Annotated in this window: 42 protein-coding genes (2 of these 42 cut by a window edge); 22 read left to right on the top strand and 20 right to left on the bottom strand. The window is 69.9% G+C overall.

Translation table 11 applies throughout. The annotated features are described in order from the left end of the window. Both WME89_RS28985 and WME89_RS28980 read left to right on the top strand, forming a co-directional pair. Positions 1-115 carry the end of a hypothetical protein gene (locus WME89_RS28985; protein ID WP_438002928.1) on the top strand. 1,370 nt of this gene lie to the left of the window's left edge, so only the last 115 of its 1,485 coding nucleotides appear in the window; its start codon lies beyond the left edge, outside the window; its stop codon occupies positions 113-115. Beyond that, complete coding sequence (locus WME89_RS28980) at positions 115-414, top strand: hypothetical protein (RefSeq protein ID WP_438002927.1); 300 nt, start codon at positions 115-117, stop codon at positions 412-414. Before WME89_RS28985 ends, WME89_RS28980 begins: the two co-directional genes overlap by 1 nt. A 301-nt stretch (positions 415-715) precedes the next feature. On the opposite strand, the gene WME89_RS28975 is transcribed toward WME89_RS28980, so the two are convergent. After that, positions 716-1,126 carry a hypothetical protein gene (locus tag WME89_RS28975; protein ID WP_438002926.1) on the bottom strand — a complete coding sequence of 137 codons (411 nt, stop codon included), beginning with the start codon at positions 1,124-1,126 and terminating at the stop codon, positions 716-718. A 601-nt stretch (positions 1,127-1,727) separates the two neighbouring features. Between WME89_RS28975 and WME89_RS28970 the strand changes: the two genes are divergently transcribed. Beyond that, complete coding sequence (locus tag WME89_RS28970) at positions 1,728-3,998, top strand: phosphodiester glycosidase family protein (RefSeq protein WP_438002925.1); 2,271 nt, start codon at positions 1,728-1,730, stop codon at positions 3,996-3,998. Between the two features lie 221 nt (positions 3,999-4,219). Further along, entirely contained in the window at positions 4,220-5,368 is a 1,149-nt protein-coding gene (locus WME89_RS28965; RefSeq protein WP_438002924.1) for an MFS transporter, read from the top strand. Between the two features lie 15 nt (positions 5,369-5,383). Here the strand turns inward: WME89_RS28965 and WME89_RS28960 are convergent, their stop codons facing one another. After that, a complete protein-coding gene (locus WME89_RS28960) occupies positions 5,384-6,250 on the bottom strand; it encodes a hypothetical protein (protein ID WP_438002923.1) in 867 nt (288 codons plus the stop codon). Positions 6,251-6,727: 477 nt separating this feature from the next. Here WME89_RS28960 and WME89_RS28955 point away from each other — a divergent pair, with 477 nt between their 5' ends. After that, entirely contained in the window at positions 6,728-9,916 is a 3,189-nt protein-coding gene (locus tag WME89_RS28955; RefSeq protein WP_438002922.1) for a TonB-dependent receptor domain-containing protein, read from the top strand. Between the two features lie 323 nt (positions 9,917-10,239). Here WME89_RS28955 and WME89_RS28950 read toward each other — a convergent pair whose 3' ends face one another. The 4 genes from WME89_RS28950 to WME89_RS28935 all read right to left on the bottom strand — a co-directional run bounded on the left by WME89_RS28950 (position 10,240) and on the right by WME89_RS28935 (position 15,052). Beyond that, complete coding sequence (locus tag WME89_RS28950) at positions 10,240-10,389, bottom strand: hypothetical protein (protein ID WP_438002921.1); 150 nt, start codon at positions 10,387-10,389, stop codon at positions 10,240-10,242. Positions 10,390-10,666: 277 nt separating this feature from the next. After that, complete coding sequence (gene istB, locus WME89_RS28945) at positions 10,667-11,449, bottom strand: IS21-like element helper ATPase IstB (RefSeq protein ID WP_438002920.1); 783 nt, start codon at positions 11,447-11,449, stop codon at positions 10,667-10,669. Further along, complete coding sequence (istA, locus tag WME89_RS28940; protein ID WP_438002919.1) at positions 11,446-12,684, bottom strand: IS21 family transposase; 1,239 nt, start codon at positions 12,682-12,684, stop codon at positions 11,446-11,448. Before istA ends, istB begins: the two co-directional genes overlap by 4 nt. A 502-nt stretch (positions 12,685-13,186) precedes the next feature. Beyond that, positions 13,187-15,052, bottom strand: coding sequence for a hypothetical protein (locus WME89_RS28935; RefSeq protein WP_438002918.1), 1,866 nt, complete (start codon positions 15,050-15,052; stop codon positions 13,187-13,189). A gap of 986 nt (positions 15,053-16,038) precedes the next feature. Here WME89_RS28935 and WME89_RS28930 point away from each other — a divergent pair. Next, on the top strand, positions 16,039-16,554 hold the full coding sequence (locus WME89_RS28930; RefSeq protein WP_438002917.1) for a hypothetical protein: 516 nt from the start codon (positions 16,039-16,041) through the stop codon (positions 16,552-16,554). Positions 16,555-16,734: 180 nt separating this feature from the next. On the opposite strand, the gene WME89_RS28925 is transcribed toward WME89_RS28930, so the two are convergent. After that, on the bottom strand, positions 16,735-18,297 hold the full coding sequence (locus WME89_RS28925; protein ID WP_438002916.1) for an endo-1,4-beta-xylanase: 1,563 nt from the start codon (positions 18,295-18,297) through the stop codon (positions 16,735-16,737). Between the two features lie 1,176 nt (positions 18,298-19,473). On the opposite strand from WME89_RS28925, the gene WME89_RS28920 reads away from it, so the two are divergent. Then, positions 19,474-21,927: a family 43 glycosylhydrolase gene (locus tag WME89_RS28920; RefSeq protein ID WP_438002915.1), complete on the top strand. Its 2,454-nt coding sequence runs from the start codon at positions 19,474-19,476 to the stop codon at positions 21,925-21,927. Between the two features lie 167 nt (positions 21,928-22,094). On the opposite strand, the gene WME89_RS28915 is transcribed toward WME89_RS28920, so the two are convergent. Further along, a complete protein-coding gene (locus tag WME89_RS28915; protein WP_438002914.1) occupies positions 22,095-23,048 on the bottom strand; it encodes a helix-turn-helix domain-containing protein in 954 nt (317 codons plus the stop codon). A 339-nt stretch (positions 23,049-23,387) separates the two neighbouring features. On the opposite strand from WME89_RS28915, the gene WME89_RS28910 reads away from it, so the two are divergent. Further along, complete coding sequence (locus WME89_RS28910; RefSeq protein WP_438002913.1) at positions 23,388-25,100, top strand: hypothetical protein; 1,713 nt, start codon at positions 23,388-23,390, stop codon at positions 25,098-25,100. 446 nt (positions 25,101-25,546) lie between these two features. After that, positions 25,547-26,437: a hypothetical protein gene (locus tag WME89_RS28905; RefSeq protein WP_438002912.1), complete on the top strand. Its 891-nt coding sequence runs from the start codon at positions 25,547-25,549 to the stop codon at positions 26,435-26,437. 96 nt (positions 26,438-26,533) lie between these two features. Here WME89_RS28905 and WME89_RS28900 read toward each other — a convergent pair whose 3' ends face one another. Next, positions 26,534-27,169 (bottom strand): HD domain-containing protein, encoded by a 636-nt coding sequence (locus tag WME89_RS28900; RefSeq protein WP_438002911.1) that lies wholly within the window; start codon positions 27,167-27,169, stop codon positions 26,534-26,536. A 448-nt stretch (positions 27,170-27,617) separates the two neighbouring features. On the opposite strand from WME89_RS28900, the gene WME89_RS28895 reads away from it, so the two are divergent. Further along, positions 27,618-28,583, top strand: coding sequence for an NADP-dependent oxidoreductase (locus WME89_RS28895; protein ID WP_438002910.1), 966 nt, complete (start codon positions 27,618-27,620; stop codon positions 28,581-28,583). 188 nt (positions 28,584-28,771) lie between these two features. Here WME89_RS28895 and WME89_RS28890 read toward each other — a convergent pair whose 3' ends face one another. The 4 genes from WME89_RS28890 to WME89_RS28875 all read right to left on the bottom strand — a co-directional run bounded on the left by WME89_RS28890 (position 28,772) and on the right by WME89_RS28875 (position 34,041). Beyond that, positions 28,772-30,610: a CotH kinase family protein gene (locus WME89_RS28890; protein ID WP_438002909.1), complete on the bottom strand. Its 1,839-nt coding sequence runs from the start codon at positions 30,608-30,610 to the stop codon at positions 28,772-28,774. A gap of 153 nt (positions 30,611-30,763) precedes the next feature. Continuing rightward, the gene (locus WME89_RS28885) at positions 30,764-31,627 is read right to left on the bottom strand and encodes a hypothetical protein (protein WP_438002908.1); all 864 of its coding nucleotides are present in this window, start codon (positions 31,625-31,627) and stop codon (positions 30,764-30,766) included. 137 nt (positions 31,628-31,764) lie between these two features. Continuing rightward, positions 31,765-32,367 carry a carbonic anhydrase gene (locus tag WME89_RS28880; RefSeq protein ID WP_438002907.1) on the bottom strand — a complete coding sequence of 201 codons (603 nt, stop codon included), beginning with the start codon at positions 32,365-32,367 and terminating at the stop codon, positions 31,765-31,767. A 222-nt stretch (positions 32,368-32,589) separates the two neighbouring features. Beyond that, positions 32,590-34,041, bottom strand: coding sequence for an MATE family efflux transporter (locus WME89_RS28875; RefSeq protein WP_438002906.1), 1,452 nt, complete (start codon positions 34,039-34,041; stop codon positions 32,590-32,592). Between the two features lie 167 nt (positions 34,042-34,208). Here WME89_RS28875 and WME89_RS28870 point away from each other — a divergent pair, with 167 nt between their 5' ends. After that, positions 34,209-35,108 carry a hypothetical protein gene (locus WME89_RS28870; RefSeq protein ID WP_438002905.1) on the top strand — a complete coding sequence of 300 codons (900 nt, stop codon included), beginning with the start codon at positions 34,209-34,211 and terminating at the stop codon, positions 35,106-35,108. A 931-nt stretch (positions 35,109-36,039) separates the two neighbouring features. On the opposite strand, the gene WME89_RS28865 is transcribed toward WME89_RS28870, so the two are convergent. The 3 genes from WME89_RS28865 to WME89_RS28855 are packed head-to-tail and all read right to left on the bottom strand — an operon-like array spanning position 36,040 to position 40,369. Further along, positions 36,040-37,587, bottom strand: a complete 1,548-nt coding sequence (locus WME89_RS28865; protein ID WP_438002904.1) for a hypothetical protein — start codon at positions 37,585-37,587, stop codon at positions 36,040-36,042. Between the two features lie 41 nt (positions 37,588-37,628). Further along, positions 37,629-39,227 (bottom strand): hypothetical protein, encoded by a 1,599-nt coding sequence (locus WME89_RS28860; protein WP_438002903.1) that lies wholly within the window; start codon positions 39,225-39,227, stop codon positions 37,629-37,631. A gap of 20 nt (positions 39,228-39,247) precedes the next feature. After that, a complete protein-coding gene (locus WME89_RS28855; protein WP_438002902.1) occupies positions 39,248-40,369 on the bottom strand; it encodes a hypothetical protein in 1,122 nt (373 codons plus the stop codon). A 398-nt stretch (positions 40,370-40,767) separates the two neighbouring features. On the opposite strand from WME89_RS28855, the gene WME89_RS28850 reads away from it, so the two are divergent. From WME89_RS28850 to WME89_RS28840, 3 genes are all read left to right on the top strand, one after another. Further along, positions 40,768-41,802 carry an RNA polymerase sigma factor gene (locus WME89_RS28850; protein ID WP_438002901.1) on the top strand — a complete coding sequence of 345 codons (1,035 nt, stop codon included), beginning with the start codon at positions 40,768-40,770 and terminating at the stop codon, positions 41,800-41,802. A 182-nt stretch (positions 41,803-41,984) separates the two neighbouring features. Beyond that, on the top strand, positions 41,985-42,581 hold the full coding sequence (locus tag WME89_RS28845) for an RNA polymerase sigma factor (protein ID WP_438002900.1): 597 nt from the start codon (positions 41,985-41,987) through the stop codon (positions 42,579-42,581). Between the two features lie 15 nt (positions 42,582-42,596). Continuing rightward, the gene (locus WME89_RS28840) at positions 42,597-43,013 is read left to right on the top strand and encodes a hypothetical protein (RefSeq protein WP_438002899.1); all 417 of its coding nucleotides are present in this window, start codon (positions 42,597-42,599) and stop codon (positions 43,011-43,013) included. A gap of 216 nt (positions 43,014-43,229) precedes the next feature. On the opposite strand, the gene WME89_RS28835 is transcribed toward WME89_RS28840, so the two are convergent. Then, complete coding sequence (locus WME89_RS28835; protein ID WP_438002898.1) at positions 43,230-44,483, bottom strand: MFS transporter; 1,254 nt, start codon at positions 44,481-44,483, stop codon at positions 43,230-43,232. Positions 44,484-44,724: 241 nt separating this feature from the next. On the opposite strand from WME89_RS28835, the gene WME89_RS28830 reads away from it, so the two are divergent. The 4 genes from WME89_RS28830 to WME89_RS28815 all read left to right on the top strand — a co-directional run bounded on the left by WME89_RS28830 (position 44,725) and on the right by WME89_RS28815 (position 50,068). Continuing rightward, positions 44,725-44,958, top strand: coding sequence for a hypothetical protein (locus tag WME89_RS28830; protein WP_438002897.1), 234 nt, complete (start codon positions 44,725-44,727; stop codon positions 44,956-44,958). After that, a complete protein-coding gene (locus tag WME89_RS28825; protein ID WP_438002896.1) occupies positions 44,951-45,256 on the top strand; it encodes a nucleotidyl transferase AbiEii/AbiGii toxin family protein in 306 nt (101 codons plus the stop codon). Before WME89_RS28830 ends, WME89_RS28825 begins: the two co-directional genes overlap by 8 nt. Positions 45,257-45,413: 157 nt before the next feature. Continuing rightward, a complete protein-coding gene (locus tag WME89_RS28820; protein WP_438002895.1) occupies positions 45,414-47,816 on the top strand; it encodes a hypothetical protein in 2,403 nt (800 codons plus the stop codon). A 47-nt stretch (positions 47,817-47,863) separates the two neighbouring features. Continuing rightward, on the top strand, positions 47,864-50,068 hold the full coding sequence (locus WME89_RS28815) for a hybrid sensor histidine kinase/response regulator (RefSeq protein WP_438011985.1): 2,205 nt from the start codon (positions 47,864-47,866) through the stop codon (positions 50,066-50,068). A gap of 19 nt (positions 50,069-50,087) precedes the next feature. Here WME89_RS28815 and WME89_RS28810 read toward each other — a convergent pair whose 3' ends face one another. From WME89_RS28810 to hisS, 3 genes are all read right to left on the bottom strand, one after another. Beyond that, the gene (locus WME89_RS28810) at positions 50,088-50,720 is read right to left on the bottom strand and encodes a COMM domain-containing protein (RefSeq protein ID WP_437662698.1); all 633 of its coding nucleotides are present in this window, start codon (positions 50,718-50,720) and stop codon (positions 50,088-50,090) included. A gap of 96 nt (positions 50,721-50,816) precedes the next feature. After that, positions 50,817-52,574, bottom strand: a complete 1,758-nt coding sequence (locus WME89_RS28805; protein WP_438002894.1) for a hypothetical protein — start codon at positions 52,572-52,574, stop codon at positions 50,817-50,819. Next, on the bottom strand, positions 52,571-53,860 hold the full coding sequence (hisS, locus tag WME89_RS28800; RefSeq protein ID WP_438002893.1) for a histidine--tRNA ligase: 1,290 nt from the start codon (positions 53,858-53,860) through the stop codon (positions 52,571-52,573). Before hisS ends, WME89_RS28805 begins: the two co-directional genes overlap by 4 nt. 114 nt (positions 53,861-53,974) lie before the next feature. Between hisS and ruvX the strand changes: the two genes are divergently transcribed. The 4 genes from ruvX to WME89_RS28780 all read left to right on the top strand — a co-directional run. Next, entirely contained in the window at positions 53,975-54,400 is a 426-nt protein-coding gene (gene ruvX, locus WME89_RS28795; protein ID WP_437497266.1) for a Holliday junction resolvase RuvX, read from the top strand. A 251-nt stretch (positions 54,401-54,651) separates the two neighbouring features. Further along, on the top strand, positions 54,652-56,043 hold the full coding sequence (locus WME89_RS28790; protein ID WP_438002892.1) for a flavin monoamine oxidase family protein: 1,392 nt from the start codon (positions 54,652-54,654) through the stop codon (positions 56,041-56,043). Continuing rightward, positions 56,040-57,380 carry an FAD-dependent oxidoreductase gene (locus tag WME89_RS28785; RefSeq protein ID WP_438002891.1) on the top strand — a complete coding sequence of 447 codons (1,341 nt, stop codon included), beginning with the start codon at positions 56,040-56,042 and terminating at the stop codon, positions 57,378-57,380. The genes WME89_RS28790 and WME89_RS28785 overlap by 4 nt, the downstream gene beginning before the upstream one ends. A gap of 289 nt (positions 57,381-57,669) precedes the next feature. Beyond that, a protein-coding gene (locus WME89_RS28780; protein WP_438002890.1) for a cyclic nucleotide-binding domain-containing protein crosses the window boundary here: on the top strand, positions 57,670-57,671 show a 2-nt sliver of it. 2,248 nt of this gene lie beyond the right edge of the window; only 2 of the gene's 2,250 nt are visible here; the start codon is cut by the window's right edge — 2 of its three bases fall inside, at positions 57,670-57,671; the stop codon falls past the right edge of the window.

The following is a 57,671-nucleotide window of genomic DNA, read 5'->3' as shown; positions in this document are numbered from 1 at the left end:
TCGTTTTTACCGCAAAAAGCAGAGCAACGAGCAAGAGCGGACGCGGATCGCCCACTCCCCGCAGACAAGGGGGTGCGGATACCCGCGGGTGCCGAAGCGCTCTGCAAGAACCTGATGCTGCTGATGTACAACGCGCTCGCCGTCCTGCTGATGAAGAGCCCACTTCGAGAGGTGCAGGCGATGAGCCTGTTGCGAGTGCACGAACTGTTGCTTTCACGCAGCCTATTGGCTTGCCTCGACAACCAGGCGACAACCATGTGGATCGATCCTGTGTCCTCGTCCTCCGCGCGCGTCCTGCAGCAGGAGCTCGCGCGCCTCTTCAATGCGCAATCGCTGTCTCTACGGGGGCGGCGCTTGTACTTGAAGCTGCGCGATCTGCCCTGGGAAACACCACCGTTACGGGTTTCCGGCTAGGGATCCGGTTCCCTGCTTACCCCTCGGTGAACGGCTCGCGGCATCACCGGTCCCACCGTCCGGCCACGCTGCACGCGCTGGTCAACAACTTATCCATGCATCGAAGGGGCCGCTTTCACTCCACAGCCTGCGGGGCGGAGTGCCATTTCTTGCATGGTGCTTCCTGGGCGCCGGCGTGGCGGCCGGCGAGGTCACCATAAACAGACCGATGCCGCGCAGCGTCAAGAGGAAGCCTCGGGCGGGCGCCCGTGGTACGTCCGCCGAGCGGGTGCGCCGGCGGATCTACGCTCCTGGAGAGACGCTACCGGACCTGGATCTCTCCTGTATAGGCGGTTCCGGGCGCGTTCGACTCGTAGACCGCGTAATACCACCCCGGCAGCTGGGGTCCGAAGTAGACCGTGGTGGCGCCCGGGAAGACGGTGGTCGTGTAAATGGTCCCGAGCCACGTCTTCAACTTCATCGTCCCCGAGGACGTGAACGAGCCGCTGCGCTTCTTGACATAGAGATTGTTGGCCGGCGTCCTGCAAAGCGTGAGGATGTCCCCCCATGTGCCGCCGCCGGTGCCCAGCGGCGTGCACGTATCGAGCGCCTGCGCGACCTCTCCGACTGCTTCCTCACCGCCAGCGACATCGTCGTCCTGGAATTCCTGGAACGAGCCGTCCTCGGCGATGCAACCCGCGGGCGTCAGTCCGAAGAGAACCGCGTACGCCATCGCCCTGATCATTTTCGAAGTCATGTTTCGTCTCCGTGTTCGTCGTTCGAGTCCAAACGCGAGCGACCAAGCAAGCGACGTTCACCCGTCCAACCCAGCATCGGGCGCTCGCAGGAGGGACCATAGCAGCGGCGCATCGTTCACACCGGTTCACATGGGCTCCGCCGCGCCAGCCCGCGAACGCGGGATCCGAGAGCGAAGCAGCCGTGCCGTCGGCGCAGCGTTCACCGCTCGCTCCTGCGATTCAAGAACGCTCCCGGTCGAGCGAGGCGCTGGCCTGCCGAATGCGCCTGGCAGCGCGCGGCTTCCTCGCTGCGCAAGCCCTCTCCGCGCGTGTGAACTTGTGTGAACACCGGCGGCGGCGTACCGTGATCGACACATCGGCCGCGGGGCGCTGCATCCGCGTGCGGGCGCGTGCGACGGCTCCTGACGCACGCGGTGGCACGCGCGTGCGTTCGCTGCGCAAGGAAAGGACGTGGTCATGACGAGCCGAGATATGCCCAGGTTCCAGATGGTTGGCCTCGCGTTCGCTCTCTTCGTACCCCTGGTGTCTGGCTACGCGTGCGACCCCGCGGGCAGGACGCCAGGGACGGACGCGTCCGTGACCCCCAGTTCTCACACGTCGGAGGGCGACGCCTGCAAGAACGTCGTGCGCGTCCTGGCGACGTCCGTCATCACACGTGAGAAAGGAAAGCCGGAGGAGACGGCTCTCCCGTTCGAGGTCAAGCCGGAGGCGGTGCCGCTCCAGGGCGGCACGGTCCCCGTGTGCGTGTCCGTCACGAGCGTGGAGGCCAAGCCGCGAGTCCTCGCTTCAGGACGGTTCATGCTCGACGGGGAGGAGCTGCTCGGGCCGTCGGCGTTCAACCAAAACACGGAGACCGCGGCGGCGACGCGTGAGCTCGGGGCGGGGTCGCATATGCTGACGGCGAGGATCGCCTCGGCGCCAGGGACGAAGCTGCGGGTGTACGTGTACCAGGCGTCAACGACGCAGCCGCTCGCAGATGCGCCCGTTTTAGGGCGCGATATGGTGCTCCCGGACAGGGAGACGAGGATCGTGGTCGCCGGCGCGACGTTCACGTTTCCTGCCGGCGCGGTGGACGCGCCTGTCCCTGTGATAATCTATCCGAGGGCACAGCCGTACGGGCTCGGCGATCGCTTCGAGCTGATGCCGGACGGGCTGCGCTTCGAGAAGCCGGTGCCGGTCGAGATCCCCTATGATCCGTCGAACCTCCCGCCGACGCAGACGGAGGCGGAGCTGCTCGCCAGGGACGCGCTCCGCGTGCTGCATGACGCGGAGTGGCGACCGACGACGGTCGATCCAGCCAGCCGCACTCTCCGGGCCACCATCGAACATTTCTCCGCGGTGGGCCCAGGTTCTGTCGAGCCTATCACGCGGTCGTTCGCGGGGTACGACCTGACCACCGACGATACGAACGGGGTCTATATAGCGTCGTTTCCGCTGGGTCAAAATGGATACCGCGTGTCGATCCATGCTGATCTTCCACTTCCTCAGGACCCGAATCCTGACCCCAAGCCGTTGCCGGCTGATTACGCATGGCACGCGCTCAAACCGGTGACGGAGCATGTCAAGCAACTTCACACGGAGCACATTGCAATCAACGCGACGCCCTGGGGAGCACTGACCGGGGACCCGGACGACGACTTTCGGTGTGGTGAGCACTATTGGTGCGCACATGAGGACGAGGGTCGCCCTCGCCAGTCTCGCATCGGTATTGGTACCTTCTCATGGTCCGTCAGGTCGACGGAGAATATTGAGCTGAGCCATGATAGCGCGAAGGAGAACGAGCGCCTTATGGTCATTGGTGCCAGCGAGCAGGATGGTCTCGAGGCCTCCTTGTGGCCGCGCCAATTCTATGATGTCGCGAAGCTGAAGATGGATCAGATCAAGGCGAAGCCCGGCGGCCATGCAGTGATGCTTGGCTCAACGATCTGGCCGATCAATAAGTTTGCCAAGCCATCTGATACGTGTACCTACTTGACCAATCACACTGGCGTGCAAGATGACGAGAACACCGTCGTCGCAATCTACGGAGATCCGAAGTGCGCGGGGTGCAAGCGCGAGCTCCGCCTGATCTCGTCGATGTCCGGCCGGCACCTGTACCACCAGCTGTGCTCGGATGTGCTTACAGGCGACGTATGGGACGCAATCGTCCTCGATGGCGGCAATTCCACGGCGATGGTCCGAAACGGTCAGTTGTTCGATGAACCCGCCGCCAACGAGTTCAAGCCCGCCCGGAACGTCGCGAACGCGTTCGCGATCTCCTACACTCGCACGCCCACGCACCCGAGGATCGACGCCCCTGCCTGCGCTGTCGCCGGCGTGGCGACCGACATCACCGTGGCGACGGGCACAGATCCCGATGGTTACCCCGTGAAGGTTCACTGCGGCTCCGCTGACTCGAACATCAGCGAACCTCCGTACGTTTCCCCTTGGGCCCCATCGAGCGGATCGGTCTTCCGCATACCGATGACGTGGTCGCGCGCGGGATCCATGAAGATCTATTGCACGACGTTCAACGCGAATCACGCCGGCGGCTCGACCACGGTCCATACGATACAGGTGGGTGAGGTCTACGACGTCCAGCCGAGGACAGCGACGTTGGGCGCGCTGAGCAGCTTCTCGATCAACGGCAATAATCTCTGCAGCTCGACGGTCGCATGGATCCCCGACTGCACCGGGCCAAACGGTATCACGCTCCAGACGAGCGGCGGCGCGCAGCAGCGCACGTTCGCGTGCACTCCGGGCGGAGCGCCTGGACCCCGCGCGGCGAGCGTGATCAAGACCAAAGCCGGCGGGACCGAGTACCTGATCGACGGCCAGAAGACCTTCACCGTCACGTTCGCCCCGTGATAGGTTTGTCCACGCAGCGCATCACGTCGGCGCGAGCCTCGGCCCGTCAGCACGGGCCGGGGCGCGCCGCGGTGCCGGGAGGCTCGACAGTGGACACCAAGGACGCCGCCCCTCCTGTCGAACACCCGCGCGACGCGTCGACGCCCCTCTCCGAGACACCCGGCCAACCCTCGCCCCGGCGCACGGCCTTCCTGATCGGACTCGGCGTGTATGCGACCACCATGCCCGGTCCGCTGCGGCTCGGCGGCATTCCGCTCCAGTCGATCTTCAAGGACGAGCTCGGCATGTCCACGACCGAGGTGTCCACGTTCTTCCTCATCGTGGGGATCCCGAACTGCATCAAATGGCTCTCGGGCCTCCTCTCAGATCGCGTACGGCTCTTCGGGAGCCGAAGGCGCTCTTACATCGTCAGCAGCACGCTTCTCGCCGCCGTGCTCTGGGCGGTGTCCGCCGTTGTCCCGCAGCGGGGCGTCGCGCTCGTCGTCCTCGTCCTCGCGATCAACGTCGCCATCCTCTTCGCGACGACCGCCGTCGGCGGGCTCCTCATCGACGCCGGACGGGCCTTCGGCGCCGTATCTCGGTTCAGCAACGTCCGGCAAATCGCGATGAACTGCGCGTCCGTCAGCGCGCACCTCATCGGCGGGTACCTCGCGGGAAGGACTCTATGGCAAACCAGCGCCGTCGCGGCCGCCCTCCTCGTGGCGATGGCCGCAGCCACCGCCGTCTCGTTGCGCGATGAGTCGTTCTTTCAACGCGACCAAGAGCAGCCCGGCGTGAGCGTGACGCGGCCCGATGCTGAGCAGCTCCGCTCGAGCTTCCTCTGGATCGCCATCGCCGTGTCCTTTCTCTACTATCTCGCGCCGGACCCTGGGGATGTGCTCTTTCGCTTCCAAACGGGCGCGCTCTCTATGTCCAATCGCGAGATCGGGGTGCTCTACACGCTCAAGGCGACAGGAGGGCTGCTCGGGGTTCTGGCATATACACAGATCTCGAAGCGAATCCAATATCGATATCTCCTCTTCGTCGCGATCCCCGTAAAGATCGTCGCCGCGCTTCTCTATCTTGCCTACCGCTCCAGGACATCGGCGTTCCTCCTCGACGGGCTCATCGGCTTCTTCGAGATCCTGAGCGTGGCTGCCATTCAGGAGCTCGCCGCGCGCGCCGCGTCTCCCAAGCATTCGGCCTTCAGCTTCGCGCTCATCCTGGGCGTCAGCAACTTTGCGCTGCGGCTCGCGCCGCTCATCGCCTCGAGCTTGCACGACAAGCTCGGCCTTTCGTTCCACCAGCTGCTCTTCGTCCAGGCTGCATCGCTGCTCGCGCCCCTCCTCGTCACGCCCTTCGTCCCGAGAGCCCTCACCACGGAAGCGTGAATGCGGCATACGTGTTCATCTGCCTCTCTTCAGTGCGTGCACCTTGAGCAGCCGCTTCGTCTCGTCGAGCGCCATTCGGTCTCCGGCTTCCTCGAAGAGGCGCGCCGCGGTCCGCAAATCCCGGAGCGGATCGCTGCCCCCATCAGGAAACGCAAGCTCGATCCGGGCCCGCGCAAAATGAAAGCACGCTTGATCGAGTATGTTGTCTATGCGTTCGACGATCGTCTTTGCCTCGCGGAGATAATACCTGGCCCTCTGGCCGTCTCCCGCCTCGAGCGCCCATTGCGCAGCGGCCACCTCCGTCTGCGCCGAGTTGATCCCGACGCCGAGCCGGCTGCACACGAGCCGCGCCAGCTCGACGAGCATGAAAACCACCTCGTCGATCGGCTGATTATTCTTCTGCAACGACTCTCGACGACAGTTCGCCAAGTTCATCAATGCTCCTTCGAGCGAGGGGTAATCCCCACAGACTCCGAGCAATACGACCGCTCGAAGGTGATAGGTCATCGCGCCCGATGTGTCGCCCGCGCGCCTCGCGAGCAGACCCATCACGTTCAGCACGGAGCCGAGCGCCGCGGTGTCCCCTCGAAGCTCGAGCTCGGCGGCCAATCGACTGAGCGCCCGCAGCTCGGCCTCGGGTTTGTCGAAGCGGTTCGCCGCGGACACGAGCGCGCGCAGCCTCGCGCCTACCGTGCGCCCTGGTCCATCCGCACGCCGAGCCCACGCCTCATGCAGCGCCGAGAGGAGCGCATCCTCCTTGCCGTGGTATGCTGCGCGACCGCGGATCAGCGCCGCCCACGCCTCCACCGCGGGCTCCATCGAGGCGTCCACGGGCTGCTCCAGGTGCGACAGCACCTGATCGAACTTGCCTTCGTACAGCAAGAGCGTCGCCTCGACGAGCCTGCGCAGGCCCCCGACCCACGCGTGCTCGTCGTGCGCGTGAGCCGAACGACTCTCGACCCATCGAGCGACCTCATCGCGGCTGGGGAGCAGGCGGATCGATTTCGGCGGGATCGTCAGCCTCCACGATCTGGTCTTGCCGCGGCTACCGAGCAGCGTCCCGAGCGACTGCTCGTCGAGCCACGCGAGGTGCCTCGCGATCTCCTTGCCCACGCTCGCCGGGACCTTGTGGCGCCAGGGCCCCGTCCGAGACACCGTGTCTGCGCCGACGAATGAATCGCTTGTCGCCTCGTGTGTGCGTGCCAGCGCGAGGGTCGCGTAAAAGTCGACCCACTGATTGCGTAGCTCCAAGGACTCGATGAGCACGCGCCCAGCCCCTACGTCCACGACGAGCCTCATGGCGCGCGAGGGTACTCGCTCGAGCTGCCTGCGTAAATCTCAACCTTCAGGAGGATCTGCATGCGCTGCGTACGAATGGGTTGTTCCATCTTGCTCGCGCTACTCGTCCAGCTCTCACGCGTCGCCTCGGCCGAGGAGAGCGCGACGTTGGTAGGCGTCGCGAGGGACGCCGCGACGAACGAGCCCTTGCCCGGTACGCGCGTGGAGGTCGTTTCGACCACGACGGGCGTGTCGCGGACCGTGGTCACAGGCACGTCGGGCGAATACCGCGTCTCCGGGCTCTCGCCGGATCGCTATGCGATCCGCGTGAACAGGGCCAGCTTTCGCCCCTACGCGGTGCTGGAGCTCGATCTCCACGCGACGAGCACGAATCGGGTTGATGTCAAGCTCGTGCCGCTCGAGCTGGGTGGTGAGGAGATCGTCGTCGAGGGCCGTGCGCCCTCGATCGACGTCGGCTCGAGCACGACGGGCGTCACGATCACGCCCGAGCTTCTGCATCGCGTGCCGCTCTGGCGCCAGAACGCGAAGGGGGCGGCCATGCGGTCTTTCGAAGCGCTCTCCGAGGTCGCGCCCGGCGTGAACGCCGATCTCTACGGATACTCCATGAGCGGCGCTTCGTCGCCGGAGAACCTGTACCTGGTCGACGGGATCACTGTTCGGGAGCCGGGCCAGGGCTTCGTCGGCACGCCGCTCTCCGCGGAGTTCGTCCGCGAGGTGAACGTCCTCACCAGCGGCCTGAAGCCCGAATACGGCGGTGTCACGGGGGGCGTCAGCAGCGTGGTCACCAAGACGGGAACCAACGAGCTCCACGGCTCTTTGTTTTCGAGCATCACGCCCGGTGTGCTGGAAGGCGCGAGGAGGCCGGTCCGGCGTGAGGGACAGACAATCCAGACAGATATCACGCTCTCGTCGATTCGGGATATCGGCTTCGACATCGGCGGGCCCATCCGAGAGGGCCGGCTCTGGTATTATAGTGGCGCGGCTCTCTCGCTCACGCGCTTCGACATGGATCGGTACTTGAACAGGCAGGTCTGGAACGGTGCCGGGCCCAACGCGGAGCCGGTGATCGACAGCGAGACCGGAGGGACGGCCGTGACGCCGATCCCGGGGACGAACCGGCTGTATCACGCCGATCAGCGGGGTGCGCAGGCCATCGGCAAGCTGACGTGGCAAGCCAACGAGAACATCCGCGGGGAGGTGGTCGCTTTCGGGTCCTACCTGCGCGCGGGAGGCAACGGCACGTTCGCGGTCCGCCCTCAGACCGGCGACGTCGAGCACTCGAACATCGCAGGCACCTTCGGTTCGCTCGCCAGCGATGTCACGGCGTCGTCCATCAACGCCGCAACGGTCCTCTCTGCGTCCTTCATGGACAGGAGACTCCTGCTCGACGTGAGCTTCGCAGGCGCTCGGTATCGCACCGCCACGCTCCCGTCGGACGGATCGTCCCTCGGCAACGACGGCGGGCTCGCGAGCATCCCGCACGTCTGGGATCGAAAGGGCGGACCGGAGTCTCACTCTATCACCGAGTATGGCGAGGCCACCGCTGAGACATGCCCGTTCATCGAGACCGTCGGCGCGGATGGGAGCGGGCTGCGCGTTCCGATGTGCCCCGTGTCCGAGTACCACAGGGGCGGGACGCGAGGGATCGACATCTCCACGTTCCATCACTTCCATGGGAAGGCCAGCGTCACATGGCTGGCGAAGGCCCTCGGGCAACACGTCGTCAAGGTGGGGCTCGACGCTGATGTCAGCACGTTCGACCACGAGCTCGCGTATCCCGGCGGCGTATGGTTTCGGGAGAACAGCGAGGGCACCCGGTACACGGGGACTCGCTACGGCTATCTCGTCGGGCCTGACCAGCCGAAGATCCTGCCGTCCCTCCAGACCTCATCGGCCTCGGTTGACGTCGGCGGCTTCGTGCAGGACGGCTGGAGTGTCGCCCAGGGGCTCGTGGTCAACCTCGGCGTGCGCTATGACAGTCAGGTTCTGGTTGGCGATGAGGGGCGTGTTGCCATCGCGCTTCATCATGAGTGGGCTCCGCGGGTGGGCCTGGTGTACGACCTCACGCGCGCGGGGCGCTCCAGGGTGTTCGGCAGCTTTGCCAGGTACTTCGAGAGCATCCCTCTCTCCCTCGCCGATCGATCGTTCCCGGGCGATCGAATCGTGCGTGCCAGCTATCACAAGGACCCGGAACACCCCGACGCATGCGTGCCCCTCGGTCCGGAACCCGCGAAGGCCGTATGCGACAAGGCAACCCCTGGAAACCGGCAATGGAACCCGAACCGCGCTTGGACAGTCCTCGGCGGCGAGCCTGCGCAGATCGACCCTTCGCTGCGCCCGCAGTCGCTCGATGAGATCGTCCTCGGGGCGGAGTGCGAGCTCATCCCCGGCGGACGTATCGCGCTCCACTACACGAAGCGTTACATGAACGACGTGGTAGAAGACGTGAGTCGCGACAACGGGTCCACCTCCTTCATCGGCAACCCTGGCGCAGGAATCGCCAGGGACGTCCCGGCCGCGGTGCGGAACTACGACGCGGTCACGCTGCTCGCCGCCAAGTCGTTCTCTCGCGGATGGCTCGCGCAGGCGAGCTATACGCTCTCCTGGTTGCGGGGCAACTACGCCGGCCTGTTCCAGCCGGAGACGACCCAGCTTCAGCCGAACAGGAACTCCGATTTCGATTCGCCGCTGCTATGGATCAACAGGACAGGCGACCTTCCAGGGGATCGACGCCACCAGATCAAGGTCTTCGGCGCGAAGGACTTCGCTGTCGCGTCCTGGGCGCACATCACGGTCGGTCTCGCCGTGCGCGCGCAGTCTGGCGGACCCACGAATTACCTCGCAGGTTACCCTGGCTACGGCTCCACCGAGGTCTTCATCTTGCCCCGCGGCAGCGGCGAGCGTTTGCCGTGGGTTGCGTCGGTGGACCCACGCCTCGTTTCATCTTTCGCCCTGGGCGAGGGAATGGCGCTGTCGTTCTCCGTGGATGCGTTCAACGTGTTCAACTTTCACGCCGTGACCGCCGTTGACAATCGGTATACCAGCGCAAGCATCACGCCGATCGAGAACGGCACGAGCGCCGACATGCCTGCGGGAGAGCCCCTGGAATGCAATCGGCCGGCCTGCAAGCTCGTGTACGCTGAAAGCGACACTCCGTTCGACCCGAAGGACAAGAATCCGAACTTCGGCAAACCAACGGCGTACCAGGCGCCGCTTCAGGTCAGGATCGCGGCGAATCTGACGTTCTGAGGACGTCGTCGCGCGCCGCGGCCCAGGTCGAGATCGGATCAATCCTACTGCCCGGCCTCTCCGCACCCATGGCGCGGCGAGCGATAAGGCTGTGGTGGACGCGGGCCACAAAAGCACACCGTGCGACCGCACGCCTCCGCGCTTGTCTCCCCGGCACAGGCCTGCTGCTTGCCGACAGCACTTTGCCGGAGCCCTCCAGGGCGCTTCGGCACGCAACCACTGCGCGCGGCCTATCTCAGCAGAGCCTGCGGGCACTGGCGAGCGGCAAGGCTCCGGCAGCGAGTCGACGCGAGCGGCGGGCTCGACGTTCTGCCCAAGCTTGCTCACCCCTCCGGTGCCACCAGCAGCCCGAGCAGCCGACCGAGCGCCTCGTGAACGACCCGGGCCGCCACCTCATCCCCGAGGGCGACGGCGCGGCATAGGGTGCTGGCGAGCGAGGCGACCACCGCAGCACGACGCGACGGATCGGTCACGGCGAGTTCCCCAAGCCCGGGGCTTGGCCGCTGGGCCCGGGTTGGGTCCACGCCCTCTGAACGGGTGCGATCCGTCGCCACGCTCTCCCGAAATCCCCGCGGAAGCGACGGATCGCGACGGTTCACCCCCGCGGAAGAGTACCGCCAGAAAGACCGGTCGCTGACGAGCGGCCGCCGGAAACGGTAGCGATTTCCATATCATCCGCCTGTGTCAAGCGACAGTAACTTCTGACCCCCTTACGACAGTAAAACTGACCCCCCCTCCCGCGCTCCTGGATCACCTGGCCGGCGCGGCGTTCCCGCCGAGCAGCCCCGCCTTCTTTTTCTGCTTCAGCCTGTAGCTGTCTCCCGAGATCATCAGGGTGTGGCTGTGGTGGAGCAAGCGATCGAGGATGGCGGCAGCGAGGACTTCGTCCCCGAAGACCGTTCCCCACTGCGTCACCACCTGATTTGTCGTGATCAGGGTGCTGCTCTTCTCGTACCTCCTGGCAACGAGCTGGAAGAAGAGATGGGCGCTCTGCCTCTCGAAGGGCAGGTAGCCCAGCTCATCGACCACCAGCAACTTCGGCTTCGTGTAGAGGAGGAGCTTCTCCGCGAGCTGCCCTTCGGTTTCGGCCTTCGAGAGCGTCGCCAGCAGCGCGGTCGCGCTCGTGAAGAGCACCGAGTGCCCCGCCTCGACGGCGGCCCGCCCCAGCGCGATGGCCAGGTGCGTCTTGCCCACGCCGGGAGGGCCGAAGACCAGCACGTTCTCGGCCTGGGCGATGAAGCGTCCGGTGGCGAGCTCGCGGACGAGCTTCTGGTCGATCGAGGGCTGAAACTTGAAGTCGAAGTCCTCGAGCGTCTTGATCGTCGGAAAGTGTGCGATCTGGATCCCCATCGCCACCCGCTTGCGCTGCTTGGACCCGATCTCCTCGGACAGCAGCTTGTCCAGGAAATCGAGGTAGGTCGGCTCGGTCCTGGCCGCCTCGGAGAGCAAGGCGTCGAGCCGCTCGGCGATGGAGCGCATTCTGAGCCGGCTGAGGCCCTCAACAACGCGTGCATGCACCAGCTCGCGGCTCACGAGACCACCTCCCCGATGACGGCCGCGTAGTCCGACAGGCTGCGTCCCATGGCCTCCGGGGCGCTCAGGGGCGCCTCCGGCTGCGTGGGCGCGGCAGGCCTGCGCCACAGCCCGTCGAAGTGGCTGGGGTCGGTGACGCGAGCATGAGGCTCGAAGGAGCGCTCGTACCGCGCTACCAGCTCCGTTCCCCGGTAGATGCGGACCTCGCGCTCACCGACGACGACGTCCACGGTGTCGCGCACAAGCCGGTGCGGGACGCTGTAGCGGACCGTGTCCACGTCGACGAGGGCGTCGTTGGCCACGCGTCGGCGAAGCCGCTGCTCTCGCACCGGCACGGGCCGTGACGGCAACGGCCGGAGCGCGTGCCGCTCATCGCGCTCGAAGCGCACAAGCGGCGCCTCGTGGGTCGTGCCGTGGATGCGCTGGTCGGCCTCGGCCATCCACCGGACCAGATGGCCTTCCAGCGCTGCAAAGGACTCGAACTCACGCCCTGCCAGCTCGTTGCGCTTGACGTACTTCACGCCTGACTCCGTCTTGCCCTTGGTGCGCGCACGGTAGGGCCCGCAGGCGCGCGGGATGACGTCCCAATCGCGGCAGAAGGCGAAGTAAGCCGGGTGGAACGTCACGGTGCCTGTCTCGCGCTCGCGGCCGAGCACCAGCGAGCGCGCGTTGTCCCCGAGCAGGGTGCGAGTGACGCCGCCGAAGTGGCGGAACGCTTCTGCGATCCCTTCGCGCCAGTCGTCCTGTCGCTCGCTCAGAAATGCCTTGACGAAGAGCCTCCGTGAGTGGCTCAATACGGCGACCAACAGGTGCACCCGGACGAATGTGCCGGCGATGCGGACCTGCTTCTGACCAAAATCGATCTGCATCTGGTAGCCAGGGGCAGTTTCGAACCGTACGCTGGCCACATCGGCAGCCCTCTCCTCGCGGCGAAGATCCGCAACGATGCGCTGCACGGTCCTCGGGCTCACAGAGATGCCGCGGTTGGCAAGCTCGCCTGCGATGACCACGGCGTTGCCCTCCGCCAAGCCGGTGAAGAGTTGCTTCGCTTCCGCGCGGCCGTCCTCGTCCAAGCAGCGCCGAGCAGGGCGTATCTGCGCCTCGGCAGCGGCTCCACCGCGCAAATAGCGGCGGACTGTGTTGCGCGCAACGCCGAGCTCCGCGGCGATTCGTTTGGAGCCCCACCCGCGACCCGCTAACTCGCGAATCTGCCGGATAATGTCCGGCTCGATCATCTTCAGCACCTCTGAACGGAGAGGTGCCACGTCCAAGTCCCTGTTTTCCATACCGTTTCCTCCGCTCTGGCGCGAGGGAGGGGGGTCAGTTTTACTGTCGCCAGGGGGTCATTATTACTGTCGCTCTACAGCCTGTTTCGCCGCCGAGGGCGGGGCCGGTCTGGCCCAACGGGGCGCCCTCCGCCGCCGCGTCGCCCGCGGTGAAGGGCCCGCGGCATCACCGGTCCCACCGTACGGCCACGCTGCGCGCCCTGGTGACATCGAGCACCTTGAGCGATCCGCCTCTCTCCTTGGAAAGTGGCGCTGTATCAATAACCTATCCATGCATGCTCTTGCCCGCTGTGGAGTGAAGGCGACCCCTTCAACAAAAGCCACAGAGGGCACATAGCTTCTCTTTCTCTCCTCTGTGCCCTCCGTGCCTCTGTGGTTCGTTTTCTGATGACCCAGGGACGGACCTGGCGACGCGGCACCAGCCCGATCCGGCTCGATCGGGCGATCGGCTTCAGGGACCGAGCTTCACGACGAACACATCGAGGCCGCCGGCGGACGTCATGGGGCCGTTGCCGAAGTCGACGTCGCCGTACAGCTCCCCGGCGGCGTAGACGTCGCCTGCTGCGTCGAAGGCGACGCCGCCGTACGCCACCGCCGTGTTGCCGAAGCGGCTGCTCCACACGTGGCCTCCGGCGCCGTCGTACTTGGCGACGAAGATGTCGTTGGCTCCGGCGCTCGGGACCGGACCGCCCCCGAGGTCGGCGCCGCCCTCGAACGACCCGAGCACGGCGGTGTTGCCCGAGGCGTCCAGGGCGACGGAGATCACCGCGTCGTTGCCGCCGCCGCCGATGCTCCTGCTCCACACGTGGTTCCCGCTCGCGTCGAGCATCGCCGCGAAGCCGTCGTTCGGCCCGCTCGCGACCAGCGGACCGCCGCCGAAGTCGACGGTACCGAGGAACCACCCGCCCACCACGACGTTCCCGGACGCGTCCGAGGCGATGGTGATTCCGTATTGATCGTCCGCGTCGCCGAAGACCTTGCTCCACAGGTGGTCGCCCAGAGGATCGAGCTTCACCACGACGATGTCGTTCTGCCCGGCGCTGGTCAAGACGCCGCCGCCGAAGTCTGCCTGTCCCGTCAAGAGCCCCACGAAGCTCACGTTGCCCGACGCGTCGACGGCGACGCCCTCCCCGTCCTGGAAGCTCGCGTCGCCGAAGCGCTTGCTCCAGAGGTGGTTGCCCGCTGGATCCAGCTTGGCCACGAGGGCGTCGTAATCGCCCGCGGACGGCAGCGGGCCCCCGCCGATATCGATGGATCCGCCCGAGCTCACCGCGGCGAGGATCACGTTGCCCGCGCCGTCCACCGCGATCGTGCGCGAGGCGCTGCGTCCTCCGACCGCCCCGAAGCGCTTGCTCCAGAGGTGGTTGCCCGCTGGATCGAGCTTGGCCAGGAAGATGCTGCTCGTCCCCACGCTGGTGAGGGGGCCGCCGCCGAGATCCACGGTGCCGGAGAACTCGCCGGCGAGGATCACGTTGCCCGCGCCGTCGATGGCGACGCCGTTGCCGTAGGAGCCCTGTGGGCTGGGGAAGCCCCTGCTCCAGAGGTGGTTGCCGGCGGCGTCGAGCATCGCGACGAAGGCGTCGTTGGAGAGCGCCTGCGGGAGCGCGCCGCCGCCGAAGTCGATCCCCTGGATATAGGAGCCCGTGATGGCCACGTTGCCCGCGCTGTCGACGGCGACGGCGTGGGGGGCCTGGTCCTGGCTGTCGCCGAAGAGCTTCGCCCAGAGCGGAGGCCGGGGCGGCGGCCCGCAGTCGAGCGTGACCTGCGAGCCCCAGAGGCGGAGCTCACCGAGGTCCACACGGGCATAGCGCGTCTCCTCGCCGCACGGATCGGGGTCGATCGTCTGGGGCGCGGGCCGGGGAGCGCTGCCCGCACGAGCCGAGAGCGAGCCGACCCGGCGGAGTTCATCCAGCTCGGCCCGGCTCAGCGCGTCGAAGCTCGCCGGATCGCCGGCCAGGACGAGCCGGCCGTCGGCCGCCGCGAAGGGATCGAGGTGGCGCGCCCGCAGCGCGTCCAGGGCGTCGCGCAGCGAGGCCTCGAGCGGACCGGAGCGGAGCACGACGCGATCGACGTCGAGCGGCGGATCGAGCTGAACGTGGTAGACGACCGCCTCGGCGTCGAGCGCGAGGACGAGGCGCTCGCCCGGCGGGAGCTGGTCGATGTTCGCCTGCGCGACGAGCACGTGCCGGACGCGCGTGTCCTCCGCGGCGGCCGTATCCGCCGGGGCGCAGCCCGACAGGCCCTGGAGGACAGCGCAGCCGATCGCGAGGAGAGGAATCAGCGCAGGGCGGAAGAGCTTACGAGTCAGGTCGCGCATGGCGCACCACGTCCTTTCATGGATCTCGAGAGCGCACACGGCGCCGAGGCGCGCTTTTCCCGAGGAGAGCACCTTACCAGAGGCGGCGGGGGCCCGGGAACCCATGAAGAGTGCGGGATCGCGAAGCTCGGATGTCGGACAACCAGCGACCCGGCGGTCCTGGCGCGCTACACAGGCGCGGCGCGACGGCTCCCGTGCGGCCATGTCCGCCGAGCCGACCCTCACTCCTCGATGACGAGCGGCCGTAGCTCGCCCCGTGGTTGTCGCCGTTGCCGTTGCGCCCCAGGTTCACCACGACCGTGCGCACGTCGTCCGCCTTGGCGCGGAATGTCAGCAGGTAGCGTCCCGCCTGCGGCAAGTTGACCGTGGTGCGAGCCTGGATGTGCCACATGTCGGAGCCGGGCTGCTGCACGTTGATGGGCATCTGGCGGCCGGTAAAGTCCGCCCACCCCGAGGCACCGTTCCAGTTGAGGACCAGCCGCTGCTGCTCTGGTTTCCCGCGAGCGCGGTGTTGGTCAAGTTATCGAGAGAACACTAATTCACGAAGTTGAGAGGACCTCGGCAAGCGTCGATCTGGCTGGCCTTATCGCCATCGCGCACCTCTCCTCATCGGCCGGCCCGAGGAGCCAGACCTCTCGGCGATCCGCATCAAATAACCGATCAAATCGTACGTTTATCGCCGGCGTGCGTCGTCAAGGCCATGCTTGATGACAGCGCGGGGCGGCGCGTCGGCTTCCAGCTCCGAGATGTACGAGGACCCCTCGAGAGCGTCCGGGAGACCGGAATCAACCTCGGCGCACAGGACCCGAAGAGCTGAACGACCAGCCTGACCCTGTACCGGGCCGCAGGCTCCGGTTCCCTCGCCGTGGAGGCGGCGCTGACGCTGCTGCGCATCCCTCATGCGTTGCTCGAGCGCCAGGCGCTCGATCCGCAGAGGCGATCTGCTCGCGCCTGGCACACGGGCCAGCGGCCCTGATCGGAGTGTCATGGTTGCCTCGTTCGCGCATGACACCCCCTCTGCTCTCCGCGCTGGCATGGGCGTTGCTAACTCAGCCGGCATGAGAACACTGGGCGTGATGGCGATGGGGTGTTGGTTGCTCGCTGGCTGCGGCGGTCCCGATTTCGACGAAAACCGCTCGAAATGGCGCGCCGACCGGCCGGAGGAATACGTCATCTCGATCTGCGGCACCGGCTTCGAGGGTGGCTGTACCCTCGCCGCGGTCTCCGGAGATACCGTCGTTGCCACCGCTCGCAGCGGGACCAAGGCACCGAGCGTCGGCGACTGGACGTTCGCTGAAGCGCCCGAGCAAGCGGACCCCGTGGAAGCCCTGTTCGGCCGGGCAGCGCTCGAGGGCGAGGGCTGCGAGCTCACCCGCATCGACTTCGACGACCGCTACGGCTACGTGGCGGACTACTACTGGGACTGCGGTGAAGAAGGGGGCGGCGAGCGCGTCGCGTGCTTCGAGCCCGACACGAGCGACGCGACGCGATGCACGCAGTGAGCGCACGGCCAGCGCCGGTCAACGGGCGGAGCCACCAGGACCGACGCCGCGCTCATCTCCGGCCCTCTGGGGCCCGTCGAGCTGGTCCTTGGCGGCGTCGTCCTGTCAGGAGTCCTCAGGCGACAGGGCCTCGCCGTCGCATGCTCCCTGCCCGGCGCAGCGGCCGCTCCCTCCGGACCGTCAGCGTCCGAGGAAGCCCATGAGCCAGCTCATGGCCGGCCGCATGGCGCCGCTCGACTGCTGGAGGCCGGTGTTGTCCCTCCAGGTGGCGCCGACGATGTAACCCCAGAGCGTGATGCCTTTGACGGAGGGGTGGTTCCAGAACATCGTGAACTGCTCCTCCATCACCCGCTTCTGCTGGTTGTCGTCCGCGATGCCGATGTCGTACTCGGTGATGTAGACGGGCTTGCCCAGCGAGGCGAGCTTGTCGACGTACCCCTTCACGGTGTTGGTGTTGATCTTGTAGGCGTCATGGGCCTGCGCGCCGAGCGCGTCGACAGGGGCGCCCGCGTTGATCACCGCCCGCGCGATCTTCATGAAGTTCTGGTGATCGCCCTCGTACTCGATGTTGTTGTAGTCGTTGAGGATGAGGACCGCGTTCGGGCAGTACTCGCGCGCCCACTTGAAGGAGTTGACGATCCAGTCGTAGCCGCTGGCGCCGTCTCCGCCGATGGCGTTCTTGTAGGAAGGCGTGGTGTGGGGCGGCGGCTCGTTGACGACGTCGATGTACTTCGTGTCGGGGTAGCGCGCGCAGAACGACCGCATCCAGTCCTTGACGGCGGCCTGCTGGTCCGCCGCGGAGAGGCCCGAGAGCCAGCTGGGCTGCTGGGCACCCCACACGAAGACGTGCTGCTTGAAGATGACGTTGTTCGACTTCGCGTAGTTGTAGATCCGGTCGAGCGCTGCCCAGTTCTTCGAGCCGCGGGAGCTCTCGACGGAGCCCCACTTGCCCTCGTTCTCCGGCGTGATCTGGTTCCAGTAGCGCGAGAAGCCGTCGCGCACGGCGCCGTTGGTCGTGATGTTGCCCACGAACTTCGTGCCGCCGCTGCCGCCGCCGCCACCGGAGCCGCCGGAGCCGCCGGAGCCGCCGGAGCCGCCAGAGCCGCCAGAGCCGCCGGAGCCGCCGGTGCCCGAGCTGCTGCTGGAGCTGCTGCTGGAGCTGCTGCTCGAGCCGCTCCCCACGACCCTGAGCGAGAACTTCTGGTTTGCGCCGTTCGCCCAGCCCCACTGCTGGAGGCCGGTGCCGTCCGTCGTCGCCCGGCCCATGACGTCGAGCGCCTTGCCGCTGGCGCGGCCCATGATGCGCTGGACGCCGCTGGCGACATCGATGAACTCGAATTGCTGGCTCCAGGCAGAGCCGTTGCAGGCGGACTGGACGATGGCCGCGCCGTCCGCGGTCGAGCTCCCGTTCACCGCGAGACACTGGCCGCTGTTCACGTTCTTGAGCCGGTAGAACGCGCCGCCCGCCGACTCCGCGCGAAACTGCTGCCGCGTCGTGCCGTTACAGGTGGCGATCTGCGCCGCCGCCGAGCTCGCCGTGCTCCCGCCCCGGATCTCCACGCACTTGTTGCTCTGGGTGCCGACGATCGTATAGACCGCGCTCGTATCGACCGTGATGGCGCCCTCGAGCGAGCCTTCCTCCTCGATCTCGGCGTCGTACGCCTCCTCGGGGCCGATGACGCACGACACGGCGAGGACGCCCGCCGCAGCCGCAAACAAGGCCTGCTTGGTTCCCAGTCTCATTTTGTTCTCCTGTCCCGGTAAGTAAGTAGAGCTCGGACCTGCCTGCTGCTCGGCGCTGCCCTCGCGAAGGTCGGGGTCGCTCGACGCGCCCCGAGGGCTCTCGCAGGGACGCCGCGCCGGCCACTGCCGCTGCGTATGAATCTTTATCGAGATACGCGCGGAGCGGATAAGTTCATTCTGTGCGCGTCAGGCAGCGCGCTCAGGGTGTTTATTGCGCCGAGATAGCCTGTTCGTCAAGCCGATTGTGCATCTCGAACGGTCCGCGGCCTGATTGAGGTGCGATGTTATCAGATGCGGAGTGATGCTGGTGGTTTGACGCCGACATGCTGCCGAGTCCTCGAGTGCGCCTCGCTCGAGTGCTTCGCGCGCCAGCAGGGCTGAAAGAGTCCCCTCCTGACGTGAAGCGATTCGCTCTGATCGAAGCGGAGCGGACAGGCGAGAAATGCAGGGCGGCCCTGTCGTGGAGGCCTGTGCTCCCTCTGCCTCGCCGCCGTCCGGACCCCGTGCGCGCAGCTCCGGGCAGCGCGCAGCGGTGGCTCCCCGGGCTCGTCAGCGACCGTCAGCGATCGGGGTCATCCAGGATTCAAGGGGGGCGCAAGAAAGCGAAAGTTTTTTGCTTCATCGTACGGACCGACGAAGGATGGTGATGGCCGGCATACCTGCTCGGCATGGGACGACAACCCTCGATCGCTACGAGGCGCGATCGGGCCGGGGCAGAGCGAGAGCGGCCTCCCCTCGCGTCAGCGAGGAGCGGCGCCGGTGGTATCGACCGCGATCCGCGAGCGCGCCGTCCCACGCGTCCGCGACGACCGAGCGACCGGCGCCGGGACCGAGATCTATCCCGATGGCGGTCCTGATCCGCATGACGACCCACCCATGGCAAAGCCTGAAGAGGAATCCATTGTGAGCGCTCACATCGCCGATGTCAATTCCAAAGCGCTCCGCCCCTCTCCGCCCGGTCGCGGCCCGGCGATCACGCTCGTCCCACGCTGGAATTCAGGGGTTCACTTGAAACCTCACTCGAGATAAAGAGAGCCGCGCCGGTCGGCGAGCGTGCTCGCCTTCCGAGCCGGGCGGATTCTTGCAGCACGCCGAGCCTCCGGGGATCGAGGCGTTCGCTGCAGATCGCCGGGAGCACAACGAGAGCGCTGGCGTGAGGCCGGCGAGGAGCAGACGATGAGACGAGACAGCGCGCCTGTCATGGCGGTTCTCCTGATCGGGTCCCTGATGGCGGCCTGCGGAGATGGCGAAGAGGCCGAGTATGCGCTCACAATCGAGACCAGCGGCGAGGGCACGACCGACCCCGGGCCCGGGACTCACACGCAGAAGGCGGGTAGCTGGATCACCGTGACCGCGACGCCGGCCGCGGGCTACAACTTCCTGGGATGGAGCGGGGCCAGCGCCGGGCTGGACAACCCGGTGACCATCACCCTGGACGCGAGCAAGACGCTCAAGGCCACGTTCGGCACGGCCTTCAGCCCGACGACCTACCAGAACCCGGTCCTGCCCGGTGATCACCCGGACATGAACATCTACCGGGAAGGCGACACCTTCTATGTGGTCGGGTCCAACTTCCACATGATGCCCGCCTTCGAGATCCTGCGCTCGACGGATCTCGTGCGCTGGGAGCGCCTGCCCCGGGTGGTCCACTCCACCGCGGCCGCGCTGGAGGGGCAGCTCGGCCCCGGCCAGGGCACCTGGGGCGGCTTCATCGTCAAGGCGGACGATGTCTACCGGGTCTACTACTCCATCGGCGCCACGCAGCATTTTTCCTCGGCGCCCAGCCTCGAGGGTCCGTGGTCCGAGCCCACCAAGGTCGACGTCTTCCCCTACACGCCGCCCGGCAGCGACGTCTCGTACACGCGAGGGACCGGCTCCGACAACTCGGTGTTCGTCGAGCCGGACAGCGGCAAGGCCTACATGATCATCAAGAACGGCCTGTGCAAGTGGGACGCAGAGCATCCCAACGACTTCGGCATCAACCTGGTCACGGAGATCGACCCGGAGACCGGGATGCTGATCCCGGAGTCGACGATCGATCTCAGCTTCATCAACTGGGACCAGGAGACCGGCGGCTGCGGGGACTTCAGCGATCCCGACTGGAGCAAGTGGGCCGAGGGGCCGACCATGGCCAGGCGCGGCGACTGGTACTATTACTTCGTGTCGACCCACACGGCCTGCGGCGGCCAGATGCACGCGTGGGCCTCGAAGAAGCTGGTCGGCAGCACCCAGGAGGACTGGCACTGGCTCGGCTACGTGCTGACCGGCGAGGAGCCGTATGCTGGCGTGCAGCACGGCACGGCGCCGTTCGAGCTCGAGGACGGCACCTGGTGGGTCTTCGCCCATTCGTACGATTGCACGAACATCGGCACCCAGGACTCGAAGAACGGTGAATGGCAGGGGTTGGCCCGCGAGGGGCTGCTCCTGGGCGTCAGCTGGGAGGACGAGGAGGTGGACGGCGAGACCATCCCGGTGCCGCGGTACACGAGCTCGGTGCGCGACCTGCCGGCGCCCGAGCTGCCGCAGAGCGGCGTGCCCTTCCTGCTGCCGGTGAACGACGAGTTCTCGTCGGACCAGATCGGCCCTGCCTGGACCACCTACGGCCCGTCGGAGGACAGGTATTCGGTGAAGGACCGCCCGGGGTGGCTGCAGATCGATGCGGACGCCGGCGAGACGACGTGGGTGGTGCAGAAGGACGCGCTGCACTCGAGCAGCATGATCGTGAAGATGGAGTTCACGCCCGGGCGCGACGGCGACGCCGCGGGCGTCCGGGTGGGCAACGGCTACTGGCAGGATGAGCAAGTGATCTCTGCCCCGACGTGGATGACCAGCAGCGAGAACTTCATGCTCCCCGCCATCATGGAGGTCTCGGTGGCGCGGGTCATGGAGGACGACGCCGACAAGATCCGGTTCTCCTTCCGCTCGCGCTCGGTGGAGCCGCCGGCGGAGGGGGGCAGCGCGTACACGGAGCTCGCCAAGCCGGTGGTGGTGAGCGAGTCGGTGCCCGCCCCCTCCGGCGAGAGCGTGTGGCTGAAGCTGGTCCGCACCGACCACAAGGCCACGGGCTGGTTCAGCAAGGATGGCGTCGAGTGGACCCAGGTGGGCTCCGAGGTCGACATCTCCGCGCTCGACAGCTTCTATGCCATGGCCCACACCTGGATCGGCAACCAGGCTGGCATGTTCGCGACGGGCAAGCGCGCCGACTTCGACCTGTTCGCGTACCGCGACGGGTTCACCCCGATCCCGGCCGCCGAGGCGAACCAGCAGTCGGGCGCCGACGTCGTGTCGAACGATCAGGGAACCCCGGCGCTGGGCGGGCTGGAGAACGGCGACTGGGCCATGTATGGCAGCGTCTACCTGGGCAACAACCGCGTGCACGCGGACGCCATCGAGCTGAAGGCCTCTAGCGCCGGTCAAGGCGGCGTCGTGGAGGTCTGGCTCGATCCGCTGGCCGGCGGCTCGGCCATCGGGACCTGCACCATCCCCGGCACGGGCGGCTGGGACAAGTGGGAGACGACCCGATGCAGCGTGGCGCCCACCACGGGGACCCACGAGGTCTACCTGAAGGTGACGGGCGACGCGGGCGAGCTGATCCGCCTCGCCTCCGTGCGGTTCGTGCCCGCCAAGTGACCTGACGGGATCACGCGGCAAGCGCGTGACGCCGGGTGCCCGGCGTCACGCGCGGAATCTGGATCAACCAAGGTGTGCGCCGGGGGCTGCTCGAGCCCCGATCGCGAGGACCGGGCGCTCCCGCGCGCATCGCTCGTCGGCCGGGCCGGGGCGTCGCGCGCGCCGGATCAGCCGGACGCTCGCCCGACACGCCGCCAGTCGCGCGGCGTCATCCCGAAGGCCGCCTTGAAGGCGCGCCCGAAATGCGACACGTCGTGGAAGCCCCAGGCGAAGGCGATATCGGTGATGCCGCGCGCTCGCAGCGCCGGATCGACGAGGGCGTCGCGGCATCGCGAGAGCCGCCGCGACAGGACCCACCGCATGAACGTCTTGCCGCTCTCGGCGAACAGCCCGTGAAGGTAGCGCGTCGAGATGCCGCAGCGGGCGGCCACTGTCGCCGGGCTCAGCGACGGATCGGCGAGGTTGCGCTCCACGTACCGCTTCACTGCGTGGCGCCGGGCTTCACGCACGGACGCGCCATCGGAGCTCGCGCCGGCCTCCGGCGCGTTGCACGCGAGCGCGAGCAGCTCGATGAGGATGTCGGAGGCCGACCCCGTGACAGGCTCGGGCAGGACGTTCTGCGCGAAGGCGCGCATGTAGCTCGACACAAGCGCTCCGACCCCTTGTCGGCAACTGACGACATTGCCGACCGCCCGGTCGATATAGATCAGTCTCGGTCGCAAGAGGTCGTAGGGGACGGAGACGACGATCCGCTCGTAGTCGGTCTCGAACGACAGCTCGCCCGGACGAGTGCCGTCGAGCAGCTCGATGTCGCCCGGCTCGGCCCGGCGGACCTCGCGCCCCTGGCGCAGCGTGCATATCCCGGCGAGCTGCATCGCGACGAAGAAGCACTCGCGCGACGCGCGCGCGATCTCGGGCTCCCCGCGGAAGACCCCCTGCGCCGACGAATGAAGCCGGGTGACCGACAGCGACCCGGCCCCGCGCCCCTCGAGCATGCCGAAGAACGGACCACGCCCGCGCCGCTCGGTGCGCAGCCCCAGGAACGCCCGGCCCGCCATCTCCTGCCAGTACTCCGCGCGCTCCTTCTCCGGAACAGCATCTGTAGTGAAAGAAGCGAACATGCGCCTCAACGCTACCACGCCGACAGCCCCACGGCTGCACTCTCGGTCGAATCGTGGTGCGCCGTCGTCCGAGCCGGCCTCCCAGCCCCGTCCTAGGGTTACAGACGTGGTGACGGACGCAGCAGGCGAGCCCGGATCCCCCCGGGCGCGCCCCGCCGGCGTCCGCTCCGACCCGCTGGGTCGACCCCATGCTCCTCGGCTGGCAGCCGGAGAGCCGTGATGAGCCACCGTCCCGATCAGGAGGACTCGATGGTATCTTCTTGTTTGAATTCTCCCCCTTCGGTTCCGACCTCCCCACGCCGGGATTCCCGAGCGCCGACGAGCGCGTATCGTCCCCCGGTGCTCGCTCTCCTCGTCGTCATCGCCGGCTCGGCGCCGGCCGTGGCGTGCTCGAGCGGACCCCACGCTGACTTCGGCCCTGCCGACACGGCGCACGCGCTCGATGTCAGCGCGGAGGGGATGAGCTCTTCGGATGTGGATACGCCCGCCACGACGCCCTATGAAGAGGTGATCGTGCTCGAGGACGCCTCGATTTCGGGGTCCCGCAAGAGCGCCGCGCCGCAACCATGGCTCGCGTGTCCCCCGGGGCGGCACCCGGCCGAGTACTACTTCAGCTCCAGCGTGCCCAACTACGGGCTCGGATGGGACAACGCGGTGACGTGCCGCGACACGACGGGGCTGAGCTTCAACTCGTGCGAGCCCTGCCCGCCTCCGTACACAGCGGTCAGCGTGACCCCGCAGGCCGGTCCTCTGATGCCCTGTCACCCGCTCGCTCCAGGCACCCTCTGGAGCGGAGTCATGCCCTCGCAGTACCAGTGCCATATCGGCGCCAGCTTCGGCGCTTCGCCCTGGGAGGCGCGGCTGGGGCCGCGGGAGACGTTCTACACGACGTTGACCTGGCACGGCGGCGGGGCCACGAACGTCCGCGTGGTCGCGCGGCCGCCCGATCGACCGGAGATCGAGCTCTCTACAGATCACGACGGCTCGCTCAGATATGGCCCCATCGCCGGGGGTGAGTCCCATGGAATCCAGCTCTGGGGTGACGGGATGCTCCTCTACAACTACGGTGTCGTCGGCCGGGGCCCCACCGCGACGATCACGGCGACACCTGACCGCGTGGTCGCGCCCGCCAATACGACCAACCTGGTCTGGACGACGTCGGACGTCAGCTCTGCCCGTCTGGTGCGCCGGATCGACGGCGGCGCGCCGCAGATCATCGACACGCGCGTCGCCGGTCAGCGTGTCGAGACCATCTCGCCTGGCCATCGGTATCTCTATACCGTCGTGTATGGCACCACCGCCACGAGCCCGACCCTCAGCGAGGTCACGGTGATCGGCGAGAACCCGCCGCTCGCGCCGACGCCCCAGGGAGGGCTCTGGGACGATCTCAGCCGTCCGAACAACGGTCTCGATGTTCGCTTCCTGAGCAATGTCGATGGCGTCGTCATGACGTGGTACACCTTCGATCCGGGCGGCGCCCCGATCTGGTATCAGGCCATCCTGTCTCGCGGCCCGAGCGCCTGGACCGGCGAGCTGCAGCGCACGCGCTGGACCGGCACCGGAATCACCGCGACCGTGGTCGGCACTGCGAGCCTGGAGCTCACGTCCTCGGATCGCGGTGACCTGGTCTGGCAGCTCGACGGCAGCTCGGGGCGCGACAGCGTGGCGTGGCTTTGGGGGGCCGGCGGCTCACCAGACCTTGGCGGGCTCTGGTACGATGCCACCGAGTCCGGTTGGGGGCTCGGCCTGCTCTCGGAAGGGAGCACCCACGTCGGCTACCTCCAGGTCTACGCCGGGAGCGCGCCGACCTGGGTCTTCGGCGTCAGCAACGGCAGCGGCTCTCACCTGGATTTTCCGCTCAGCGGCGTGACCGGCGTCAATGCGTGTCCCGGGTGCTCCGGCCCGGTGTCGATCTCGACCTGGGGCGCTGGGACCATGACGATCGACGCCCCGCTGGCCTGGCAGGGGACCGCGACGGCAACCATCAACGCAACCCTCGCCGGCGGCGTCTGGCAAAGGACCAGCCGGACCATCACGCGGATCACGCCCTGAGAGCTCGCCGCGCCGGGGGGCACCGTGGCAGGGAGAAGGCGTCATGGAAACGTGGCATCCGCAAGGTCAATCGTGCTGGGTCGCGCCCGCCCGCCGCCATCCGTGGTATGAGCTTCCCATGCCTGCGCGACCCTACCGTGAGCCCGCGCCGGTCGAGCCCGACCCCGCGCCGCAGCAGCCGTCGGAGGCGGCCCGGCTCGGGAGTCTGCGTTCCGTCCACGCGCCGCCGCCGAGCGGCGGGGTGGTGCCCTGTTTGGTAACAGTCTTTGCCAGATCAAGCACGGAGGGCCCCCGGGTTTCAGGCGACTCTTCCGTGACGGGCTGGATCAACGCGCTGTTTCCGTACCTCGAGCACAGGGGGATCCCGCGAAAAGACGACTGGTGAAGCGCTCCCCCGCAGGCCAGAGCCGCGCTTCCAGCTTCTCGCGGAGCACCAGGAGGGACCCATGCTGACGAAACAAGAGATCCTCGCCGCGCTCGCTCAGCCGTGGGGAAGCTTCGAGGCTGGCAAGAGGCTCGCGCAGGACCCGGAAGGCAGCGCGGTGCTCCTCGAGATCGCTCGCGACGCCGGCAGCGCCGAGCGCGTCGCCGCGGCCGATGCCTCCCTCGCGGAGGGGCCTCGCAGTCCCTGGGTCATGCGTCGCGACGAGGAGACCGGGGGGTCGATCGCGCGGGCGATCGAGGTGCTCGCTGGCGAAGGCCTGGCGCCGCCGCCGGTGCTCTTTCGGGCCCTTGGAGATCCGCACCACTACGTCCGCTACGAGGCTGTTTGCGCGTTGCAGTGGCGGCTCCCTGTCCAGGAGGCGCAGGTGTTCCTGCGCGCGGAGGCAAGGTACGGTAGCTACAAGGCGACGAAGGCCGGACTGGAAGCGCTCACGACGGCCGAGGACCTCCGAGCGCTCATCGGTCCGATGGATCCGGACGACCTCCAGTTTGCCGTCCAGTTCTTGAGCTTCAAACATTGGAGCGCCCCCCTGCAGCAGGAGGCCTGCCGCCTCCTGCGGGAGCTCCTGCACCACCCGGACGGGCGCGTGCGCGCCTCGGCAGCGCTCACGCACCCGGACGGAGACGATCCGGCCGTGCGCGCCGCTCTCCTGGACGCCCTTCGTGTGCCCGAGCCCTGGATCCGATGGGCGGCCATCGTGCGGGTCGCGCACGACCCCGCGGCGCACCCGCTCATCCGGGCAGCCTTGCGAGATCCAGATCCTCGGCTCCGCATGGCGGCGTCAGAGTCCTTCGCGGACGTCGACGAGCCGACGACCCGCGAGATCCTCGGGGAGGACGGCGGCGATCTATCGGATCCCAGCTGTAGCCGTGGATGGAGCGACCGGACCTAGGTCGGAGTCGCCCGCGGAGGCTCGGCGCTGTCCGCCGATACCCCGTCACGCAGATCTACCCCGGATTCGAGCTAGTTCTCGACGCGCTGGGTCCGGTCACTCCTTGAACGGCGCCGCCAGGATGACGTCGTAGGCGTTGGGGGCACGGAAGCCCGGGATCAGCCGCTCGGCGATGTCGGCCGTGAAGTTGTAGAAGGCGGTCTCCGGCTTGCTGGCGAGCATGTCGGCGATCGCCTGCGGAAATGCGCGCTTGAAATCGAGGCGCGGGTACGCCTGGAGCACCTCATCCACCTCGTCCGCAGAGAGCTCCTTCAAGTCCATGCCAGTGACGTCCATGCTCGTTCCGACGTGGAGCAGCGCCACCTCGGGCCGCTTGTATTGCGGGACCCCCCTCACGGTGTGCAGCGCGATGGCGTCCCACACGACGCCGATCGCCTCCTCGGGCACGCCGCGCTGCTTCAGGAACTCGCGCGCCGCGTTGGCGCCTTCGACCTCGTACCGCTCCGGGCCCCGGAACCTCTCGGCCAGGCCGAGGTCATGGAGCGCCGCCCCGAGGTAGAACAGCTCGAGATCGAGCTCGAGCCCGCGCCGCTTCGCGAGCAGCGCGCCGAAGATGTACGTGCGCATGACGTGGTTGAAGAGGAAGGGCGCCGACATCTCCCGCGCGAGCTCGGTCGCTTCCGCGGCCAGGTGGCTGTCAGGGATGCGGATGCCAGCGATCTCGTTCTTCACGGTCCTCTCTCCTTCGTGTGGCGCCGAGCCCGGAGGGGATCTTCAGCCTGGGGACGGGCACAGGGCCTGGGCCGGCGGGCTGATGTTCTTCAGGCCGGCGAGGTTCTCCCCGTCGCCGGGTCAGGATCGGCCAGTTGGCTCCGCGGCATTCGGTCGCCCTTCTTGCCGAACAACCTGCGGGCGACCAGGCGTGAACGCCATCAGAAGGATCCGCCTGCTTCGGTCGACTGCACACCCGATGTGCTGTTCACCAGGTCCGCCTGTGCCTTGCCGGGAGGAACAGGAATACAGAGGTGAGGGAAGTAGAACGATTCGAGGGCATCGAGGGCGAATCGCCAAGCTCACCTGGGATGGCAGACGCTGCCTTACCTGCCTCCCTCCTCGTTCATGGCTGCCCTCGCCATGTCTTCCGCCGGCGCCCTCCCTCGACGCTTCCAGGGTCCACACCATGTTCGCGACGATGCTTCCCGGCTCCACCGACGCCGCCCGAGTCCACCGGTTCGGCGGCCCCGAGGTCATCACGATCGACAAGGTGCCGGTCCCGCTGCCCGGCCCGGGCGAGGTGCTGGTCCGGGTCGCGGCGGCCGGGGTCGGGCCGTGGGACGGCTGGATCCGTGCCGGCAAGAGCGTGCTGCCCCAGCCGCTGCCGCTGACGCTCGGCTCGGACCTCGCTGGTGCCGTGGTCGCGGTCGGCCCCGAGGTGACTGACCTCGCGCCGGGCGCAGGGGTCTTCGGCGTCACCAACAAGCGCTTCACCGGCGCACACGCCGCCTATGCCGTGGCGCAGGCGGGCATGGTGACGCGCGAGCCTCTCCGGCTCGACGACGTGCAGGCCGCCTCCGTGCCGGTCGTCGCCGTCACGGCGTGGCAGGCGCTGTTCGAGCAGGCCCAGCTCGAAGCCGGACAGACCGTGCTGGTGCACGGCGCGGCCGGCGGCGTCGGCGCGTACGCGGTGCAGCTCGCGCGCCGGGCCCGCGCCCGTGTCATCGCGACGGCCTCGGCCAAGGATCGCGACTTTGTCCGAGGTCTCGGTGCGGACATCGTCGTGGACTACCGGAGCGAGCGCTTCGAGGACGCCGCGAAGGACATCGATGTGGTGATCGACCTCGTCGGCGGCGACGCGCAGGCGCGGTCCTTCGCCGTGCTCAGGCCGCGTGGCACCCTGGTCTCGGCGGTGTCGAACCCTGACCAGGAGGAGGCCGCCCGTCGCGGCGTGCGGGCCAGCTTCTTTCTCGTCGACGTCACGACGGCCCGCCTCGACCGCATCGCCGCCCTGCTCGACGCGGGCGAGCTCTCGACCGACATCGGCGCCGTGCTGCCGCTCGCCGGGGTCCGCGGCGCGCATGAGATGCTCGACGGCACCCGCCCCCGCCCGCGTGGCAAGATCGTCCTGACAATGGCGCCTGCTCGCTGAGATCCGGAAACAGCGGGCCTCCGGGCGCGACCGGCGAGGTCAGCGTCCCGAAGAAGCTAACCTGCGGGAGCTCGTCCAGAGGAGCGTCGCGCTCCTGCCCGGCAGTGTCACGCAGAGGGGTCAGGCGGAGGAGGGGGGCCGTCGAGCAGGGGAGTCATTCGCTGGCGCGAGCGCGCCCGACGGACCAATCAGAAGAAACCGCCTCCGAGGATGGTCGCCTCGAACGAGCCAGTCACCGGCGCTCCGGGCTCCGTCGAGGCCTTGTCGAAGTGGATCTTGCCGTCGGCGAACATGCCCGTGATCACGGGCTCGGACTCCGTGACATCGATCGCGAACGCGATGACCGATTGCCAGTCGTACGGGCCCTCGCCGCCGTCGACGAAGACCTCGGGGTCGACATAGAACACGAGGGCGCGCACCGTCCCGTCGGGGAAGCTCCCGAGGATCGAAAGCTGGGCGCGCCCGTTCATGGCGAACTCGAGCCCAGGCTGGCCGGCGTCCTGGCCGGCCGCGGCGCCCATGGCCTCGGCCGATTGCGGGTTGTCCGCGGGGATCGCGACGTCGAACGTCCCCGTCCCCGCGGCGAAGGGGTCCATCTCGGCGAGCGACCCCCACGTCGTCGAGAACGTGCCCGCCATCGTCCCCACCGTCGTCATGCACGCCGTGGCGGGGGTGGGGGACATCCACGCGGGAGGCGTGGGCGCGATCTCGGCGGTGATCGTGGCGCGGCGCCCGCTCACGAAGCCCCGTATCGCGTCGGTCGCCGCCCTCACGGCCTCCGCGTTCTCGCGGACATACGGCGAAAGGAGCTTCTCCATCCGTTCGATCTCGAGGAGCAGCGCGTCCTCCTTCCAGGCCGTCTCGAGGAGGTCCCTCATTGCCTCGGCATAGGCAGCGCGGAGCTCCGGCGTCTGGTAGAGCCGGCTCGCGACGGCCCCCCTCGCCGAGACCGACTGCGGCCGCCCTGGCGCGCCGAGCGGGTCGACCGCGTCGAACGACATATCCGGGCCCCACGGCAAGAAAAACATCTTTCCGGACTCCGGGTCGAAATACACGAAGTGGTTGTTCGTGTTGCCCGCGTAGCCGTCCCACGCGGCGACCAGCGCCTCGGTGGCCCAGTACCTCCGGAAGGTCTCTATATCGAGGACGGCGCCGAGCGTCGCGTCGAGCTCGGCGTCGCTGGCCAGGAGCGCGGCCGCGACGGCGTCGAGCTCACTTCGGTCGGGGTCGTCGTCGTTGGTCTTCTTTTCGTACGTGGCGGTCCAGCCGTCGCGGAAGTCGCTGATCTGGCCCTCGTAGAGGTCACCGCTCGCATCCGTGAAATGGCGCTCGAGGAGGCGCTTCCCGACCGGCTCCACATGCGCGTAGATGCCGAGGTCCTCCCCGTTGACGGTCACGTGGGCGAAGTTACAGCGCGAGGCGGGCAGGCCTGCGTCGCGGAAGACCTTGAATGCGAGGCACGTCTTTATCAGCGAGGGATCCTGGCGGGCGTTGTTGAGGGTCAGCCCTTCGAGGCCGGCGTGCTCGCGCCCGTCCACGTATTCGTCGAAGCTCACCTTGAGCGACGGCTTCGACATGCTGGCGGATCCGAGGAAGCCCTTCTTGCGAACGGCGGACATCTCGAGCGTGGTGCCGTCGACGGTGACGCTCGCGGGGAACTGGCTGTAGGGGCTCTCCTTGGGGCCGTCCATGCAGCCCTCGCCGAACAGATCCGAGACGTCGCGGGACTGGCGGCGGAGCGTGTCCCAGTCCTCGGGCGCCATGGTGATTCCCACCTCGATCACGTGGTCGGGATCGAACATGGCGTCGCTCGGGTCGGGATCGGGTACAGCGGGGCCGCCGCCGTCTCCGGAGGGGCCGCCGCCGTCTCCGGGGGGGCCGCCGCTGGAGGAGGAGGTGCTGGAGGTCCCGCTCGGCGTCTCCGGCGGGTCGGAGCCGCACGCGGACGCGCCGAGGGTCAGCGCGAACGCCATCGCCGAGAGCATGCTGCCTGCGCGAACGAGCGTGGTTGTGTGTTGTCGTACCATGGGACCAGTGTCTAGCACGGGCCTCCCCCCCTCGTACCGAAGCTCTCGCCAAAAGCGGCATCACCTGAACGCCTGCGAGAGATCCTCGTCGCCGAGCGCGGCGAGCAGGTGAGCGCCGACGGGCTCAATTCCTGGCGGCGGGGCCCTGCAGGGTCATCCTGCGTGCTCCTCGCGGTCCGCTTCGTCGAGCGCCTCCAGCGCTTCAGCGAGCGCGGCGTCGTCGCGGGCGTCCGCGACCTCCTTCAAGCGGGCGCGCAACAGCGGATTCGCTGTCGCTTCGGCTGCGATACGCAGCTTGCTGGTGGCCGTCGCATCGCCCGACGCCGCGAGGACGATCGCGGCGGCGGCGCGAGCCCACGGCCTTGACCGCACGTCGTCGAGGAGACGCGACATCTGGCCAGCATCCGGGCCGGTCGTGCGGTACCCGCCTGCGGCACCCAGACCGAGGCCGCGCAGCGCACGGAGCCAGTCGAGGCCGGTCCGCTCGCCGCACGCGACCGCGTCGCTCCCTACCTCCACGTCGCTCTCCACTTCCGGGTCGAGCTCTCCGGCCGCCCATGCGGCGCGCGCCTCATCGATCGCGTCCCTCAATCCATCCGGGAAATGATTCGCGAGCTGGAGCCGATCACCGTCGACCAGCTCGAGGGACATACTCAGCTCGAGAGTGGGCATATCGTCGCCGTAACCAGGCTCGCGCCACGATTCGTAACGAACGGAGCCGATCTCCGAGTAGGGCACGAACTGTCCACGAACGAGGATGCCATCGGATCCGACGACGATTCCCACCCTGGAGGCGGTGAACAACCTGGCCGCCAGCGGCGCTCCACCGCACCCGAAGCCAAAGAGCGCGAGCCCGAGGAGCAACCCATGCAGGATGTTGCCTGGCAGGGCCATCGAAGCAACCGAGGCCATCCCGAGCCATACGATCGCGCGCACCCCGATGATGCGGCGCGCGAGCAGATCGGCAGGGAACCCACCGAACTCGCGTCGATGTCGACGTTGCCCGTCCGCGCTCATGGATTGGCCGTCGTCGAGCGTAGAAGGCGATCGGCCCGCCGCGTCAAGAACCCTGAAGGCGCCTGCGGGGAGATTTGCGACGGATGCTCGCGGAGGTGCCCGGCGTCCCTGCGGACGGCCCGAGCCACGCCGCGGCCTTACCGGAGCTGAACCTGGCGCACGAACTGCGATTCCTCGGAGGCGTAGGCCCAGAGCGACGTGTCGCGCTCGTCGTAGAGCCAGGCGTGCACGCGCGGCCCGCCGCCCCCCGACAGGAGCGGGTAGGTGAGCAGGTGATCGAGCTGCGTGAGCACGTTCTCCTGCGCCATGACCTCGCGGAGCGCGTCGCCGCCGAGGCGGCCGTAGTTGCGGCGCACGAGCTCGATCGTCGCCCGCGCCGCGGGCACCTGCGACAGGAGATGGAAGGCCTGCTGGGCGCGCGCCTCGTCGAGGAGCACCTCCAGCGCCGTGCACCGGACGTGGCCGCAGATCACGACGTCGTGCGTCTCCCGCATCGAGAGCGAGAGCTGGAGCGCCGCGTTCTCGCCGGTCGTCGCCTCGCTCCAGGGCGCCACGAGGTGCGCCGGCGACCGCATCTGCGCGCAGGCGATGCCTCGCGCCGAGAGCCCCATCCGCTCGAGGGGCAGCGCGGCGTCGAAGCACGAGATCAGCAGCGTGCGCTGCGGATCCAGCGCGGCGCCGGCGCGCCGCCGCCGGGTCGAGGCCGGGCCTTGCGCTGAGGTGCTGTGCGAACGCTGCATCGGTCGTCCTCCCCGGACCGGGAGCGGTCCTCGGGGAGGAGTCGGAACGAGCGCGCTTCCGGTTCCCGGTCGCCCGCGCATCTTCGGGCGACGCCCCGGTCCCCGCGGCGGCGTCCGGGGGGGCGGCGAGGCAAGCCGCCGGCTGGCGAGGCAGCCGCCGGCTGGCGAGGCAAGCGGCCGGCCGCCGGCGTTCGCCGCGGTCCGTCGCCGGCGCGCGGCGGCTCAGGCCTCGCCGACCTCGTTCGCGAAGGTCCTGGCGGGGTCGGCCTCTCTTGTCGGGTCGGCCGGAGCTGCCCCGGGGCCGGCCGGAGCGGCCTTGTGGACGAGGGCCCGCTTCCAGCGCCCCGAGAAGTAGTACGCCATGCTGACGACCAGCGACACGAGGAAGCTCACCGCGATCGCGTACCAGACGCCCTGCACGCTGTTCATCTCGCGGGCGAGCCAGTAAGCGAGCGGGGCCCGGATCACCCAGAGGCTCAGCAGGGAGATCGCGGTCGTGACGATCGTCGCGCCGGCGCCGTTGATGATGCCGTTGCTCACGAAGGAGAGGCCGAAGAAGACATAACACGCGCCCACGACGTGCAGGTACGAGACGCCGAGCCCGATGACGACCGGATCGCTGATGAACACCCGGAGGAGCGCCTCGGGGAACAGGAGGGTCGCCGCCGAGATCATGAGCGTCATCCCGCCGCTGAGCACGCAGCCCCACATGAAGATCTCGCGCACGCGGCCGTGGTGCCCGGCGCCCAGGTTCTGCCCGGCGAGCGTGGATATCGCCATGCCCAGGGTGAGCGCGGGGATGACGGCGATCTGGTCGATGCGCGAGGCCGCGCCGAACGCCGCGGTCGCGACCTCCCCGAACCCGTTCACGAGCCCGGTCACCACCACCATGCCCAGCGAGACGACCGATTGCTGAACGGCCGCTGGCACGCCGATACGGCAGGTCTTGCGGATCGTCGGGCCGAGCTGGCTGAAGCGCGGCCACCTCGGCGCGATCGGAGATTTGCGGACGTGGAGGTACACGTGGAGCGCGACGAGCAGGAGGACCTGAGAGACGAGCGTGGCCCAGGCCGTCCCGTTCAGGCCGAGCTTCGGCAGCCCCAGCCGACCGAAGATGAGCAGCGGATCGAGCGCCGTCGTGAGCAGCACGGAGCCGAGCTGAAAATAGAGCGGCGTCTTCGAGTCTCCCGTCCCCTGCAGCATGCTCCGGAGCGCGAACAGGCCGAAGCTGAACGGCAGCGAGAGCAGGAAGATCCGGAGGTAGCCCACCGAGGGCTCGAGGACGTCGGCCGGCGTGTCCATCGCCCGGAGGATCTGCGGCGTGAAGATCTCGCCGAGCGCGGTCAGCACGATGCCGATGCCGTAGATCAGCACGGTGGAGCCGTCGACGACGCGCCGCAGCTCGTCGAACCGTCTGGCGCCGAAGCTCTGCGAGACGAGGATGTTCGTCGCCAGGGTCATCCCCATCCCGACGCCGAAGATCGTGAAGATCACAGGGAAGCTCACCGTGACGGCCGCCAGGGCCCCGGTGCCCAGGAACTGACCCACCCAGATGGCGTTGATGAAGCTGTAGGCCGTGTGCAGGAAGCTCCCGAGCAGCATCGGGAGCGAGAACGTGACGAGGTGTCTGGGGATGCTGCCGGTCGTCAGATCGGTTCCGAACTTCGGTTTCATCAGGCTCCTTGCTCACGAGCAGGCCGAGCGAAGCGTCGTGGGGGGTCGGGTCGGGCGGGGTAACGTAGCGAACGCGCGGCGACAATCCACTCCCCTGGCGCGCGGCTTGCAGTCGGCCGCGGCCGTCGAGCGCGGTTCTATCAACACGCGCCGGCGAGGAGAACGACATGGCGAAAGCAAAGTCGGCGAGCGCCCCGAAGAATCCGGGAGCGCAGGCGGCGACCTCCGAGGTGTCCGAGGCGTCCTTGCCGCTGGTGCTCACCGCGGCCGAGCAGGATCTCCTGGGTCGCGCCCTCAGGTTCCTGGTCAACGTCCAGGCCGCGCCGTTCGGCGCGCGCGCGCGTCGCGAGGGCTACACGCCCGACGAGCACCGCGAGGGGTGGCGGCTGCTCAAGCTCGCCTCGGGCGAGCAGCGCCCGCTGGAGCACCTGTTCGTCGAGGCGTCGGCCGGCGGGAACGTCGAGGGCGCCGAGCGGATGCGGGTGCTCCAGGAGGTCGATACCTTCGAGAACACGTGGTTCCCGCGCACCCGCGCGATCATCCGTCGCGTCGTGCCGCGCGAGCGCCGCGACGCCTTCGAGGCCGCCTTCTTCAAGAACCTGGAGCAGCAGCCGCTCGGGCCGGCGGTGGTCATGTCGGTCGCGACGTTCCTTCGCCGCGTCGAGGGGCTCGCGAGGAACAGCGACGGCGACGCGAAGAAGGTCCACAAGACGCTCGCGACGCGCGGGCTGAGCGAGGCGCGGGTGCAGCAGGTGCGCGAGCTGCTCGGCAAGCTGGAGGCGGGCGCCGGCGCGCCGGCGCAGCCGCCGCGGGTGTCGGCGGCCGAGCTGGCGAGGGCCCGGAAGGAGCAGCGGGAGGCCATCGAGGGCCTGCGCGACTGGTTCAACGACTGGGCGACGACGCTCCGGCAGGTCTTCCCGGTCAAGGCGCAGATCCAGCTCGGCCTCACGACCGTGAAGCGCACCGCGGCCGCCCCCGGCGAGGTGGTCGAGGAGGACGCGTCGCTCGACGAGGCCGACGAGGACGCCGAGGGAGAGGTCGCCGACGCGGAGCCGCTGCTCGGCTGAGGCGATCGGGGGGGCCGCGCAGCCGGGGACGCGCGGGGGGGGGGGACGCGCGGGGGGGACGCGCGGGGGACGCGGGGGCAGCGGGAAAGCGGTCCGGGGAGCGGGGCAGGGGGTCCGGGGACCGGGCGAGGGGGGTCTCGAGAGCCGCGGAGGGGGTCCGGGGACCGGGCGAGGGGGGTCTCGAGAGCCGCGGAGGGGGTCCGGGGAGCGGGCGAGGGGGGTCTCGAGAGCCGCGGAGGGGGTCCGGAGATCGGCCGAGGGGGTCTCGAGATGTGCGCGGACCGCGCCGCGCCCTCTCGAGACCGGCTCCGGCGGTCTCCGGACCCCATCTCGCCGATCTCCAGACCGGTTCCGGCGCTCTCCAGCCCTCACGCTGGCGTTCTCGAGACCGGTTCCGGCGCTCTCCAGCCCCGCATCGAAGGTGATCGCTGCCGCGGGCTCGAGCGATCGCCTCTCGCTCGGGTGCTCCAGCGCCCCTCCGCTCCTCCCGAGACCGCCGGCGAGCCTGCCGGGTGCCCGCCGATGTAGCCCAGGACACCACGCCGCCAGCGTGGATCCGTGCCCAGGCGCACAGGCGGAGGGGGAGCGACGAGATCCGTCGGGGCGCTTGCGTGCCGAGGGGTTCCGCAACCGCTTGCTTCTTTGCGCAACGGTTTGCGTTACCAAACAACTCGTCACGCCACTGGGGCTCGGGCGAGACGTCCCGCACGGCGCTGGAGCGGGTCCGTGGTGCGGGAAAGATTCACATCAATGGCACCATCACACCCGGGGTCGCCACCAACAACGACGCGCTCGACAACAGGATGACACCCGCTCTCGTCGTGAGCGTGATGTGGCTCTGCGCAGACACCCCCGATGGACGCGCCACGAGCCCTGTTCGCGACAGCCTTCAAGGACATCAGCCTTCCTGCGGCGTCTGCCCTTCAGCGGCTCATGGCGAAAATCGAACCATCTCGCTGGCGAAGCCGTTCTCTCCCTCCAACGTGCTGTCGGCCCCAGACGTGTAACCCCCCTCGCCCGGTGCGCCGATCTGGAACGTCACGTTTTCCAGCGTGAGCAGCTCTTCGTTGACGTACGCGATGCCTACCGACGGTCCGCCCGCGCCGGCGCCACCGTTACCGCCGTGTCCTCCGCGGCCGCCAAGACCCCCGTCACAGGCGCGGAGCGCGCTGCCCTGCCCCCGTGCTTCCGCTGCCTCCCCAGGCCGGCCGCCATGGCCACCTTCCTGTCCTCTCTGTCCGTAGCCGCCGTCGCCGCCGTTGTGCGTCTGGATATGCACGTCCCGCAACGTCACCCTGGCGTCGAACGCGATGATTCCGATGCTCCCGCCACCATACCCGCCGCCCCTACCGCCCTTGGCGCCGAAGCCGCCGCCACCTCCGGAGCCTCCGGACCTGCCGCCGTTCGGCGGCACGCTGCACGCGAGCGTGCCGCCGCGCGCGCCGCCGCCGCCGCCCCCACCGGCCCCCGGCGTGCCGTCCCCTCCGTCGGTGCCCGCCTCGCCCACCCAGCCCGTCGCCGTGAACGTTCCAGCGCGCCGTCCTCCTCGACCGTGCGCGCCATCCACCCCTCTGGCCCCGAACTGGCCGGCCTCGCAAGGCCCCTGGCTCGTTGCCCCCGCGCCGCCGAGGCCAGCGCCGGACGGGTTCGGGCTCGGGAGCGGCGCACCGCTGCTTCCATCGTCGCCGCGGTCCGCGCGCCCGTCGCCGCCCTTGCCGCCGACCGACATCGAGCCATCGTCGTAGATCGTGCTGACGGCGGCGCCTCCAGGCACGATGTCGGCCGAGCACGCATCGCCTCCCGGGCTCCCGTCCGTGCCGTCGCGCGCCCGGTCCGGCTGGTCCGGCATGTTCCTGTCGGCATCGAAGCCGCGATGTGCCGCGCCAATCGTCTCGATGTGGCCCCGGACCAGCTCGAGCGCCGCGTTTGGGTGGACGACGATGCCGACCGTGGAGGCGCCGTCACGCGTCGCGTTGACGATCCAGAGCAACAGGTCGGTGATCGTCGAGACGCCATCGTCGAGGCCCTGGCGCTCGCCATCGTCCGGCACGACGCTGATGGAGACAGGCCCGCCCTTGTCGGGGGTGAGGAGGAAGGCGGGGGTCCCCTCGTCGTAGTTCCAGCCGTTCCTGCAATCGAACCCGCCCACCAGATCGATCCCGGACGGCAGCACCACGTCCTCTCCGAAAGACCAGCCTCCGCAGGCGAAGACGCGACGCCGTCCTGTGCGCGCCAGCTCGATCGCGTGTCCCAACGTGAGCGCCGGATCCGCCATGGTTCCGGATCCGCCGATGAACTCACCACTCCGCGGCGCTCTGGCGAACACGCCACACCCCTCCAGCGCGCGGTGCTCGGTGATCGCCTCCAGGCACGCCGGCTCCGACGGCGCCGCCTCGCCGGGCACGCTCGGCTCGCTCGCACAGCCCGCGGCGGCGAGCGTCCCTAGCAACGCGAACGCCATCCTCTTCACATGCTTCATCGGCCCTCTTCGCGGGGTGACCTTCCACCCCGCTGCGCCGCTCAGCGAGGCGGCGTGGAGTTGATACCGTTTATGGACCAGAACTGCTCGGTGAGCCCGGCCTGTCCAGCGGCTCGCGCGTCGCCAGGGTCGCCTCCGGGTCCACCGGCGCCCGCACCTCTCAGCGTGAACTCGACGTCGGCCAGGATGGTCACGTCGCTGTCGTCACGGGCGATGCCGACCGAGGAGCCACCGAGCCCGCCGCCGCCGTGGCCCCCGTCGCCTCCCTTTCCTCCATGTCCGCCATCGCACGCATACCTGATCTCTCCGCCGGCGGTCATCCCGGCCTCTCCGCCGTAGCCTCCCGGATAGCCACGACCGCCCTGCTGGCCCCGTCCCCCCGCACCCCCGTTGCCACCGCGCCCTGCGTGAAGCGTGGTGTGGTCGAACTCGACCTTCGCCCCGACGACGACGGTGGCGATGCTGGAGCCGCCGGTCCCGCCGCCCTTGCCAGCCCGCCCACCGCAGCCGCCCCCGCCGCCCGAGCCGCCGGACGCGCCGCCCTGGGGCTCCCCCCTCCCGCAGACGCCGCGCCCGCGCGTGCCGCCACCCCCACCGCCGCCCTGGGCCGTACCTCCCGGCGTGCCGTCCAGGCCGGGCGCGGCGTGCAGGCCGCTGGAGCTGAGGTGCACACTGCTCTGGAGTGCACCGTTCCCCGACGTGCCGCCCGCACCATCGCGTCCCGGCACGCCGGGCTCACAGGCGCCGGTGGCGCGCTCGCCGCGCCCACCTCGGCCCTCGGAGCTCGCCTCCAGCGGCGGTGGCGCAGGCACACCGGTCTCGCCGGCGCCACCGGCGTCCCGCTCGCCGACGCCTCCGCTCCCGCCGGCCGACGTGATGCCATCGGCGCACTCGGTCACCGCGATCGCGCCGCCCTGCACGAGCTCGTCCGAGCAGATTGCAGCGCCGTGGTTCGCCGGCGCTCCGTTCTGCGCCCGCTCCAGCGGCGCGTCCTCGCCCGGCTCCCCGTCCGCGCCGTTGCCCGCGATGAGCTCGCTCCACGTCACGACGGCATCTCCGCCGTCCGTCACGCGCATCGCGATCGACGGGGCGCCGGCCTCGATCGCGTCCGCCGCGACGAGCCGCACGGCGGAGATGTTCGACGTGCCGATCCCCTGGGTGGCCTCGACCTTGAGCGGCACGCGGCCCGGCTCCGGCGCGATCTCGGTGACGCTGTAGCTGCCGGGCCAGCCCCACTCGTCCGTGGTGCAGTCCCGGCCGCCCCAGAGGTCGATCCCCGACGGCAGCGTCACCGCCTCGTCGAAGGCCTCCGCGCACGCGAACACGCGCCGCTTGCCCTCGTTCCGTGCCTTCTCGACGGCGCGGCGCAAGGTCCTGACGGGCTCCTTCCTCGTGCCCTCGTCGGCGTCGTCTCCGCGGTGCGCCACGAACACCCCGCACGCGTCCTGCGGCAAGACCACCGCGTCCGCCTCGTCGCACGAAGCGGACGGGGGGGCAGGAGGCGGCGCGCACATCAGGTCGCCCTCGCAGTGGTACGCGTAGCACCCCGTGAGGCCCGCGGCGCTCGCGACGCCGAGCGCGAGGCCGGCGAGACAGCGCAGCGCGCCTCGACCTGAACGAGCCTTCCAGGGCTTCTCCATCCCGCTCTCCATCCCGCGCCTCACCATACGCCCTGCAGGAGGACCCCGGCCTGCCTCTCCGCCGCCAGCGGCACGACGCGCACGCCTTCGCGGCTCGGCTGACCGGCGGTTCTGGACAGGTCGTTCCAGAATGACACCGCGGTCGCCACCGCGAACACCCCGCTCGCCGCCACGCTCACCAGCCCGAGCGTGGAGAACAGATCGCGCTCCTTGCGCAGCGCGCGCAGCTCGGCGCAGGCCGGCACGTCGCCCGATTCCTGGCAGGTCCACGTCTGCCACCCCTGAGCGCGGAGGCCGGCGCCGCGCTCGCGGTAGTCGTCATGGCGCACGGCGGCCCGCACGAGGAACACCGTGCCGAGCGCGCCCGTGGCCGCAGCGAGCGCCACGCCGCCGATGCGCAGCTCCGTCGCAGGCAGGCGCGACCGCGCCACGGGATCCCCCGGGCGCGCGACGGCAGCCCCCGGCTGCACCCCAGGAGCCCCCGGCCGCGCCGGCGTCGCCACCCCTGGCCCGCGCGCGGCGCTATCCGGCTCGCGCAGCAGCTTGAGCGCGAGCGTGTGCTCCTTGCCGGCCCCCGCGTCGAACGAGCTCTCCGCCTCGGCGTGCCCGATCAGCCGGGCCCGCACCGTGTGGTGCCCCGGCTCCAGGAACACCTCGTACGTGGGCGCGCGGCGCTCCAGCGCCTCTCCGTCCACGAGGACCTCGGCGTCCGGCGGATTGACAGCCAGGTAGAGCGTCGCCACCCGCTTCTCGGCCTTCTGCAACCCCTCTTCCACCCGCCGCTGCAGCGACGAGCTCAACGCGCCACGCTGCGCGAGGCTCTGCGCCAGGTGGCCTGCCGCCTCCCGGTCCTTCCGCAGCGCGAGCTCGCACAGCCCGAGCTCACCGACGATCTCGGCCCGCTCCGCGTCGCTCGCCCCCGCCGCCTCCGCCGCCTTCATCGCGGCCTCGTAGGCCGCCTCTGCCTCGGACCATTTCCCGACGCCGCGCGCCCGCCGGGCGCGGCGCATCGACTCCGCCACCGCGGAGGCGTCACGTGGCTGCGACGCTGACAACGGCTCGCCCGCGCTCGCCGCGCCCTCGAGCCCGAAGACCGCCCCGACAAGAAAGCAGGGCAGGAGCCACGAGATGACGTAGCGCACCCGCCAGCATTACTCGTCGGGCCAGTCGCGCGTCAACCAGCAGTCCTCGCCCGTACAGCCGGACGCCCTCATGTTGGCAGCGATCAGAAATCATCGTCGGGTCGGCCGAGGTTGTGAGAACTTGAAGCGTCGATGACGGAAAGCACCTGTCCGGCGCTGCCAGGTCGATCGCTTCCGAGGTCGAGGTCCCACACCCGTGGGACCCAAAGGCGGAGCGAGCGCGACCGGTGCCGCACCCCCGCGGAGCGTAGCTCCGGGGCCGCGCAGGCCTGGCGGCCATCGCGCTGGGTCTTCGCCGGAACGAGCCAGCTCATCGCGTTTGCTCGCGTACCCTGTCGCACCTTCTTTGGCAGGCCCGGTCGATTTCGAAACCGTCGGACCGGGCCCGGATCGTCTGCGTGATCGTGGATCGAGCCATCCCGATCAGCCTGCCACCTGACCGCGTGAAGCGTCTCGTGGCCTATGCCGGGGTGCCCACCCGGGACCTCGATGATGTCGTCCAGGAAGCGATGCTACGGCTGTGGGAGAAGCGCGAGCTGGCGCTGTCGGCGAGGAACGTGATCGCGTGGGCAGAGAGCGTCGTCCTGAACACGGCCCGCGATCATCAGCGGAGGGCGCGGAGGCGAGACGCGGCGCTCACCAGCCTCGAGGAGGCCGGCCTCGTCGACAGGCACCTGAGCCCCGAGGCGCGCGTCATCGCACGGCAAAAGGTGGAGCTGGCCTGGATGCTCATCGGGCAGATCGACGAGAGGTTCCGCGCGACGTTCATCGCGTGCGAGGTCCTCGAGCGATCGGTCGAGGAGGTCGCCTGCGAGCACCAGATCCCGCTCGAGACAGCGAGGACTCGCCTCCGCCTGGCTCGGGAGGAGTTCGAAGAGGCGGTAGCCCGGTGGGAAGCGGGGCAGCGATGGCGTGGCTGGGACGCGCTGCGGGCCGTGCTGTTCCCGCCGTGGCTCTTCGAGCGGCGCTCCTGCCGTTCCGACGCCGGCGTGGGGCCCTGGGCCAGAGGCATCCTCGCTGCGTCGGCAACGGCGCTCGGCGTGCTGGCCACGGGCCACGTCGGGCATGCAGAGCCCATCGGCCGTGCGATGGCCGGGCTGTCGGCCGCACCAGCGGCGGATGCGCCGGACAGCGCTCGCGTCGCAAGGGCAGATGAAGATGGGGCGGCGCACGCGGTGGACGCGCGCGCGGCCGTCGACGGCACGGCAGCGAGCGCGGGGCCGGCTCCCAGGGCGCCGGCCCGGCATGCGAGACACCACGCGACGGGCAGCGGTCGTGAACGGGAGCTCGTGGGCCGCGCAAGGACAGCCATCGCCTCGGGAGATGTGGCGTCCCTCGTCGAGGCGCGGCGCCTGCTGGAGGAGCATGGGCGCAGCTTCCCACACGGCCGCATGGCCGCGGAGCGCGACGCGCTGCTCGGGCAGATCCGGTGAGCAGAGCGCCTTGAGCCGTCGCTGAGCTCGAAGCGGTGGCGTGACGAGGGACGCGCCGGACCGCGGTCATCGTGGTCGTGGCGACAGGACATCGTGCCGCCTCGAACCGGCGCATCGCGCGCTGCCGGCTCGCCCGCGGACGGGGCGGCGCCGCGCGCGAAGAGACACCTTGGAGGCAAGCAATGGATCTGCCGGCGTCGCCGCCGAGAGGCCATGGCCGAGACCATGCCTGGAATACCATCTTTCAAGAAGCGACGATCCGGCTCGTCCACGGATGGCTCAGGAAGCTGCGCGTTCCCGAGCGCGATCGGTCCGATCTGGCCCAGTCCGTGTTCCTGGCGGCTGTCGAGAGCTTCCCCAGCTACGACCCGTCGCGGGGCTCGCCCGGCCGGTGGCTGAACGGTATCACCATGCATGTGGCGGGACATCACGCCGACAAGGCCTCTCATCGCCGTGAGGTGCTCACGGATCCCGGAGAGCTGCGGGCGGCCGACGACAGCCCGAGCGCAACGGAGCTTCTTCTCGCAGAGGAGAGACGAAGCTTGCTGAGCAACCTCGTCCTGGAGCTGCCGATCGAGCTGCGCTCGCTGCTGATCCAGCACGACCTTCACGGCGTCCCTATGAGCGAGGTCGCCGCGCTGTGGTCTCTCCCGGTCTCGACGGCGTACAAGCGCCGCAGCCTCGCCATCGCCCGCGCGCAAGCGGTCCTCGTCAAGCACCTCGCGGCGGAGAGGAACGGCCCGCCGGCGCCAGTTGCACGCGAATGTGGCACGGAGTAGCCTGAAGAAATGGCCGTGCAAGCAGTGACCGTGAACCTGCCGGAACCGTTGTACGAGCGGCTGGCTCGACGTGCGAGCAAGATGCACCGGACCGTCGAGGCTGAGCTCGTCGAGGCGGCGGCGATGTTGGTTCCGGAAGAACCCGATGAGCTGCCGGCCGACATGGCGGAAGCCATCGCCGCGCTGCACCTCCTGGATGACGAGGCGCTTTGGCGAGCAGCCAGGTCCTGCCTCGCCCCCCAGAAGGCCGCCGACCTGGAAGACCTCCACATCAAGCGCCAGGGAGAAGGACTCTCCTCATCAGAGGCCGAAGCACTTGAGACGCTCATGAGGGAGTACACGCGGACCATGCTGGTTCGCTCCCGCGCCACAGCGCTGCTCAAGCAGCGCGGGCATGACGTCTCGGGGCTGCGTCAGCAGCATGAGCGGTAGTCGCATCCCCAAGCTGTTACGGGAGCAGATCCGCGCCGTCAGAGATGGGTGGATCATTTCTCGTGGAGCTCGGAGGGGGCTCATATCATCGGCAAGACCCCGACTGGCAGAGCCACGGTCTCGGCACTTCGCTTGAACCGCGCCGAGCTCGTGGAGGCCCGGCGTGGCTGGGTGATCGCCGGCTGGCATCCACCCGAGGACTGAGCCAGCGCGACCTCAGGCCGCCCGCAGCCTCCAGAGGGCGGGGCGCAGCAGCAGGAGCGGCGCGGCGAGGCCGCCGAGCACGCCGACCCACACCGCCGCCTCCACGCCGATGCGGCCGGCGAGCCAGCCCGCCGCCAGCGCGCCCGCCGGCAGCAGCGCGCCCGTGAGCACGTGGAGTGTGGCGTTGACCCGGCCAAGCACGTTCAAGGGCAGCATGGATTGACGGGCGCTCACCGCGTGGATGATGAACGCCATCATGAACCCGTCGCCGACGAGCTGGTGGACGACGAGGGCCGGGACGGCGAGCTGCCCGAGCTGCGCGGCCAGCGGGATGAGCACGGTGCCGGCCTGCGCCGCGGCGAGGCTCAGGATCATGGCCGGCCCCGCGCCGAGGCGGCGGCCGAGCCAGCCGGCGATCAAGCTGCCGCCGAGCGCGCCCACGCCGCCCATGCTGATGATCAGCCCGACGGCGGCGGGCGAGAGCCGCAGGTGCTCCAGGAGGTAAAGCATGTACAGCGTGAGGAAGACCCCGCCGCTGAAGAAGGCCTGGACGCCGAGCGCCAGGAACGTCGCCCCGACCACGGGATGGCCGAGGCCGTGGCGCAGCCCCACCCGCAGATCCTCGAGCAGCGAGGGGCCCGCCGCGCCCGGGTCGGCGTCGGGGGGCGCCGGCGCCTCCGCCGAACGGATGCGCCCGAGGAGCGCCGCCGACCAGAGATAGGAAAGCGCGTCCGCCACCATCGTCACCGGCGCGGTGAGCAGCTGGATCAGGATGCCCGCCGCCCCGGGGCCGGCGATCTCCGCCGCGGCCTCGGTCCCCTCCAGCCTGGCGTTCGCCGCGACCAGGTGGTCCTGCCCGACGAGCGCCGGCAGGTAGGCGTTGTCGGCGATCTGGAACAGCGACGTGGCCATGCCGACCAGCGCGGCCACCGCACAGAGCTGGACCATGCCGAGCCCGCCCGCCCAGGCCGCGATCGGGACCGAGAGGATCAGCGCCGCGCGCACGAGATCCGCGCCGATGAGGAGCGGCCGCTTGCGCGAGCGATCGACGAGCCCGCCCGCGAAGAGCCCCACGAGGACGCCCGGCGCGGTGGACAGGGCCGAGAGGACCGAGAGGGCCGCCGCGTCGGCCCCGAGGCTCAGGATGGCGATCACGGGCAGCGCCGTCCGGCTGACGCGGCTGCCCAGGGCGCTCACCGCCTGCGCCGCCCACAGGCGCAGGAAATCGGGGTTGCGAGAGAGGCCTTCGCGGGGAGGGGAAGACATGGGAGGGCGAGCAGAGCAGAAAGGAAGGGGGGAGGGGAGCGGAGTCTACCGCCCGGGTCGCATGTCTCGATCGGCGGAGCACAACGACGACGCGGCGCGCGATCGCGAGCGGCGCAGGAGCGCGCTGCGCGCGCGTCACGGGCGCATCGAGGACGACTGATGCGCGACGACGGCAGTCGCAGACCCTGGGGGCCGACCCAGGAGCGCCCGGCTGGGCGTGAAGGCGTGCTACACGACAACCATGGATCGCGACGATCGTACAGGTGAAGCCTTTCTCCGTGTCGTGGGTCGACGCACCGCTCCGCCGCTCGGCCAGCCCCCGCCGCCCGCATCGCGCGACGCTCTGACGGCCATGGCGCGCTATCGAACACGGGCGCCCAAGGGAATCTTCGTGTACCGGAACCACGCCGAGATGGAGGCCGACAGGCTGCGCTGGACCGTCGACGCCATGATCGAGCGCGCGCGCCATGGCTGAGTACACGCGCCCGGCCACGTGGGAGGACGTCAAGCTGCTTGCCCGCTACCTCGATGAGGCAGGAGTACGCTGGGCGTTGATCGGTGGCTATGCGATCGCCGCGCACGGGTTCGTCAGGTTCTCGGAGGACGTCGACATCCTCGTGGATCCGTCCACCGAGAACGCGAAGCGCTGGATCGCGGCGCTCGCCCGACTGCCTGACGGCGCGACGCGCGAGCTCGTCAGCTCGAGCCTTACGTGGAGGAGCGCCTCATCGACGGTGTGCGCCTGCGGGTGCTCGGGCTCGAAGGGTTGCTGAAGACGAAGGAAGGCATGCGCGACAAGGACCGGGCCGACGCCGCGGTGCTGCGTGCAGCCCTGGACGCTCTCCGCCAGGCGAAATGAAGAGCCGCCGCATCCCGCTCGCCTCGGGAGGCGGGCGCGGCTACTAGGCAGCCCCGGAGCCCCACGCGCCCATGCCCACGCTGCTGCGTTCACCGGCCACCAGGATCGGCGCAGCGCTCGTCGCGATCGCGATGGCGCTCGTCGGCTTCCTCCCCCTCTTCGACGGACCCGGCTACGAGAGCGCGCTCGCCGCGGGCCTCCTCGTGCCAGGCGCCGCGGCGATCGCGACAGCGCTCGACGTCGCCGCCCACAGGCCCCCGCCCGTCGAGGCGTTCCGCCGCGGCATCGCGAACGGCGCCCTCCTCGCCCTCGTCGCGTTCGCCACCACGCTCGCGCACGGCTTCCGCGCCGGCTTCTGCGACGCGCTCGGCGGCTCCGCCCACTTCGCCCTCGGACCCGGGCTCGGCGCCGCGCTCGGCGGCGCCTGGGGCGCCGTCGCGGGCGAGCTCGCCGCCAGCATCCGCCGCGACGAGAGCGCGCCCCCGCCCCCGGCGTGGCGCCGCCGGCTCGCCGCCGTCCTCGCCGCGCTCGCCGCCCCGCTCGCCTCCGCCGGCGTGAGCGCCGTCCGCTTCTACACGAGCCCGATCGTCTTCGCCTACGACCCCTTCGCCGGCTTCTTCAGCGGCACCCTCTACGACACGATCGTCGACGCGTCCGGGCTGCTCACCTACCGCGCCGGGACCCTCGCCACCCTGTTCGCCGCGTCCGTCCTCGCGCAGCACCTCGTCCACGACGCGAGCGGCCGGGTGTCGTTCCAGCCGCAAGGCCGCCCCGGGCTGCTCCTGCTCGGCGCCGCGAGCGCCGCGCTGAGCGCCGGCACGCTCGTGGAGGGCGCGCGCCTCGGCCACTTCCAGACCTCCGAGAGCATCGCGGCCGAGCTCGGCGCGCTCTCGCGAGGCCAGCGCTGCGAGGTCGTCTACCCGCGTGGGATGCGCGAGGCCGACGTCCTGCGCTTCGTGCGCGAGTGCGACGCCCACATCGAGGCCGGCGAGCGCTGGCTCGGGGCGCCCGCGGAGGCCGCGGGCCAGCCGCTCCGCGTCCGCGCCTACCTGTTCGAGAGCGCGGCGCAGAAGGGTGCGCTCATGGGCGCCTCGCGCACGTACGTCGCGAAGCCGTGGCGCCGCGAGGTGTACCTGCAGGCCGCCGGCTACCCGCACCCGACGCTCGGGCACGAGATCATGCACGTGCTCGCCGGCGCCTCCGCCCGCGGCCCGTTCAAGATCGCCGGGCGGCTCGGCGGGTGGCTGCCCGACCCGGGGCTCATCGAGGGGATCGCCGTCGCCGGCTCGCCAAGGGAAGGCGAGGACCTGAGCCCGCGCGGGTGGGCCAAGGCCATGAAAGATCTCGGGATCCTGCCGCCGCTCTCGCGCCTCTTCGCGCTCGGCTTCCTCGCCGAGAACTCGTCGACCGCCTACACGGTGAGCGGCGCCTTCGTCGGCCACGTGCGCGAGACCTACGGCCCCGCCGCGGTGCGCGCGTGGTACGGCGGGAAGCCGCTGCCGGAGATCACCGGGGCGTCGTGGGGGGACATGGAGCGCGCGTGGCACGCCGACCTCGACGCGCTGTCGCTGCCCGACGCCGCCAGGGCGCAGGCCAAGGCCCGCTTCGACAGGCCCGCCGTCTTCGAGCGGCGCTGCCCGCACGTGGTCGACGCGTGCACCCAGATGGCAGAGCAGCTGCGCGCGCGCGGCGACCACGAGGGCGCCATCGCCGAGTACCGGCGCGTGCTCGCGCTCGACCAGAGCCCCGCGGCCCGGGTCGCGATCGCCGAGACGCGGCTCGCGAGCGACGCGCCCGGCAGCCGGAGCGAGGGCGTCCGCGAGCTCGAGGGCATCGCCGGGGACGCGGCGATCCCCCGGCACCTGCGCGACCGCGCCGCGGAGCGGCTCGGCGACGTCGCGCTCGCCGCGGGCGACAGGGAGCGCGCGGCGACCTGGTACGGCGAGGTCGCCGCGCGGCTCGTCGACGAGGACCGGCTCCGGACGCTGGACGTCAAGATCGCCGCCGCGCACGACGACCGCGCGCGCGCGGCCGTGGTCGAGCTCTTGATCGGGACCCGCGGCGGCGCCCCGGACCGGATCCGCGCGGCCGAGCTCCTCGGCGCCTGGGCCGCGCAGACGCCCGGCGACGGCCTGCCGAGCTACCTGCTCGGCCGCCAGTACCTGAACGACGGCCGCTTCGGCGAGGCCGCCGATCGCCTGGACCGGGCGCTCGCGGCCCACCTGCCCGTCCAGCGCGTCTGGATCGAGGCCGAGCGGCTGAGGCTGGTGACGGCCTGCGGGCTCGACGACGTCGAGACAGCGCGCCGCATGTTCGCCCAGTACGCGGCCCACGACGGGGCGGCGGGCGCCGGGCCCGCCGTGAGCGAGGAGCGCCGCGACGCGGCCCTGCGCCTGCTCGAGCGCTGCGACCGGGCGGCGTCCCGGGCGGCGTCCCCGGCAGGCGCCCCGGAGCCGCCGGGCGGACAAAAATGAAGAATGCCTCTCGTTCCTGCGCGCTGCCGTGGTGAGATGTCGTGGAAATGCACGATGCGCCCGCGAGCGAGAGGTCCAGTCGCCTCGTCGCGCTGAACGCCGTCCTCACCGTCGTGGCCCGCCACTCGAACCTCCTGCTGCCGAGGCCGCTCGAGGAGCTCGCGGGCGCCGTGGGCCGGTTCGCCCCGTTCCAGCTCTTCGCGGTGATGTTCCCGGAGCCCGAGGGGGGGCTCCGCGCGTACGCCGTCTTCCGCGCCGACACGCTCGCCGCCGCGCCTTTCGGCGCGCGGCTGCCGGCGCCCGCGGCGCTCTTCCGGCGGGTGTTCGGCGAGGGGAAGGCGTTCTCGTGCGACGACACCCGCGCGGGCGACGCGCTCGACAAGATGGGGGCCGCCGAGGGGTGCCTGTCGTACGTCGCGCTCCCGGTGCGGAGCGCGCCGCCCGGCGCCGAGCCCGGCCATTCCTCCGCGCGCTCCTCCGGGCCGGGCAGCGCCGTCGTCGCGGCGCTCGTGCTCGGCTACGGCGACGCCGCCGCCGCGGCCGCCGCGCCGGCCGCGCTGCTCGAGGAGCTCGCCGAGGCGCTCGGCGCCGGCCTCGACCGCTCGCTGCGCGTCGTCGCCGGCGAGCGCGAGGCCGCCGAGCGGCTCCTGCGCATCCGCGAGCTCGAGGAGCAGCACCGGAACCTCCTCGACAACGCGCCGCTCATCATCTTCCGCCTCGATCCCGAGACGGGCGAGCTCTCGTTCCTGAACCGCCACGCCGAGCGGCTCCTCGGCGTGCCGGTGGCCGAGGCGCTGAAGACGCCGGGCTTCCTCGGGGAGGCCCACGCCGACCCGGAGGGCGTGATGTGCTTCGAGGACGCCGTCGCGCGGGCCAAGCTCGGCGCGCCCTCGGCGTCCTACGAGGCGCGCCTGCGCCGGCGGGGCGGCGACGCGATCACGGCGCGCGGCACGGTGTACCCGCTCGTGTCCGACCGCGGCCGCGTGGTGGCGATCGAGGGCGTGCTCGCGGACGTGAGCACCGAGCACGCGGCCCGCACCCGGCTCATCCAGGTCGACCGGCTGTCGACGCTCGGCACGCTCTCGGCCGGCGTCGCCCACGAGATCAACAACCCCGCGGCGTTCATCCTGCTCGGCCTCGACATGCTCGACCGCCTGCTGCGCGGGCCGAACGTGCGCATGGAGGGCGCCGCCGCCTCGAGCGCGTCGGAGCTGCTCCAGGAGCTGCGCGACTCCATCAAGCGCATCGTCGACATCGTCCGCGACCTGAAGCTGTTCGCGAGCCCGCCGCAGCCCGAGGGCTCGCGGCGCGCGCTGACGGACGCGAACCGCACCGTCGAGTCGGCGCTGAGCCTCACGCGCGGCCAGATCATCGAGCGGGCGCAGATCGTGAAGAACCTGTCCGAGGTGCCGCCGGTCCTCATGGAGGACGGGCGGCTCGGGCAGGTCATCGTGAACCTGCTCGTCAACGCGGCCCAGGCGATCCCGAAGCCGAGCTCGAAGCTCGAGGCGCGCGATCACACGGTGACCGTCGAGACGCGGAGCGACGGGGAGACGGTCGAGATCGTGGTGAGCGACACCGGCGCCGGCATCGCGGAGGAGAACCTGCCGCGCATCTGGGCGCCGTTCTTCACGACGAAGGGGCCCGAGGTCGGCACCGGGCTCGGCCTGTCGATCAGCCGCGAGATCATCGAGCGCGCGGGCGGCCAGATCACGGCCGAGAGCCCGGTCCCGGGGAGCGAGCCGCCGGGCGGCGCGCGCTTCATCATCTCGCTCCCCGCGGCGGGGCGCACGGAGGAGGAGACGCCGAGCGTGTCGCCGGTGCCGCGGCTCGTCTCGAAGCGGGCACGGGTGCTCGTGGTGGAGGACGAGCCGTCGCTCGCGCGCGCGCTGTCCGAGCAGCTCGGCCGCGTGCACCAGGTGGCGCTCGCGCCGAGCGCGGACGCGGCGATGGGGATGCTCGCCGGCGGCCAGCGCTTCGACGTCGTGCTCTGCGATCTGCGGATGCCCGGCATGTCGGGCGACGTGTTCTACACGCGCGTGCGCGAGAGCGACCCGGCGCTCGCGCAGGGGTTCATCTTCATGACCGGCGTGGGCTTCGGCGCGGACGTCGAGCGGTTCCTCGCCTCGTCCGGCCGCCCGCTCCTGGACAAGCCGTTCTCCGCCGAGGACGCGCTGTCCGCGATCGCCGAGGTCGTCTCGACGAACCGCGCCGGGGCGGCGCGCGGAGACGGCGGCGGCGGCGCCAAGTAGCGCGCGCGCGAGGGCTCGCTCAGCCGAGGATCTGCGCGCAGACCCGCTGGAGCTCCCGCAAGAGGTCGGGGGTGGCCTGGAGCGTGATGCGGGAGCGGGCCTCGCCCTCCTGGTAGCTCAGCGTCAGCAGGACGACGGGCGCCGCGATCTTCGCGCCGCGGCTCGCGGCCGTGATCGCGTCGACGCGCCAGTCGACGCCGGTGAGCAGCTTGCCGTGGTCGAGCAGCGCGCCGCGGACGATCTCGCGCCGCACGAGCGCGCGGGCCTGGTCGTAGCCGGCGAGCAGGATCGCCTGGATCTCCTCGGCCTCCTCGACGGGCACGAGCACCGCGAGGTCGGTCGCGAGCGCGGCGCGGTCGAGGTCGAGCTTGCTCGCCTCGCGGACAAGGAAGCGGCACGCCTTGAGCACCCGGGCGAGCGGCTCGGAGGCGACCTCGTGGCGGCGGCAGAACTCGTCGAGGTGCCGCTCCACGGCGGCGGGGACCGGCTCGCCGAGGCTGGGCCCGAGCGCCTCCCAGAGGCGCCGCCGCGCGCCCTCGGGCAGCTCCAGGAGCCGGCGCAGGTCGGCGGCGAGCTCCGGGGGCGGCGGCTGCCCGCCCAGGCTGCGGAGCCCGGCGCGCGGGGAGGGCGCCTCGTGCGCGGGCGTGCTCATCGCGACCTCGTCAACACCCGCGCCACACTCGCCGAGCTCCGCGGCGATGTCCATCGTCACGCGCTTGCCGCCGCGGCGCCGAGCGCCGCGCCGCGCTCATTCGCTCAGCTGGATCGGGACGTAGAGGGCGCGCATCTTCGACATCGTGCCCTGGCGCGTGTACCCGGCGAGCCCGTACAGGAGGTTCCACCAGTGCCCCTCCGGCGTCTCGCCGTACGAGAACACGGGGAAGAAGTGGAACTCCCACTCCTTGCCTCGCCGCCCGCGCTGCTCCTTGTAGAAGGTGTTGAGCGCGAGCTGCGTGACCGAGCTCTGGTCGGCGAACCGGAAGAAGAGCGGCAGCACCACCGTGGTGCGCGACGTCGGCGACGCGAAGTCCCAGAGGAACGGCGCGACGACGAGGTGCGTCGCGTTGCGCTCGCGCCCCGCGTAGAAGAACGGATAGATGTCCGTCTCCCAGCCGGTGAGATCCCGCGTGTGGCGGATGAGCGGCGTGAGCCACGTCGTGTCGCTCAGCCCGTGGCGCTTGAAGCGGCCGTAGAGCGGGAACAGGGCGAGGTCGTCGCTGCGCGGCGAGGTGTTCCGGTAATAGAACGGCAGCAGCATCGTCCGCTCGAGGTCGATGTCCGGATCGCGGTACTGCCAGAAGAGCGGCGTGATCATGTCGAGCTCCGTCCGCCCTCGGTAGCGAGCGTAGCCCCAGGTCGCGAAGGTGCTCTCCCCCTCCTCGCCGCGCGCCTTCACGAAGAGCGGCGTGATGAGCAGGTTCGAGTTGCCCTCGACCCCGTAGTGGAAGAACGGGAACAGCGTCGTCCGATCGTGGTTCTTGCCCCAGCTGTGCCAGTAGAACGGCATGACGTTGAACACGTCACCCTGGCGCGAGTGCTGCCAGAGCAGCGGCCCCCACACGTTCGTCGAGCGGTCGCCGACGTCGCTGTAGTGGTAGTAGTGCAGGAGCGGCGGGATCACCTCGTACTCGCTGCTCTCGTCGCGGCCGTAGAAGTAGAGCGGGGCCAGGCCGAGATCGATCTTGTCGGCCGTGCGCGCGTCGCACGTGGGGCCGCCCTTCCAGCTGCAGAAGAGGGGGCCGACGAGGTTGAAGCCGCTCCGCGCCGTGTGGTGCGTGAAGGTCAGCAGGGGAGGGACGTGGAAGTAGCCGCTCCCGTCGTCGCTCTTGCCCTCGAAGAAGAGCGGCGCGAGCCAGTTGTCGTGCCGGCCCGGCTCCGCCTTGCGCCCGGGGCTCGCGGGGCGCCCCTCGGACTCGCGGTGCATGAACGGGCCGACGATCGTCGTGTAGGTGTTCTCGTCCCGGAGCTTCCAGAAGAACGGGAAGAGCACGTCGGCGTCGACGTCCTTGCTCCGCCGGTTGTAGTAGAGCGGCGTCACCATCGTGGCGCGATCGCCCGGCATCTTGCGCTCCGCCCAGAGGGGGAAGAGCGTCCGGAACTGGTACTTGCCGCTCCGCTCGCCGTAGTAGAGGCCGTACCAGTCGCGCTGGATCTCCTCGGCGCGCCCGCGCTCCCACTCGCCGGGGTCGTTCGTGCCGATCTGCTTCTTGACCGACGGCGGCACCGCCAGCGGGTCCTGCGGCAGCGTCGGCTCCTGGGTCTGGATCGGGCTCTCCTCGGACGTCGGCGCGGCGTGCGTCTCCGGCGTGCCGGGCGGCGGCTGCTGCGGCGAGCTCGAGGGGGGCGGCCCCATGCCGGGCTGGCCGAAGCCGACCTGCGCCGCCGCGACGGACGGCGCGCCGAGCGCCGCGAGCGCGGCCGCGAGCGCCGCGCCCCGCGCCTCGCGCGCCGGCGCGCCGCGCGCCCTCCGCCAGCAGCCCTGCTCTCCCTTCGCCTTGTAGGTCAACGCGCTCCCCGCTGGCCGCCGCCGGGTGATGACTCGAGCGTCCGGTCCGCGAGCACGCGCGCCGCGCCCTCGAGCGGGATCTCCTCTTGCACGTGCGCCGCGAGGTCCTTGATCTGGAGCACGCCGCGCTCGATCTCCGAGTCGCCCAGGATCACGCAGAGCCGCGCGCCGACGGCGTCCGCGCGCCGGAGCATCGACTTGAGCCGCCCGCCGCGCCCGTCGAGCTCGACCGAGACGCCGAGCGCGCGCAGCTGCTTCGCCAGGACGAGCGCCCGATCCGCGCCCACCTGGCCGAGCGGGGCGAGGAAGCAGCCGGGCTTCCGGCGCGCCGCGTCGCCGGGCATCATCGTGAGCAGCCGCTCCATCCCCATCGCGAAGCCGATCGCCGGCACGCTCGGCCCGCCGAGCCCCGCGACCATGTTGTCGTAGCGGCCGCCGCCCGCGAGCGTGCTCTGCGCGCCGAGATCGCCCGAGGTCGCCTTCACCTCGAAGAGCGTGCGCGTGTAGTAGTCGAGGCCGCGCACGAGCGACCGGTCGATGACGTAGTTCACGCCGAGCACGTCGAGGCAGCGGAGCACGCCGTCCCAGTGCGCCCGGTCCGCGTCGTCGAGCAGGTCGAGGATCATCGGCGCGTCGCGCGACACGTCGTGGTCGCGCGGGTCCTTCGAGTCGAGGATGCGCAGCGGGTTCTTCTCGAGGCGGCGCTGCGAGTCCTCGCTGAGCTTTTCCTTGCGCGGGGTGTAGTGGGCGAGCAGCGCGTCGCGGTAGCGCTCGCGCGTGCCCGCGCTGCCGAGCGAGTTCACGTGGACGACGAAGTCGGTGATGCCGATGCGCTCCAGGAAGCCCGCGACGAGGTCGATCGTCTCGGCGTCGCAGAGCGGCCCCGGATCGCCGAAGAGCTCACAGCCGGCCTGGTAGAACTGGCGGTAGCGCCCCTTCGCCGGCCGCTCGCCGCGGAACATCGCCCCGAGGTAGTACCAGCGGGTCACCGGCTCCTTCGCGTGGACCGCGTGCTCGACGTACGCGCGCGCGGCGCCCGCGGTGCCCTCGGGCCGCACCGTGAGCGCGTCGCCGTGCCGCTCGAAGGAGTACATCTCCTTCTCGACGACGTCCGTCGTCTCCCCCATCTGGTGGCGGAAGAGCTCCGTCGGCTCGAGCAGCGGCGTCCTCACCTCGGCATAGCCGTGGAGCTCCGCGTGGAGGCGGAAGGCCCCCTCGAGCTTGTGCCAGCGCTCCACCTCTTCGGGGAGGATGTCGTTCATCCCCCTGACCGCGCGCAGTTCCATCGCGCGGCGCTTATGGTCGGTGCTGGCGAGCGGGTCAAGCGGCTCGCATGCCTCCCCGGTGCGCTCGGGTCTCGCCGGCTCACCGTCCGGGGGCTATGTGCTGGTTCCAGAGGCATGAAGAAGACACGCGCAGCGGCGATCGATCTTGGGAAGGCCCGCGTCGGCGTGGCCGTGACCGACGAGCTCGGGCTCTACGCCCACCCGCGGCCGCTGCTCGACGGGCGGAACCGGAGGGCGCTGCTCGAAGCGCTCGCGGCGCTCGCCCGGGACGAAGGCATCACGCGGTTCCTGGTCGGGCTGCCGCTCGAGATGAACGGGGACGAGGGGCCGGCCGCGCGACGGGCGATCGCCTTCGCCCAGGCGCTGGCCGACGCGGCCGGGGTGGAGGTGGAGCTGGTCGACGAGCGGCTGACCACGGTCGAGGCGGCACGGCGGCTGCGCGACGGGGGCGTCTCGGGGCGCAAGAGCAAGGAGCGCGTCGACGGGGCGGCGGCGGCGCTGCTGCTCCAGGCGTGGCTGGACGGGCGGCGCGGCGGCTGAGCGGTCGCGCCGGGCGCGCCGGACGCCGTCGCCGAGCGCTCGCCGCGTGGGCCTGCGCGGACGGCGTCCGATGTGACCTGGGCGCGCCGGACGCCGTCGCCGAGCGCTCGCCGCGTGGGCCTGCGCGGACGGCGTCCGATGTGACCTGGATGACGCGCCTCCAGGTTTCGGCTACCTGGGCGGCATCCGGCCGTTCCCTTCGATGGAGCGGTCCACGCAGTGCAGCCTCGGACGATTGCAGAGGGGAACTCATGAACGCGACACGGACACCTACAGGCGCTCGCGCGCGGGTCGGCCTGGAGGACCTGCGCATCGCCGTCGTCGGCGCGGGCCCAGCGGGGCTGACGGCGGCCCACACGCTCAAGAAGCTCGGATACCGCCATGTCGCTGTGTTCGAGCGGAGCGAGGCCGTGGGCGGGAAGGCGTGCACCCTGGAGCACGGCGGGCACACCTACGAGATGGGGGCGATCTGGCTCTCGAGCGATTACGAGGTCGTCAATCAGCTCGCCGCGGAGGTCGGCATCGCCACGAAGGCGTACCGGGTCAAGAAGTACCAGGTCGAGGCGGACGGGAGCAGGATGACGTTCGCCGCGGTGGCCAAGAAGAAATATGGCGCCGCGGCGGTCGCGCGCGCGCTGCTCAACTACGCGAAGGTCCGTGCCCGGTACGCGAGGGCCTTCGCGCCTGGGTTCGCCGGCGCGCCGCCCGCGGTGCGCGCCAACTTCAGCGAGTTCGCGGAGGCGCACGGGTTCGCCCCGCTGGCCGACATGCTGCGGGCGTTCACGGTCGCGTGCGGGTACGGCTACTATGAAGAGGTCCCGGCGCAGTACCTCCTCAAGCTGTTCAACTGGATCGTGCGGATCGCCCTCAGGGACGCGGCGAACGAGGCCCTGGGGCTCCGCCTCCCCGGGCTCGTGGTCCCCGAGGGCGGGGCGCAGCGGATCTGGACCGAGCTCGCGAGGACGCTCGACGTCCGCCTGCGCTCGGCGGTGACCCGCGTCGCCCGGACGGCCCGGGGGATCGCGCTGACCGTGAACGGAGAGGTACAGACGTTCGATCGCGTCATCGTGTCCGCCGCCCTGGACCAGGCCTCGACCTTCATGGAGTTCCCCGCCGACGTGGCGGGCATGATCAAGGGGCTCAGGACCTATCGATGCCACATCTCCCTCGTCGAGGTCGAGGGCGTCGAGCGGCAGAATACAAGCTTCTTCTACGAGAACATGTTCCGGAAGAACATGGGGCGCATGCTCGTGCTCGGGACCCGCTACGCCGACACCAACCTGTTCACCACCAACCAGATCTCCGATGGCTCGATACCGGAGGACGAGCTGGAGCGGCTGCTCGAGGCCGACGTGGCCCGGTACGGCGGGAAGGTCGTCCGCGTCGTGGCGAAGCGCTCGTGGGTCTATTTCCCTCACTTTCCGCGGGAGCTCCTGGATGCGGGGGTCTACGAGCGGCTCGAGGCCTTGCAGGGCAAGGACGGGATCTTCCTCGTCGGAGGCACGATGAGCTTCGAGTCTCTCGAGGACTCCGCGCGCTACGCGAGGGATCTCGTCATCGAACATTTCTCCGACCGGGCGGCTCCCTCGATTGCGCCGCGCGCGGGGCGACGGCCTCAGACCGTGGCAGAGGTGACGTCATGAGCGCGACGCGCGCCTCGAGGGGCGCTCGCGCGCGGGCCGGCCTGGAGCACCTGCGCATCGCCGTCGTCGGCGCGGGCGCCGCGGGGCTGACGGCGGCCCACACGCTCAAGAAGCTGGGGTATCGCAACGTCACGGTGTTCGAGCAGGGCGACTCCGCGGGCGGGAAGGCGCTGGCCTTCGAGCATGGAGGGCGCTCCTACGCCCTCGGCGCTGTCTGGGTCCTCCGCGACTACGAGGTTGTCAATCAGCTCGCTGCGGAGCTGGGGATCGCCCTGGAGCCCTCCAGGATGAAGAAGACCCAGGTCGACGCGGACGGGAGGAGGCTTCCGTTACGCGACGTGGCGAAGGAGAAGTACGGCGCCCGCGTGCTCGCGCGCTCCCTGCTCAACTACGCGAAGGTCCGCGTCCGCTACGCTGCGGTGTTCCGGCCCGGGTATTCCGGCACGGACCCCGCGCTGCACGTCAACTTCAGCGAGTTCGCGGAGGCGCACGGGTTCGCCCCGCTGGCCGACCTGCTGCGGTCGTTCACGGCCGCGTGCGGGTACGGCTATTACGAGGAGATCCCGGCGCAGTACATCCTCAAGCTGTTCAACTGGTTCGTGACGGGCGTCATCAGGGACGCTGCCCGCGAGGCCCTGAGCCCCCGCATCTCGCCCGGGTTCCTGTTCCCCACGGAGGGAATGCAGCGGCTATGGACCGAGCTCGCGAAGACGCTCGACGTGCGCCTGCGGTCGGAGGTGACCCGCCTCGCCCGGACCGCCCAAGGGGTCGAGCTGACGGTGAACGGAGAGGGCCAGACGTTCGACCGCGTCATCGTCACCGCCCTCCTGGACCAGGCCTCGAGGTTCATGGAGTTCCCGGCCGACGTGGCGGGGATGATCAAGGAGCTCAGGACCTATCGATTCGTTGTCTCCTTGCTCGAAGCCGAAGGGCTCGAGAGGCAGAGCCTCGTCCTCCTCTACGAGAACACGTGGCGGAAGAACATGGGGCGCGCGCTCGCGATCGCGTCCGGCTACACCGACAGCAACGTGTTCCTCGCCTTCCAGATCTCGGACGGGTCGCTGCGGCAGGAAGAGCTGGACCGGATGCTCGAGGAGGACGTCGCCGGGCATGGCGGCAAGATCCTCCGGGTGATCACGAAGAAGACGTGGGCCTACTTCCCTCATTTCGGGAAGGCGCTCCTGGACAAGGGGGTCTACCAGCGGCTGGAGGCCTTGCAGGGCAAAGACGGGATCTACCTCGCCGGAAGCACGATGAACTTCGAGACCCTCGAGGACGCCGCGCGCTACGCGAGGGATCTCGTCATCGAGCATTTCTCCGATCAGCGAGCGCGCTGAGCAGCGCATGCCGCCGAAGGTCATTCAACATCACGGCGCGCCGCTTCGGACGGAAGGATGGACGTCGGGCCCTGGAGGGTGAGGCGCTACAGCGGCCTGACCTGAACAACGCTCTTCCCCAGGCCGGTATATCCCAGTTAACGTGCCAGCGCTTTTGTACACAGGGTAGGTCGTGGGCTCTGGCGTTCGGCGAGGCCACGTCAAGGATAATCAATCATCTGTGCCGGCGGGGGGCTCGTTCGCGCTTCTCGTGAGCTCTCGGCCGGAGCAGCCTCTGAAAGACAGGACCAT

This window comes from Sorangium sp. So ce321 (genome assembly GCF_051530195.1).
GTDB lineage: Bacteria > Myxococcota_A > Polyangia > Polyangiales > Polyangiaceae > Sorangium.
Note: the sequence above shows the minus strand (reverse complement) of the source record. Positions and strands in the feature narration are given on the sequence as shown.

Excerpts from the sequence above, each read along its gene's own strand:
- WME89_RS28880 (WP_438002907.1), bottom strand. The coding sequence starts at position 32,367 with ATGCAGCGTTCGCACAGCACCTCAGCGCAAGGCCCGGCCTCGACCCGG.
- WME89_RS28955 (WP_438002922.1), top strand. The coding sequence starts at position 6,728 with ATGCGCTGCGTACGAATGGGTTGTTCCATCTTGCTCGCGCTACTCGTC.
- WME89_RS28820 (WP_438002895.1), top strand. The coding sequence starts at position 45,414 with ATGCCCACGCTGCTGCGTTCACCGGCCACCAGGATCGGCGCAGCGCTC.
- WME89_RS28905 (WP_438002912.1), top strand. The coding sequence starts at position 25,547 with ATGCTGACGAAACAAGAGATCCTCGCCGCGCTCGCTCAGCCGTGGGGA.
- WME89_RS28865 (WP_438002904.1), bottom strand. The coding sequence starts at position 37,587 with ATGAAGCATGTGAAGAGGATGGCGTTCGCGTTGCTAGGGACGCTCGCC.
- WME89_RS28915 (WP_438002914.1), bottom strand. The coding sequence starts at position 23,048 with ATGTTCGCTTCTTTCACTACAGATGCTGTTCCGGAGAAGGAGCGCGCG.
- WME89_RS28870 (WP_438002905.1), top strand. The coding sequence starts at position 34,209 with ATGGCGAAAGCAAAGTCGGCGAGCGCCCCGAAGAATCCGGGAGCGCAG.
- istA (WP_438002919.1), bottom strand. The coding sequence starts at position 12,684 with ATGATCGAGCCGGACATTATCCGGCAGATTCGCGAGTTAGCGGGTCGC.
- WME89_RS28935 (WP_438002918.1), bottom strand. The coding sequence starts at position 15,052 with ATGCGCGACCTGACTCGTAAGCTCTTCCGCCCTGCGCTGATTCCTCTC.
- ruvX (WP_437497266.1), top strand. The coding sequence starts at position 53,975 with ATGAAGAAGACACGCGCAGCGGCGATCGATCTTGGGAAGGCCCGCGTC.
- WME89_RS28830 (WP_438002897.1), top strand. The coding sequence starts at position 44,725 with ATGGATCGCGACGATCGTACAGGTGAAGCCTTTCTCCGTGTCGTGGGT.
- WME89_RS28920 (WP_438002915.1), top strand. The coding sequence starts at position 19,474 with ATGAGACGAGACAGCGCGCCTGTCATGGCGGTTCTCCTGATCGGGTCC.
- WME89_RS28965 (WP_438002924.1), top strand. The coding sequence starts at position 4,220 with ATGCCCGGTCCGCTGCGGCTCGGCGGCATTCCGCTCCAGTCGATCTTC.
- WME89_RS28845 (WP_438002900.1), top strand. The coding sequence starts at position 41,985 with ATGGATCTGCCGGCGTCGCCGCCGAGAGGCCATGGCCGAGACCATGCC.
- WME89_RS28810 (WP_437662698.1), bottom strand. The coding sequence starts at position 50,720 with ATGAGCACGCCCGCGCACGAGGCGCCCTCCCCGCGCGCCGGGCTCCGC.
- hisS (WP_438002893.1), bottom strand. The coding sequence starts at position 53,860 with ATGGAACTGCGCGCGGTCAGGGGGATGAACGACATCCTCCCCGAAGAG.
- WME89_RS28890 (WP_438002909.1), bottom strand. The coding sequence starts at position 30,610 with ATGGTACGACAACACACAACCACGCTCGTTCGCGCAGGCAGCATGCTC.
- WME89_RS28860 (WP_438002903.1), bottom strand. The coding sequence starts at position 39,227 with ATGGAGAAGCCCTGGAAGGCTCGTTCAGGTCGAGGCGCGCTGCGCTGT.
- WME89_RS28895 (WP_438002910.1), top strand. The coding sequence starts at position 27,618 with ATGTTCGCGACGATGCTTCCCGGCTCCACCGACGCCGCCCGAGTCCAC.
- WME89_RS28825 (WP_438002896.1), top strand. The coding sequence starts at position 44,951 with ATGGCTGAGTACACGCGCCCGGCCACGTGGGAGGACGTCAAGCTGCTT.
- WME89_RS28975 (WP_438002926.1), bottom strand. The coding sequence starts at position 1,126 with ATGGCGTACGCGGTTCTCTTCGGACTGACGCCCGCGGGTTGCATCGCC.
- WME89_RS28790 (WP_438002892.1), top strand. The coding sequence starts at position 54,652 with ATGAACGCGACACGGACACCTACAGGCGCTCGCGCGCGGGTCGGCCTG.
- WME89_RS28785 (WP_438002891.1), top strand. The coding sequence starts at position 56,040 with ATGAGCGCGACGCGCGCCTCGAGGGGCGCTCGCGCGCGGGCCGGCCTG.
- WME89_RS28885 (WP_438002908.1), bottom strand. The coding sequence starts at position 31,627 with ATGAGCGCGGACGGGCAACGTCGACATCGACGCGAGTTCGGTGGGTTC.
- WME89_RS28815 (WP_438011985.1), top strand. The coding sequence starts at position 47,864 with ATGCACGATGCGCCCGCGAGCGAGAGGTCCAGTCGCCTCGTCGCGCTG.
- WME89_RS28980 (WP_438002927.1), top strand. The coding sequence starts at position 115 with ATGCTGCTGATGTACAACGCGCTCGCCGTCCTGCTGATGAAGAGCCCA.
- WME89_RS28930 (WP_438002917.1), top strand. The coding sequence starts at position 16,039 with ATGGTTGCCTCGTTCGCGCATGACACCCCCTCTGCTCTCCGCGCTGGC.
- WME89_RS28835 (WP_438002898.1), bottom strand. The coding sequence starts at position 44,483 with ATGTCTTCCCCTCCCCGCGAAGGCCTCTCTCGCAACCCCGATTTCCTG.
- WME89_RS28875 (WP_438002906.1), bottom strand. The coding sequence starts at position 34,041 with ATGAAACCGAAGTTCGGAACCGATCTGACGACCGGCAGCATCCCCAGA.
- WME89_RS28925 (WP_438002916.1), bottom strand. The coding sequence starts at position 18,297 with ATGAGACTGGGAACCAAGCAGGCCTTGTTTGCGGCTGCGGCGGGCGTC.